The organism is Klebsiella sp. RCJ4, assembly GCF_009025755.1.
Classification (GTDB): Bacteria; Pseudomonadota; Gammaproteobacteria; order Enterobacterales; family Enterobacteriaceae; genus Klebsiella; species Klebsiella michiganensis.
Window position 1 is genome coordinate 295,323 of record NZ_WCIN01000037.1, and the last position, 56,594, is coordinate 351,916.

Consider the following 56,594-nt stretch of genomic DNA (forward strand, 5'->3'; position numbering starts at 1 on the left):
ACAACAACGGCCAGCAGCAGCCACGGCAGCAGTTTAATCATTAACGCAAACAGACCGCCGACAAACATCAGCGCGGTCGCGACAACAATCGCGGCAATAATACCCAGCAGTGAAATGCCGGTGACCAATAACATGACAAAAAAGCCAATAACGAATAAGAGTTCCAGCATCGTCTTTCCCCTAAAGAAATTTTATCTACCTTAGCGGATATTACAAAAATCGTGCCAAATATAACATATTGAATAATAACAAAAACGCCCGGCACGATACGTACAGGGCGTGGTGAATTTGACCAGGTTTTAGTGAAAAACTAACGCTTGTCGGCAACCAGTTTCAGCGCCTGTTCCAGCACGTTGATGTCCGCCCCGGCTTTATGCGCATTTTCGCTCAGATAGCGACGCCACTGGCGCGCCCCGGGGATCCCCTGAAACAGCCCGAGCATATGGCGCGTTACGTGCCCCAGATAAGTACCGTTGCTAAGCTCGCGTTCGATATAGGGATACATCGCCCGGACCACGGAAACCGGGTCAGCATCGATGCCTTCCACGCCGAAAATTTCCCGATCCACCGACGCCAGTATGCCTGGATTCTGATAGGCTTCACGGCCCACCATCACGCCGTCCATATGCGCAAGATGTTGTTTTGCTTCTTCCAGCGACTTAATGCCGCCGTTAATCGCCATGGTCAGATGCGGAAAATCACGCTTCAGCTGGTAAACGCGCGGATAGTCAAGCGGCGGGATCTCGCGGTTCTCTTTGGGGCTTAGCCCCGAAAGCCACGCTTTGCGCGCGTGGATGATAAACATCTCGCACTCGCCTTTCACGGATACCGTTTCGATAAAATCACACAGAAACCCGTAGCTGTCCTGGTCGTCAATGCCGATACGGGTTTTCACCGTGACCGGGATCGACACGACGTCGCGCATGGCTTTAATACAGTCTGCCACCAGCTGCGCGTTCCCCATCAGGCAGGCGCCAAACATACCGTTCTGCACGCGATCGGACGGGCAGCCAACGTTCAGGTTAATTTCATCGTAGCCGCGCGCCTGCGCCAGCTTCGCGCAGTGCGCCAGCGCAGCCGGATCGCTGCCGCCGAGCTGCAGGGCGACCGGATGCTCTTCTTCGCTGTAGGCCAGATAGTCGCCCTTGCCGTGAATAATCGCACCGGTGGTCACCATTTCGGTATACAGCAGCGTGTGGCGCGACAGCTGACGCAGAAAATAACGGCAGTGTCTGTCGGTCCAGTCGAGCATCGGCGCGATGGAAAAACGGTGAGCGGCGAAAGCAGTAGGCGTTGAGTCTGACATCATGGCGAATAAATAAGCATCCGGGTAAAAAGGGGCGCTACTATAGCACAAAGATAAACCACTGAGGCATAGCGTCAGCGCTCACCTTTTTTATCCCGCAATAAACGCTATATTTTCCGCGGCTTGCCGTCGTGAGGGCCAAAAAACTGCGGCGGATGGTCAACCCAGCGATCCTGACGCGTGGCGGCATAGCCGGGGTTAAGCGGGTAGTAGATGCGATTAAATTTCTTGTTTGCCTCGCCAACGACTAACAGGCGAACCTCCTGCTCGGTGTTATTGAGGAAGGTGTGGCAAATGCCGGTTCCGGCAGGAAAGCCGACGCTATCCCCCGGCTCCAGCTTCCAGAGGTAGCCGTTAATCCACACTTCCGGATAGCCTTCCAGCACGTAGATAAACTCTTCTTCGTCGCTCTCCGCATGCGGATAAGAGGTTCGGCGTCCGGGCGGTAGACGCTCATGGTGGATCCCCAGGCGATTCAGCCGCAGGCCCCGCGCCAGCGGCGCGCCGATGGAGAAAAGCTCAGTACTGTCGGGGTAGGTGGAATCATCCACGCCTTCCAGTTCACGCCAGTGTCGAATGCAGTCAGGTCGTTTCATCGTTTTCTCCCGAAAATGAGATGCATCAGGTATAGCATAAGGTGGCAAGGTTGAGCGACCCCAGTAGCGCGGCTGGGACGAACTGGCGCAGCCAGCGCGCAGGTAACGTGAAGTGTGACGGGTATAGCCCGCCGGGTCTCGGCGTTTTACCGGTATCGTGATAAAGTAACAGTTTCAGATTCACGCAACCAGAGGACGCTCATGGATAAGACCACTTCGCAACAAATGTTAGCGCATGCTGAAAAGCTGTGCGCGCAGCGTGGCGTGCGCCTGACCCCGCAGCGCCTTGAAGTATTGCGTTTGATGAGCCTGCAGCAAGGGGCAATCAGCGCCTACGACCTGCTCGATCTCCTTCGTGAAAAAGAACCTCAGGCGAAACCGCCGACGGTGTACCGGGCGCTGGAGTTTTTACTCGAGCAAGGGTTCGTGCATAAGGTGGAATCCACCAATAGCTACGTGCTGTGTCACCTTTTCGATCAGCCGACCCACAGCTCGGCGATGTTTATCTGCGACCGCTGCGGCGGCGTCAAAGAAGAGTGTGCGGAAGGCGTCGAAGATATTATGCATACGCTGGCGGCAAGAATGGGATTCGCCCTGCGCCACAACGTCATTGAGGCTCACGGCCTGTGCGCCGCCTGCGTCGAGGTTGAATCCTGCAGTACGCCGGGCCACTGCCACCACGACCATACCATCCAGATCAAAAAGAAAGCCCGCTGAGGCGTTAGCCGCAGCGGGAATCAAGGGTGTAGGCAATAACGGTGGGTTAAAACACGGCGTTTTCGCTACCAGCGATAGTCGTTTTTGGTTTCCCAGTCGGTCACTTCTTTCTCTGCCTGGTCTTTGGCGTAACCGTAACGTTCCTGAATTCTGCCCACCAGCTGGTCGCGTTTGCCTTCAATGACGGTCATGTCATCGTCGGTCAGCTTGCCCCATTTTTCTTTCGCTTTACCTTTGAACTGTTTCCAGTTACCGCCGATTTCGTCTTTATTCATCATGCATTCCTCATCGTTCGGTTATCGTTCGGTGAATGAACAGCCCGCTGTGTGCCGGACATGACTTAACTATAGATGAGTATTCTGAGTAAGATTTATTATTCGGAATCTTTAACCATCAGATGCACCAAATGCATTACGAAAACCAGGTTCCGCGCTGCCAGTGGCGCCGCCAGATAATCGCCAGAGAAACGCCGCGCAGAGCGAGAAAGGCCGTCAGCGCCAGCCACAGTCCGTGGTTACCGAGCGTCGGTACCGTCAGCAGCGTCAGGGCAAACCCCGCCGCCGCTACCGCCATGCTGTTGCGCATCTCCGCCCCCCGCGTCGCGCCGATAAACATGCCGTCCAGCAGATAGCACCAGACGCCAATGACCGGCAGTATCATCTGCCAGACCAGGTAGCGGTCAGCCAGCTGCTGCAGCGAAGGCAGCGAGGTCAGCAAAGCGATAATCTGCTCACCGGCAAGGCCGTAAATCAGCGCAAACGCCAGCGCCACCATCCCTGACTGGCGGCAGGCCGCGTGCCAGACGGCAAGCAGCTGGCTGTCATCGCGCGCGCCGTAAGCCTGCCCGGAGTGCGCCTCAACGGCGTAGGCAAAACCGTCCAGCGCATAGGCGGTAAAGGTCAGCATCGTCATGAGGACCGCATTGACCGCGACGACATCGGCGCCAAGGCGAGCGCCAAATACCGTCACCGCCCCGAAGCAGAGCTGTAGCAGCAGCGAGCGCAGCATGATGTCGCGATTCAGCGCCAGCAGGCGGCGTATATCGCCGCGCCAGGCGTTTTTCAGCATCGACAGGGAAACGCCGCGCAGCGCCAGCACGCGTCTCGCCATCAGCAGGCCAATAAAGAAAGTGACGTATTCTGCGGTGACCGTCGCCAGCGCCGCCCCCTGCACGTTCATATGCAGGCCCATCACCAGCCATAAATCGAGCACAATGTTGAGGACGTTGCCGACTACCAGCAGGATCACCGGCGCTCTGGCGTACTGCACGCCCAGCAGCCAGCCCAGCAGGACCAGATTCGCCAGCGATGCCGGCGCGCTTAGCCAGCGGAGCTCCAGGAAGCGTCTGGCCTGTTCGAGCACGGCTTCGCTACCGCCGACGATATGCAGCGCCAGGTCGATTAACGGCATCCGTAAGAGCACAATCGCCGCCCCGGCGGCCAGCGCCAGGCCCAGAGGCTGTACCAGCGCACGCGCCAGCCTCTGCGGATCTTTTGCGCCAAACGCCTGCGCCGTCAGTCCGGTGGTACTCATTCGCAGGAACAACAGCAGCATAAAGAGGAAGCTGGTCGCCGTTGCGCCAACCGCCACGCCCCCCAGATAAACCGGGCTGTCGAGATGGCCAATAACGGCGGTATCCACCAGCCCCAGCAGCGGAACGGTGATATTGGAGAAGATCATGGGCAGCGCTAAGCGCCACAGGGCTTTGTCGGCGGCGTTAAAAAGCATGGAGAAAGAGCCCAAATGAGGAAAAACGGCGCAGCATCATGCATCAGGTGATGATGCCGCGAGGTGAAGAGATTACTGCCAGTTGCCGTTGCGGATAACGCCAACGGCCAGGCCTTCAATAGTGAAGCTTTGCTCGCGAAGATCCACAACAATCGGCGAGAATTCGCTGTTTTCCGGCAGCAGTTCAACGACGTTACCCTGCTTTTTCAGTCGCTTCACGGTAACTTCTTCGTCGATGCGCGCCACAACCACCTGGCCATTGCGCACATCCTGCGTTTTATGGACGGCCAGCAGGTCGCCATCAAGAATACCGATGTCTTTCATCGACATCCCGCTAACGCGCAGCAGAAAATCGGCATTCGGCTTAAACATAGCCGGATCGACCTGATAGTGACCTTCGATATGCTGCTGGGCCAGCAGCGGCTCACCCGCCGCGACGCGGCCAATAAGCGGCAGACCCGTTTCTTCTTCCGTCAGCAGACGAATACCGCGGGAGGCGCCGGAAACGATCTCGATTGCGCCTTTACGCGCCAGCGCTTTCAGGTGTTCTTCCGCCGCGTTTGGGGAACGGAACCCCAAGCGCTGAGCAATCTCCGCACGCGTCGGCGGCATGCCCGTCTGGCTGATATGATCCCGAATGAGATCAAACACCTCTTGCTGCCTGGTCGTTAACGCTTTCATTCCGCCCCCTGGGTGTATATACAGTTATGCTGTGAGTATATACAGCTAACGGTGATTTTGGAACCACATTTCACACAAAAATCAGGAGTTTCTTTCCGTTTTGCGAGCCGCTACGCCAGGCGTTAGCGGTAGTTTGCCCATAAAAGCGTTCCCCACGCGATCAGCGCGATGATGATCGCCAGCAATACCGCCGCCGATCCCATGTCTTTCGCTCGCCCCGACAGCTCGTGATGTTCAGGGCCAATACGGTCAACAACCGCCTCAATCGCGCTATTGATAATTTCAACTATCATCACTAGCAGGACCGAGCTAATCAACAGCACCCGGGTGATGGCATCGACGTCTAACCAGCAGGCGATCGCCACGGCAACAACGGCCGCGATGCCTTCCTGACGAAAGGCGGCCTCGTTGACCCACGCCGCCCGGAATCCTTTCCAGGAATACCCTGCCGCTTTAATAATTCGGGTTAACCCAGTGGTATTATTGGCCATCAAACAAACCTTTTTATGTAAATGACGTCAATGAGTGTACGCGTTTGCCGCGTTACAACGGAAATTTTGCGCACTTTCTGTTATTCTTGCGGCGCATTTGCATGATTAACCAGAGGCTTCACATCGTCTATGTCTGGCTGGCAACGAATTTACTATAAATTACTGAATTTACCATTAAGGGCGCTGGTAAAAAGCAAGTCGATTCCGGCACAACCTGCTCAGGAATTAGGCCTGGATACCTCGCGTCCCATTATGTATGTCCTGCCCTACAATTCGAAGGCGGACCTGCTGACGCTGCGCGCGCAATGTCTGGAACATGAGTTACCGGACCCGCTGGAGCCGCTCGAGATCGACGGCGGCCTGCTTCCGCGCTACGTATTTATCCACGGCGGACCGCGCGTGTTTACCTATTACACGCCGAAAGAAGAGTCTATCAAGCTCTTTCACGACTATCTGGATTTGCACCGCAACCATCCCGATCTTGACGTGCAGATGGTGCCGGTTTCGGTGATGTTCGGTCGCGCGCCGGGGCGTGAAAAAGGCGAGGTGAACCCGCCGCTGCGCATGCTCAACGGCATTCAGAAATTCTTCGCCGTCCTGTGGCTGGGCCGCGACAGCTTTGTCCGTTTCTCGCCTTCGGTCTCGCTGCGTAAGATGGCGGACGAACACGGTACCGATAAAACCATCGCCCAGAAGCTGGCCCGCGTGGCGCGCATGCACTTCGCCCGTCAGCGTCTGGCGGCGGTCGGCCCGCGCCTGCCCGCGCGCCAGGATCTGTTTAATAAACTGCTGGCCTCGAAAGCCATTGCCCGTGCGGTAGAAGACGAAGCGCGCAGCAAGAAAATTTCTCATGAAAAGGCGCAGCAAAACGCTATCGCCCTGATGGAAGAGATCGCCGCAAACTTCTCCTATGAGATGATTCGCCTGACCGACCGCGTGCTGGGCTTTACCTGGAACCGGCTGTATCAGGGCATTAACGTGCATAACGCCGAGCGCGTGCGCCAGCTGGCGCATGAAGGCCACGAGATCGTTTATGTCCCGTGCCACCGCAGCCATATGGACTATCTGCTGCTCTCTTACGTCATTTATCATCAGGGCCTGGTGCCGCCGCATATCGCCGCCGGTATCAACCTGAACTTCTGGCCCGCCGGTCCGATCTTCCGTCGCGGCGGCGCGTTCTTTATTCGCCGCACGTTCAAGGGCAATAAGCTTTACTCAACCGTATTCCGCGAATATCTCGGCGAGCTGTTCAGCCGCGGCTATTCGGTGGAGTATTTCGTTGAAGGCGGGCGTTCGCGTACCGGACGCCTGCTGGATCCGAAAACCGGCACCCTGTCGATGACCATTCAGGCGATGCTGCGCGGCGGTAATCGCCCCATCACCCTGGTGCCGATTTACATCGGCTACGAGCACGTGATGGAGGTTGGTACCTACGCCAAAGAGCTACGCGGTGCGACGAAAGAGAAAGAGAGCCTGCCGCAGATGCTGCGCGGCTTGAGCAAGCTGCGAAATCTCGGCCAGGGCTACGTTAACTTCGGCGAACCCCTGCCGCTGATGGCCTATCTGAACCAGCATGTGCCGGACTGGCGCGAGTCTATCGACCCTATCGAAGCGGTTCGCCCTTCCTGGCTGACCCCGACGGTGAATAATATCGCCTCGGATCTGATGGTGCGCATCAATAATGCCGGCGCGGCTAACGCCATGAACCTGTGCTGTACCGCGCTGCTGGCATCGCGTCAGCGTTCACTGACCCGCGAGCAGCTCACCGAGCAGCTGGAGTGCTATCTCGCCCTGCTGCGCAACGTGCCATATTCAGCGGATGCGACCACGCCTGCGGCTTCGGCCAGCGAGCTGATTGACCACGCGCTGCAGATGAACAAGTTCGAAGTCGAGAAAGATACCATTGGCGATATCATCATTCTGCCGCGCGAGCAGGCCGTGCTGATGACCTACTACCGCAACAACATCGCCCATATGCTGGTGATGCCGTCGCTGTTAGCCGCCATCGTCACTCAGCATCGTCGTATTACCCGCGCCGAAATCCTGCGTCACGTCGAGATGTTCTATCCGTTCCTGAAGGCCGAGCTGTTCCTGCGCTGGGAAAAAGCGGAGCTGGCGGGCGTCGTCGATGCGCTGATCGCTGAGATGCAGCGTCAGGGACTCATCGCCCTGAACGACGATGAGGTGAGCGTCAATCCGTCTCATGCCCGTTCTCTGCAGCTGCTGGCCGCAGGCGCGCGCGAAACGCTGCAGCGCTACGCCATTACCTTCTGGCTGCTGAGCGCTAACCCGTCAATCAACCGCAGTTCGCTGGAGAAAGAGAGCCGCACCGTGGCGCAGCGCCTGTCCGTTCTGCACGGCATCAACGCGCCGGAGTTCTTCGATAAGGCGGTGTTCAGCACGCTGGTGTTGACCCTGCGTGACGAAGGCTATATCAGCGATACCGGGGACGCCGAGCCGGAAGAGACGTTGAAGATCTACCGCATGCTGGCGGATCTGATTACTTCGGATGTGCGATTAACGATTGAAAGCGTTACCCAGGATGAAGCGTAACGCTTAAAGAGATGTCCCGGCCTGCGCCGGGCTACCGGACCCTGCGGTTTTGTAGCCCGGCTAAGGCGTTTACGCCGCAAGCCGGGAAACCCACAGCGCTACTGCATATATCCCATCGCCAGGCCGAGAAATAGCACCAGCCCCACGTAGTTATTGTTCATAAACGCCTTAAAGCAGGCATCGCGTTCGCGTTTAAATATCAGCTTCTGCTGCCAGGCAAACAGCGCCGCGGCGATAAACAACGACCAGTAATACTCCCAGCCCAGCCCGCTCAGCCAGCCTACCGCGGCCATCAGACCCAGTACCGCCACCTGTAAAATACCGATGATTAAGCGATCGTTGTCGCCAAAGAGAATCGCCGTCGATTTGATACCGATTTTGACGTCATCATCACGATCGACCATCGCATACTGGGTATCGTAGGCCACCGCCCACAGGATATTGGCGAGGAACATCAGCCAGCAGCTCAGCGGCAGCGATTCGCTGACCGCCGAAAAGGCCATCGGGATCGACCAGCCGAACGCCGCACCCAGCACGACCTGAGGCAGGTGGGTATAGCGCTTCATAAACGGATATACCCATGCCAGCGCCAGCGCCGCTACCGACAGCAGAATGGTCATGGTGTTCAGGGTCAACACCAGCAGAAACGAAAGCAGCACCAGCACGACAAACAGCGTCCGCGCCTCCTTTTCGCTAACGTCGCCGCTCGGCAACGGGCGGTGGGCCGTCCGTTTGACGTGGCCGTCAAACTTGCGATCGGCATAGTCGTTGACCACGCAGCCTGCGGCGCGCATCAGCCAGACGCCGGCGACAAAAACGGCGAGGATCCATAGCGGCGGTATCCCCGGCGTCGCCACCCACAGCGCCCATAGCGTCGGCCACAGCAGCAGCAGCGCGCCAATCGGTTTGTCAGTACGCATCAGGCGGTGAAACGCCAGCAGCTTGTTCTGCGTCAGACTCCACTCCATTTCATTTTCCTCTTAATACAACGGCGATGCAGGCAAAAACAGTTCCGTCAGCAGCAGCGGTTTGCCGCTCAACCGGAGGCGGGAACGACGCCCCCACAGCTCTGCATGACGACCAATTTCAATAAAATCACGGGTTAGCGTCGATGACGTGAAGAGATAGCGGCCCAACGGCGTTTGCCCCAGCTGTTGCAGCGCCAGTTCGGGGCCGCTCAGCGTTGATTCGGGCACTATCGTGCGCCCGGCCAGCCAGGGTTCACCGTTGGCGCAAAGAATGATTTCCCGCAGCCAGTAGCGGGGTTCGCTCGGTAACAGGGGCGCCTCACCGGCCAGCGCGTCGCGTCCAACAAAACCTTCGTTAACCATGATGACGCTGACTTTCTTCCCCTGCTGCTCAAAGCGTTTGGTCATTGAGTCTTCCAGCAATAGCCAGTCGCGCAGATGCGCATCCAGCGGGGGCATAGCGGCAAAATAATGCAGCGCACGCAGTTGCGTAAGCGCAGGATGTGGCATGCCTGAATCTCCGGTACATAACGTAAAGGTATTGTATCGCAGAATGGGGCATCGGGGGCGGGCAAACGTCAATATACGATCATCCGCGCAACAGCCGTGCAACAGAGGCTGCGGCGCGCTAAAAAAAAGTGCGCCCTGACGGACGCACCTAAAGGCTGTGCCTAAACATCAGCATTGCGGGGAGACGGTCACCCCTTGCCTTTTACACTGCTGATAAAGGTGGAACGAGCAGATTTCGAGCCAAGACGTTCAGCTTCGTTCATCAATTTCAGGGCTTTATCGATATCGCCTTTCGCAACCGCCTGCTTAATGCCGTTGTTGAAATAGGTTTCGGTGTCATCAAGCATCGGTTCGCTTTTCGCCGCCGGAGCCGGGGCCGGCGCGACAACCGGCGCGGCGGTATTGCCGACGGTCACCGGGCCATTGCCGGAAGAGCCAAACAGCGGACCAACCAGCACGCTGGAGCCGCTATTGGTTTTGACTTTTAGCTTCAGCACGCCATCGGTGGTGTGGCGGGCAATCGGGTCTGGAATATCCGGCACGGCATTGCCCGCGCCTTTAGCGTAAGCTTTCGCCGGATCCAGCAGAGTCGTGGTTTGTTGTAAATCTTTTTCCGTCGTAAAGACCAGCACGTAAAGCTTCTGCTGCCCCAGCGCCGGGGTCAGGCGCATGACGCCTTCAAGCCGATCCGCGGTCATCACGCCGGGCTGCTGATAGGTAAAATAGCTGCTGGGGAAGAACGCGGATGGCGTCATATTCTGATCGAGAATCAGCACGTTCGGCGCAAAAATCTGTTTTTGCTTATTCACTTCGCTCGTGAGCGTCAGGGTCAGTTCGCCAATATTCGCCGGAACGCTCCAGGCCGCAACCGGGCCGGAGATGCCGGCAACATCCAGGCGCTGGCCGCCCGTGAGTAAATCAACGGTCTGCGTTTTAGATTGATCGACTGGCGTCCAGACGAGCTGCTGCAGGGCAGCACCGGGGATGGCGGGCGCTGCGCTGGTGTTTTGCGGGACAAAGTTGACGTCAGCAAGGCTCATTCCCGGCGCGCATGCCAACATTCCTGCGGATAAACACAGGGCGACGAGAGTTTTCTTCATTTTCATTGTTCTCACCTCGGATAGCGTAGGTTTAGCGGTGGCCAGGCAATAGCGCGCTAATCCTGAAGAATCAGGAGGGGCAGAGCCCCTCCGTGTCACTACATGATTACGGCGGTGTTACCACCAAACTTCCATCTGCGCACCGAAGGTCACTTCGCTATCGTTACCGCGGCTGGAGGTGTAAACCCCGTTACCGCTGCCGTCTTTAGTCTGCAGACCGGAGGTGTTGCTGTAGCCCCAGTTCTCATCCCATTTTGCGTAGGTCGCGAAAATACGGATTGCCGGGCGAGACCAGACGCTGTTACCCGCCTGCCATTGCTGGGCCAGGGTAATTTTGTACTGGTTGTTGTTTTCGCTGGTGCGCTGGGATTTCACGTTGTCGTAACCGACTTCCAGCTGGGTGCTCATGATCGGCGTCCATTTGTACATCGGACGAACACCGACGGTGTACCAGGTAGAACCGTTGTTGCTGTCCAGATCCACGTCCTGGTACATCGCAACGTACATCAGGCCCCAGTCATCGTTGAAGTCCATCGCGCCGTGATCCAGAACGCGGATCATGCTGCCGTTGTTATCGATGCTGGTTCCCTGGGAGTGACCGCTGTTCCAGGAGGTCATCGAGTCGGTCGCATACTGAACAACAAACTTGTTGAAGCCACCCCAGATAGACTGAGTATGTTCACCGGTGAACATCCAGCCGTCTTTTGATGCGCCATCAACCAGACGGTAATCGTCCTGCGGGTTAGCGCGGCCATAATCCACGCCTAACTCCAGTACGCCGCCCGGGTTGATTTCCATACCGGCCAGACGCACGTCAAAGACGTCGTTTGCGGTTTTAGCAGCAAATTTCTTGGTGTCATCGCTGGAGAAAGTGTAAGAACCGCCGCTTTCTGAGTTACGCGTGGCTGCCAGAGAGAGTTTACCGAAGCCAAGGTCAACGTTTTCCAGACCCGCACCCGGGCCGGAGATATCCCAGTAGTAGAAGTCGATCATGTGAACGTCATGACGCTGGTAGAAGCGCTTACCGGCCCACAGGGTAGAACCCGGCAACCAGTCAATCAGGTTTTTACCCTGGATGTTAGCTTCACGAAACGCCGGAGAGGTACTTTCCCAGTCATCTTCCTGATTTACGGAATAAGCGACGTTAGTATCGAAATAAAAACTCTTATCACCTTCTTTCCACAACTCCTGGCCCAGCTTCAGTTCCGCATAGGTTTCACATTCGTTGCCAAGACGGTATTTGCTTTGAGCGCCCGTGGCTTTGAAGCACTGTTGCTCACCGCCGCTGCCGGTCCAACCGATACCAGAACGAGCGTAGCCGTGGAAATCAACGGCCAGCGCCTGAGCAGACATAACGCCTGCCGCAACGGCGACCGCCAGTGGAAGTTTGCGCAGAGTAATCATCATTCTATCTCCTGAGATCATTGCTTTTCTTTGAACACTTCACCCTTCGGGCTGCCTCTTTGTTGGCTGCGCTCACTCACCCTGGTCACGTACTTTTGTACGCTCCCAGGGATTCATTCCCTTGCCGCCTCGATGCAGCGCGAATGGTTTTGTGTTTTTTTTTAGTTAGAAGCCTTACACGCCCGGCTCTTTATGCAGCCGACGACAAGCGGTGCCATCCTCACGGAATAAATGGCAGCGCTCCGGCGGCAAACCGATGGCGAATGTGGCTCCCTCTTCTACCAGCACCACGTCGTTCTGGCGGTAAACCAGGTTCTGACGGATGGATGGGATCTGAATATGAATTTGCGTTTCGTGGCCGAGCTGTTCGACCACCTGAACTTCACCTTCGAGGGTGACGTCGGCGATATCGCTGGGCAGCAAATGTTCCGGGCGAATCCCTAAGGACATGTTGGCGCCGACCTGAACGCGGGCGCTGTCCACCGGCAGCCAGACCTGTTGACGGTTTGGCAGCTCCACCTGCACCTGCTCAATGGCGGTAGCGGTGACTTTCACCGGCAGGAAATTCATCTTCGGCGAGCCAATAAAGCCCGCGACGAAACGATCCGCCGGGTAGTGATAGAGTTCGAGAGGCTTCCCGACCTGCGCGACGCGACCGGCGTCCAGCACCACAATCTTGTCGGCCAGGGTCATCGCTTCGACCTGGTCGTGGGTCACGTAAATCATCGTGCGGCCAAGACGCTTATGCAGACGGGAAATCTCAATGCGCATCTGCACGCGCAGCGCGGCATCGAGGTTAGAGAGCGGTTCATCCAGCAGGAACACGCGCGGTTCAGCCACCAGAGTACGGCCAATCGCCACGCGCTGACGCTGACCGCCGGAAAGCGCTTTCGGTTTGCGCTCCAGCAGATGGGCCAGCTGAAGAACTTCCGCCACCTGAGTCACGCGCTGGTTAATCAGCTCTTTTTTGGCGCCGGCCAGCTTCAGGCCAAAAGACATGTTTTCCGCGACGGAAAGGTGGGGGTAAAGCGCATAAGACTGAAACACCATCCCGATACCGCGCTCGGCGGGCGGGACATCATTCATTCGGGTATCGCCAATCAGCAGATCGCCGCTGGTCACCGTTTCCAGCCCGGCAATCATACGCAGCAGGGTGGATTTGCCGCAGCCTGATGGCCCAACAAACACGACGAACTCCCCATCCTGGATCTCGAGATTGATATCTTTCGATACCACTACGTCACCCCAGGCTTTCGTTACATTTCGCAGCTGTACGCTCGCCATGCCCTTCTCCCTTCGTTACAACCTGTCACTTAACGACACATTCAAGATGGGCTGACTATGCGGCATTCATAAATAGGGTAAATCCTCCACCCCCCGGCTTTTTTATGGGGGAGGAGGCGGGAGGATGAGAGATTGCGTCTCGCCGCCGGGGGGGACGGACGGACGTCGATTTCGTGATGTAGCCTGCAAAATTGGCCGCCTTTTTATGTGCTCCAGGACTCATAACCGGCATTTCTGTAATGGAGATCACACTATCGGGGGATGGGGCGTAGACATGGGGAGGATGGAAAGAGGTTGTTAAAAAAGGAAACTCATCACCGTTAAGCCACTCAAGTGTATCCACGAGCACATCACCAAATAGGACGGGTATATGAAAATCAAAACTGGCGCTCGCATCCTCGCGCTGTCTGCATTGACCACGATGATGTTTTCCGCCTCTGCCCTCGCAAAAATCGAAGAAGGTAAGCTGGTTATCTGGATTAACGGCGACAAAGGCTACAACGGCCTCGCTGAAGTGGGTAAAAAGTTTGAAAAAGACACCGGCATTAAAGTCTCCGTAGAGCATCCGGATAAGCTGGAAGAGAAATTCCCGCAGGTTGCCGCGACCGGCGACGGCCCTGACATCATCTTCTGGGCTCACGACCGTTTTGGCGGCTACGCGCAGTCCGGCCTGCTGGCGGAAATCACCCCGGATAAAGCGTTCCAGGACAAACTCTATCCGTTCACCTGGGATGCGGTTCGCTATAACGGCAAGCTGATTGCCTACCCGGTTGCCGTTGAAGCGCTGTCGCTGATCTATAACAAAGACCTGGTGCCAAACCCGCCGAAAACCTGGGAAGAGATCCCGGCGCTGGATAAAGAACTGAAAGCGAAAGGTAAGAGCGCGCTGATGTTCAACCTGCAAGAACCGTACTTCACCTGGCCGCTGATCGCCGCCGACGGCGGTTATGCATTCAAGTTTGAAAACGGCAAGTACGACGTGAAAGACGTAGGCGTGGATAGCGCTGGCGCGAAAGCGGGCCTGACCTTCCTGGTCGACCTTATCAAGAACAAACATATGAACGCCGACACCGACTACTCCATCGCGGAAGCGGCATTCAACAAAGGCGAAACCGCGATGACCATCAACGGTCCGTGGGCGTGGTCTAACATCGATAAGAGCAAGGTTAACTACGGCGTTACCCTGCTGCCGACCTTCAAAGGCAACCCGTCTAAACCGTTCGTTGGCGTACTGAGCGCCGGTATTAACGCCGCCAGCCCGAACAAAGAACTGGCGAAAGAGTTCCTCGAAAACTACCTGATGACCGATCAGGGTCTGGATGAAGTGAACAAGGACAAACCGCTGGGCGCGGTCGCGCTGAAATCCTTCCAGGAAAAACTGGAAAAAGATCCGCGTATCGCCGCCACCATGGCTAACGCCCAGAAAGGTGAAATCATGCCGAATATTCCGCAGATGTCCGCCTTCTGGTATGCCGTTCGTACCGCAGTGATCAACGCAGCTAGCGGTCGCCAGACCGTCGATGCGGCGCTGAAAGACGCGCAGGCTCGTATCACCAAGTAATACGGTTTCCCTTATTTCTTAGGGAATAAGGTTTGTTGAATACGTTGTTACGCGAAATCATTCGCGCTACATCGAGGCGGCAAGGATGCAAATCCCCAGGCGCTTACATCAGTAAGTGACTGGGGTGCGCATCCGCAGCCAACAAAGAGGTAGCGCGAAGGATAAAGTGTAAAGAGGATGATCCCCATGGATGTCGTGAAAAAGAAGCACTGGTGGCAAAGCCCGCAGCTCACATGGTCTGTGATCGGCTTGCTGTGCCTGCTGGTGGGTTACCTTGTTGTTTTGATGTACGCCCAGGGGGAGTACCTGTTTGCCATCATGACGCTGATTTTGAGCTCGGTTGGCCTGTATATTTTTTCCAATCGCAAGGCCTACGCCTGGCGCTATGTCTATCCGGGTCTCGCCGGGATGGGGCTGTTCGTCCTGTTCCCGCTGATCTGCACTATCGCTATCGCTTTCACCAACTACAGCAGCACTAACCAGCTGACCTTCGAACGCGCCCAACAGGTGCTGATGGACCGCTCCTTCCAGGCGGGCAAATCCTACAACTTCGCGCTTTATCCGGCGGGAGATGAGTGGAAGCTGGCGCTGACCGACGGCGAAAGCGGCAAAAACTATCTTTCCGACGCCTTTAAATTCGGCGGCGAACAGAAGCTGGCCTTAAAAGAGGCAGACGCCCTGCCGGAAGGCGAGCGCGCCACGCTGCGCGTGATTACGCAAAACCGTACCGCCCTGAACCAGCTGACCGCCGTGTTGCCGGATGAAAGCAAAGTCATTATGAGCTCCCTGCGTCAGTTCTCCGGTACCCAGCCGCTGTACGCGCTGGCCAGTGACGGCACGCTGACCAACAACCAGAGCGGCGTGAAATACCGTCCGAACGCCGAGGTCGGTTTCTATCAGGCGATCAACGCCGACGGTAGCTGGGGCAGCGAAAAGCTCAGCCCGGGCTACACCGTGACCATCGGCTGGGATAACTTCACTCGCGTGTTCCAGGATGAAGGCATCCAGAAACCGTTCTTCGCGATTTTCGTCTGGACGGTGGTGTTCTCCGTTCTGACCGTAATTCTCACCGTTGCGGTCGGCATGGTGCTCGCCTGTCTCGTCCAGTGGGAAGCTCTGAAAGGTAAAGCGATTTACCGCGTACTGCTGATTCTGCCTTACGCCGTACCGTCGTTTATCTCGATTCTGATTTTCAAAGGGTTGTTCAACCAGAGCTTTGGTGAGATCAACATGATGCTCAGCGCGCTGTTCGGCATCAAGCCGGCCTGGTTTAGCGACCCGACCACCGCGCGTACCATGATTATCATCGTCAACACCTGGCTGGGCTATCCGTACATGATGATCCTGTGCATGGGCCTGCTGAAAGCGATTCCTGACGATTTATATGAAGCCTCGGCAATGGATGGCGCTACGCCGTTCCAGAACTTCTTCAAAATTACGCTGCCGCTGCTGATCAAGCCGCTGACGCCGCTGATGATCGCCAGCTTCGCCTTTAACTTTAACAACTTCGTGCTGATTCAGCTGTTGACCAACGGCGGGCCGGACCGGCTCGGCACCACCACGCCGGCGGGCTACACCGACCTGCTGGTGAGCTATACCTACCGTATCGCCTTTGAAGGCGGCGGCGGTCAGGACTTCGGCCTCGCGGCGGCTATCGCCACGCTGATCTTCCTGCTGGTAGGCGCCCTGGCGATTGTTAACCTGAAAGCCACACGTATGAAGTTTGATTAAGGGAGATAACGATTATGGCTATGGTTCAACCCAAATCTCAGAAGCTGCGCCTGTTCACGACGCACCTCCTGCTGCTGATTTTTATCGCGGCGATTATGTTCCCGCTGCTGATGGTCATCGCTATCTCTCTGCGCGAAGGGAACTTCGCCACCGGTAGCCTGATCCCCGAAAGTATCTCCTGGGAGCACTGGCGGCTGGCGCTCGGCTTCAGCGTCGAACACGCTGATGGTCGCGTCACGCCGCCCCCCTTCCCGGTGCTGCTGTGGCTGTGGAACTCCATCAAGGTGGCAGGCATTACCGCCATTGGCATCGTCGCGCTCTCTACCACCTGCGCTTACGCTTTTGCCCGCATGCGCTTCCCGGGTAAAGCAACGCTGCTGAAAGGGATGCTGATTTTCCAGATGTTCCCCGCGGTGCTGTCGCTGGTCGCGCTGTATGCCCTGTTTGACCGTCTCGGCCAGTACGTGCCGTTCGTCGGCCTGAATACCCACGGCGGCGTCATCTTCGCCTACATGGGCGGTATCGCGCTGCACGTCTGGACGATCAAAGGTTACTTCGAAACCATCGACGGCTCGCTGGAAGAAGCGGCGGCGCTGGACGGTGCGACCCCATGGCAGGCTTTCCGCCTCGTGCTGCTCCCGCTGTCGGTACCGATTCTGGCGGTGGTGTTTATTCTGTCGTTCATCGCGGCGATTACCGAAGTGCCGGTGGCCTCCCTGCTGCTGCGCGACGTAAACAGCTATACACTTGCGGTCGGAATGCAACAGTATCTCAACCCGCAGAACTATCTGTGGGGCGACTTTGCCGCCGCGGCGGTGCTTTCCGCCATTCCGATTACCGTGGTGTTCCTGCTGGCCCAGCGCTGGTTGGTTAACGGCCTGACGGCTGGCGGAGTGAAAGGTTAATTTTTTTGTAACACCCGCCCCAAATTTCAGATGAGGGCCGGCGGTTTAGCGGTAATACGCGACCCCAACCGGGTATTACCGCCGTCGCCCTCAGCTGAAAAAGTAAGGCAAATGCCACTGCTATCCTCAACTGGACCCTACATAAATTCTATTTGTGACTGTTGGTCAGCGGCCCTGGAGGCCGCTTTTTTTTATTCGCGCTTCAGACGGTTGGAGTTACACAGCCAGAGCGTTATCACCAGAATCAGGATCGCCGCGGAGTAAATCAGCACCGCCATAGGCGACTCATGATCGATAATGATCAGGCGGACGATTGCGGTGATGCCGATATAGACAAAGTAGCGCAGCGGGAAGTGAAATCCCGACTCAAAGTACTTCACTATCAGCGCGATAAACTCGAAATAGAGGAAGTAGACCACCAGCCCTTCCACCAGCTTGTACTTGCTGACAGGCTCCGGGGTGAACAGGACATGCGCCAGATGCAGCGTCTCCTTTCCCAGAAATACGATCAGAATGACCCCCAGGCACAGCAGGCCAAGATTCAAAACGGTTTGCATTGCGGTTGCAATAAAACTCACCAACGGACGATAAACCGGCGGCATAGGTACACCTCATCATCATGATTTCCTGTGACCTGTATAACGCAAAAATGTGATCCAGATCTACATTTGTGAGTCCCTTCTTTCCACTGCTTGCCTTTCTCATCTCCGACGAAATTCGTAAAAAGAGAAATTTTTACTTTCGGCAACGCTGTGAGGTAGTTAACTAAATCCCTTTTTATGTTCAAAAAACAGAATATAAATACCCGTCAAATCAGTTAATTAACCATAATAAGATCACAATTTTACAATATTGTAATAAGCGAATATTTTTCTCTTTCAGGCATAAATTACGCCCGCATTAGAGTAAGTTTTTCCTTAGAAATTGACTTAGCATACTCGCAGATTAATAAACCCTCGTTAGCGGAACGATATAAAACATGATTACTGAACACTCATCCCTGTTTATAAACTGGCTAAAAAAAGAAGTGGCTCCGGCATTAGGCTGTACGGAACCCGTTGCTATTTCTTTTACCGCAGCTTACGCAGCGAAACATTTAGATACGGCTTGTCAAAATATTAGCGGTTTTATTTCTGCGAACCTGTACAAGAATGCGATGGGCGTAACTATTCCGGGCACTTCCGTCAGCGGGGTGGCGCTCGCAGCCGCGATCGGCGCATTTGGTGGCGATGCGGATAAAGGTTTAAAAACGCTGGAGGGAATTACCGAACGACATGTTGAATTAGCCCAGAAGTTAATTGCCGATGGCCAGGTCAATATTAGCGTGCAAGACACCCCTGATTTTATTCATCTGGATCTGACGCTAACGGGCGGCGAAAAGAGCTGCCGCGTGGTGGTCAAGGGCACGCATACCAATATCGTTGAGCTGTATATTAATGGCGAAGCGCAGGTGCTGGCGGACAAACAGAGTACGGTAACGCAGCAGGAAACATTAGCCACCTTTTCGCTTGCCGAGGCCTTTGATTTTATTAGCGAGGTCGAATTCGCCGACATCGCATTTATTCTCGAAGCCGCCCGGCTCAATTCGGCGCTGGCGGAGGAAGGTAAAAGCAAAAAATACGGCTTGAACATCAACGGCACCTTCTCTGATGCGGTAAAAAATGGCCTGCTCAGCAACGACCTGCTGAGTAAAGTCATCATCAATACCGTCGCCGCATCCGACGCGCGAATGGGCGGAGCCCCCGTCGTCGCGATGTCTAACTTTGGTTCCGGTAACCAGGGTATCGCCGCCACCATGCCGGTAGTGACGGTCGCGGAGCATCTTAACGCCGATGAAGAGACCCTCGCGCGGGCGCTGGCGCTCTCCCACCTGACCGCCATATCGATCCACTCCCGCTATACGCGTCTGTCCGCGCTATGCGCGGCGTCCACGGCAGCGATGGGCGCCGCGGCCGGCATGGCGTGGTTATTTACCCGTGACCTGCAAACAATTAATACCGCTATTATTAATATGATCAGCGATATTACCGGCATGATTTGCGATGGCGCCTCTAATAGCTGCGCAATGAAAGTGTCGTCCGTGGTTTCCAGCGCCTTTAAGGCCGTACTGATGGCGATGCAAAATAGCTGCGCTGGCTCTAATGACGGCATTGTTTGCGCTGACGTTGAGCAGACTATTAATAATCTCTGCCGTCTGGTAATTAAGCCTATGGCCTATACCGATAAAGAAATCATCAACATTATGGTAGCAAAGTAATCATTAATTAGCGTTTTAATGTACCTTACACAAATAATTAATCTCCTGAATACAACAGGTATTGCTTATGAACAAAAAAGTGATTCTACGGGGTATGAGCGCCATACTTCCCCTGTGCATCGGCGACTTTCCGTTTTCATTTATTGTCGGCGCGCTAAGCGTTAGCGCCGGGATGAGTATCTGGCAAAGTACGGCATGGTCGACGATTGTCATCGCCGGTTCGGCACAAATGCTGGCGTTAAATATGCTAAAAACCGGAGCGAGCCTTGGGGTAATTATATTCACCACGCTGATAATTAATCTTCGCCATGTGCTTTATAGCGCCTCTATTTCCAGTACGGTACGCGAAGCCTCCTTCTTTAAAAAATGCTTTATGGCGTATGCCCTGACCGATGAAGTGTACGCCACGACGGTGAAAGAGATGGAGGAGAATAAAAAAGATAAATATCTTTTCTATTTTTCAGCAATGCTGACGTTTTGGTTCGCCTGGGTGCTGGCCGATTTCCTTGGCGCTCTGGTTGGCGCCTCTTTTCCGCACATTGAAAAATATGGTCTGGACTTCGCGATGGTCGCCGCATTTATCGCCATCGTGGTCCCACAAATCAAAAGCCAGGCCTGCACCGTCGCCGCCGTTGTTGCTGCCGTATCCGGGGTACTTTTGGTCGTACTGCCCTACTCGTTAGGTATCGTCGTCGCGTCCGTACTGGGCGTAATGGCGGGCCTGAGCGTCGATCTCGCCGAAGAGCGTAAACAGGCGCAGGCCGCTGACAAACTCTCTCTCGAAGGAGCGCTGGAAAATGAGTAATAGCTTTTTTATCGCCCTGACGCTGGGCATGGCCGCCGTGACCTTTCTTATTCGCTTCTCGTTCATTGGCCTCGCCGGGAAGATTCAGATGTCGAGCCGGGTCAGCAAGACGCTGCGTTTTGTGCCGGTAACCGTGCTGCCGGCCATCATCACGATTCAGATCCTGAGCGTGAACTCCAGCATGGAGTTCGATTTGAAAAACCCGAAGGTGATCGCCGCGATTATCTGCACGCTCGCCAGCTTCCGCCTGGGCCTTGTCTGGGTCGTCGTCAGCGGCGTCGGTTCACTGGTTTTGCTCAACTATTTCATGTAACCACCTATCAGAAGGAATCAACAGAATGATAATTACCACCGCCGCTGCGCCTGCCGCCATTGGCCCGTATGTTCAGGGAGTAAACCTGGGTACCATGACGATGACCTCAGGGCAGCTCCCGGTCAATCCGCAGGACGGCACCATGTCTGACGACATCGCTCAGCAGACGCGACAGTCGCTGGATAACGTTAAGGCTATCGTTGAAGCGGCGGGTTTGCAGGTGAAAAACATCGTTAAGACGATGGTCTTCGTCAAGGATCTGAATGACTTCGCCACCATCAACGCGGTGTATGAAGCGTTCTTCACCGAACACAACGCGGCCTTTCCGGCCCGCTCCTGCGTTGAAGTCGCCAGACTGCCTAAAGATGCGGGCATTGAGATCGAAGCCATCGCCGTCGCCTGATCCCCAGCCGGAGGCCCTCCTCCGGCCACTTCTTATCCCCCCACTTTTGAGGTTTACCCGCAGCGAACTTTACGGGCAAAATATCGCCACTTCTTTGCGAGGAACGCAGAATGCTAAAGATTCGTCTTGCACGTCCGGAAGATGCGGCTTTACTCAACCAGATGGCCAATGCCAGCTATCGCCACCACTTTGCCCACCTCTGGCACAACGCCGATGAAATGGAGCACTACCTGCAGCAAGAGTATTCCATGGCCGCACTGGCGCACAGTCTGGCCGATCCGCAGTGCTGCTGGTTGATTGCTGAGGCAGAGGAGCCAATTGGCTTTGCTAAATATGCCTGCCGCCAGGATATCAACCCCGAAGGCCCAACGGGTACGCTATTGCATAAACTCTATCTATTACCTGACGCTACCGGGCATCGCTACGGCGAGCAGATTTTTCGCGCCGTCGAGAAGCGAGCGAAAGAGACCGGTGAAAGCTGGCTATGGCTGGAAGTGCTCGCCGCGAATACCGGTGCCCGCCGTTTTTATGAACGTCAGGGGATGCAGCACGTGAAGGATGTGGCATTTCATTCTGCAACCCAGGAAAGCACACTCCATATTCTGGCTAAACCAATCTGAGAGGCAGCATGCATACCCTTCGTGAAACCGCCATTCGCAACGTCGCCAGCGGCGAAAACGTGGTGATTTACCAGCCCGCCAACCTTTACGACTGCACGCTTGGCGATAACGTCTTCGTCGGGCCATTTGTGGAGATTCAGGGCCATACCCGTATCGGCAACGACAGCAAAATTCAGTCCCACACCTTTATCTGCGAGTACGTGACCATCGGCGAGCGCTGTTTTATCGGCCACGGCGTAATGTTCGCTAACGATATGTTCCGCGAGGGAAAACCCAACGCCGACCGCGAGAGCTGGGGAAGAATTGTGATTGGCAACGATGTGTCTATCGGCAGCGGGGCAACCATTCTGGCGGTCAGCATCTGCGATGGAGTCGTGATTGGCGCGGGCAGCGTGGTGACCAAATCCATTACGGAGAAAGGCGTGTGGGCCGGGAACCCGGCAAAGCTGCTGCGGCGGCTATAACAAAAATGCCGGCCACATGGGCCGGCATTGCGAACGTTTTAGCGATTATGCGCGCCAGGATTTATAGCGGTTAATCAGGCCGTTAGTGGAGCTGTCGTGGCTGCTCACTTCGGAACCATCTTTCAGCTCCGGCAGGATGCGGTTAGCCAGCTGTTTGCCCAGCTCAACGCCCCACTGGTCGAAGGTGAAGATATTCATAATCACGCCCTGGGTGAAGATTTTGTGCTCATACAGGGCAATCAGCGCGCCCAGGCTGAACGGCGTAATTTCACGCAGCAGAATAGAGTTGGTGGGGCGGTTGCCTTCAAACACTTTGAACGGCACCACGTGTTCCAGGGTCGCCGGATCTTTACCCTGATCGCGATATTCCTGCTCAACCACTTCGCGGGATTTACCAAACGCCAGCGCTTCGGTCTGCGCAAAGAAGTTGGACAGCAGCTTCGGATGGTGATCGGACAGCGGGTTATGCGTAATCGCCGGCGCGATAAAGTCGCAAGGCACCATTTTGGTCCCCTGGTGAATCAGCTGGTAGAACGCGTGCTGACCGTTGGTACCCGGCTCGCCCCAGATGATTGGGCCAGTCTGGTAATCCACGGCGTTGCCGTTACGGTCAACGTATTTACCGTTGGATTCCATGTTGCCCTGCTGGAAGTAGGCGGCAAAACGGTGCATATACTGGTCGTACGGCAGAATCGCTTCGGTTTCAGCGCCGAAGAAGTTGTTGTACCAGATACCGATCAGCGCCAGCAGCACCGGCAGGTTTTTCTCAGCCGGCGTGGTGGAGAAGTGTTTGTCCATCGCGTGCGCGCCGGAGAGCAGCTCAACAAAGTTGTCGAAGCCGACGGACAGGATGATGGACAGGCCGATGGCTGACCACAGAGAGTAACGGCCGCCAACCCAGTCCCAGAACTCAAACATATTGGCGGTATCAATACCGAACTCGCCAACCGCTTTACCGTTGGTCGAGAGCGCGGCAAAGTGTTTTGCGACGTGCTTCTCATCGCCGGCGGTCGCCAGGAACCAGTCGCGCGCGCTGTGGGCGTTGGTCATGGTTTCCTGAGTGGTAAAGGTTTTCGACGCGACCAGGAACAGGGTAGTTTCCGGGTTCACCGTTTTCAGCACTTCGGCAATGTGGGTACCATCGACGTTAGAAACAAAATGCATATTCAGGTGATTTTTGTACGGGCGCAGCGCTTCGGTCACCATGAACGGGCCGAGGTCGGAGCCGCCGATACCGATGTTGACGACGTCGGTAATCGCTTTACCGGTGTAGCCTTTCCAGCTGCCGGAGATAATGGCTTCGGAGAAGGTTTTCATCTTCTCAAGCACGGCGTTCACTTCCGGCATCACGTCTTTGCCATCAACCAGAATCGGAGTATTGCTGCGGTTACGCAGCGCAACGTGCAGCACCGCGCGGTCTTCCGTGCGGTTAATCTTCTCGCCGGAGAACATGGATTTAATGGCGTCTGCCAGGAAGGTCTCTTTGGCCAGGTCCTGCAGTTTTGCTAACGTCTCTTCGGTGATGCGGTTTTTGGAAAAATCCACCAGCATCAGATCGTCGAACGTGGCGGAGAATTTAGAGAAACGATCGCTATCTTTCGCGAACAGATCCGCGATGGTAACGTCTTTCATTTCATCAAAGTGTTTCTGTAATGCCTGCCAGGCAGAGGTCTGCGTTGGGTTGATGTTTTTCATTAGCAATACTCTTCTGATTTGAGAATTGTGACTGCGGTCGATTGTAGCGCCGGTGACGAAAAATTGTGATGATTTTTGTGTTATGCCGATGATACGCGTCAGGATTAGAGCCAATTTGGCGCAAATCGCCCCCCATAGTATAGACATCATAAGGCTTTTTTCTGTCAGCGACTCGCGCATGAAAAATCCGCATAACCCTGACGTTGACATACTTCGCCTGAAGCCTTTATATAACGGCAGTACCTACATATACGTAGGTATGTATGGATCGCGCATTTCACGCTACAGCGAAAGGGTATTGCAGGGGGGTATAATGTCCCGCGTCCCCCTGGCAAAGTGAAAGACGTCGGTAATTGCCAGAAGAGGTGCGTTGCCCAGGTAACCGTATTGGAGGAGCCAGTCCGGGGAAAATACGTGAGGGGGAGCAACGCCGAGGTGAATAAGCGTCTGGTTACGCTCATCACCGGCCACAGGGGCTGAATCCCCTGGGTTGTCACCAGAAACGTTCGCAGTCGGGCGTTTCATACTCGCCGTCTGATGCACAGCATCGGCAAGCGGGTCTACAAGGTGGAGCACTTCTGGGTGACATCGTAGTTTGTTTATCGCTCTGCGCCCACCCTGTTTTTCGCTCTTCCCTTGTGCCATGGCTGAATAATTTGGCCTGGCTTATTAAGACATTTTATTGCAATCCGGTTGCGTCCAGCCCCGCCAGGATTGGTTTTCTGGAATCGTTTTAATAAGTCAGGCCCCCTGACACGAGGTTGTTATGACAGACTTAGTTGTAGCCAAGTTCGGCGGCACCAGCGTTGCCGATTTTGATGCCATGAACCGTAGCGTGGACGTCGCGCTGCTGGACGCCAATACCCGCGTGGTGGTGCTTTCCGCCTCAGCGGGGGTGACCAACCTGCTGGTCGCCTTAGCGGAAGGGCTGGAACCCGGCGAACGTTTCGCGAAGCTCGATGCCATGCGTCAAATCCAGTTCAATATTCTGGAGCGTCTGCGCTATCCCAACGTTATTCGCGATGAAATTGAGCGCCTGCTGGAAAACATCACCACCCTGGCGGAAGCCGCCTCCCTGGCCAGTTCAACCGCGTTAACCGACGAACTGGTCAGCCACGGCGAACTGATGTCTACTCTGCTGTTTGTCGAGATCCTGCGCGAGCGCGGTATCGCCGCCCAGTGGTTCGACGTGCGCAAAATTATGCGCACCAACGACCGCTTTGGCCGCGCGGAACCGGATATTGCCGCCTTATCTGAATTAACCCAGCAGCTGCTGGCCCCGCGTCTTGCGGAAGGCGTGGTGATCACCCAGGGCTTTATTGGCAGCGAAGCCAAAGGCCGCACCACCACGCTTGGCCGCGGCGGCAGCGACTATACCGCCGCGCTACTCGGCGAAGCGCTAAACGCCACCCGCGTCGACATCTGGACCGATGTTCCGGGTATCTATACCACCGACCCGCGCGTCGCCCCGGCGGCCAAACGCATTGACGTTATCGCTTTTGAAGAAGCGGCGGAAATGGCGACCTTTGGCGCGAAGGTCCTGCATCCGGCTACCCTGCTCCCCGCCGTGCGCAGCGATATTCCGGTATTCGTCGGCTCCAGCAAAGAGCCGAAAGCCGGCGGCACGCTGGTGTGCAAAAACACCGAAAACCCGCCGCTGTTCCGCGCGTTGGCGCTGCGCCGCAAGCAGACGCTGCTAACCCTGCACAGCCTGAATATGCTGCACTCACGCGGTTTTCTGGCCGAGGTATTCAGTATTCTGGCCCGTCACAGTATCTCCGTCGATCTGATCACCACGTCGGAAGTGAGCGTGGCGCTAACCATGGATACCACCGGTTCGACGTCGGCTGGCGATACCCTGCTCACCCAGGGACTGTTGACCGAACTTTCCTCTCTGTGCCGCGTTGAGGTCGAGCAGGATCTGGCGCTGGTCGCCATCATTGGTAATGAACTGTCGAAGGCGTGCGGCGTCGGTAAAGAGGTGTTTGGCGTACTGGACCCGTTTAATATTCGTATGATTTGCTACGGCGCATCCAGCCATAACCTGTGCTTCCTGGTCCCGGGTGCGGATGCCGAAAAAGTGGTGCAGAAGCTGCATCATAATCTGTTCGAGTAATAGCGAATAAAATGGCCCGCCATTTCTGCCGGGCCATTTTTAGTTTCCCATCACCGTGGTCATCAGCAATCTGTCCAACTCCCTGATATCACCGCGCCGGCTCTCAGGCAGCGCTGGCGGGATTGCGCCTCTGAGCAGCTCGGACTGAATAAACGCATGCAGCAGCGGTCGACGCGGGCCGTCTTCCGCCTCTCCTGCGCGCTGTTTACGTTCCAGCAGCTCGTCTATTTCCGCACGTAGACCCGCTGCCAGCTCGCTTCCTGCCAGCAGTTCATCAAAGCGCATCGGCGGCACGCCTTTTCCCGCCTCAACCCAGCGGACGGCCAGCAGCGGGCGCAGTACGTAAAAGTACTTTTTCAGCCGCACCAGTTCGCCTTGCAGATAGCCGCGAAAATTTTTACGGGCCATCGAATAGTAATGCCAGCGGGCGCGAACCGGAGAAAACCAATGCGGTATTACTTTCTTCAGCGCCTGAACCGTTGCGTCATCCTGCTGATACACCACCGGTGAATCCAGCCATTCGATCAGCGTCGGGTTCGCCCCTTTCAGCAGACCCAGCGCCTTGCGCCACTCCCAGCCGCAGACGTCCAGCTCATCGTCGATGGGCAGCTCAATAACATCGCGCGGGGGCTCCACCCGCAGGTACCACTCCAGCGGGTGAACGTAGAGAAACCGCACATCATAATCGCTGTCCGGCGAGGCAAAGCCCCAGCCCCGGCTGCCGGATTCGCAGGCGTAGAGCACTCTGACGCCGTAGCGCTGCTCCACCTCTTTTAACTGCCGCCGCACCTTATGGCGCATGGCGGCGCTTACAGCGTGATACGTCATTTTCATTATCCTTTTAGATTCACCAGGCCATGCAGCACCTGGTCCAGGCCGCCGAAGACCGAGATTTTATCGATGCGCTCCGCCACTCTTTCCAGCGTTTCCAGCTCTTTTAAGCGCAGCGCGACCGGGTTGTTCTCCATCACCTTCGCGGTGTTGAGCAGCGAGCGCGTCGCCGCGGTCTCTTCACGCCGGCGGATCACGTTCGCCTGCGCCGATTTCTCCGCCTCCACCAGCTGCGACAAAATGGCTTTCATGTCGCCGGGCAGCACAATATCCTTCACGCCAAGCGACGCGACGTCGATACCAAATGCCGCCATGCGCTCGGTGACCTGCGCGCTCACGACCTCATCAATGATTTTCTTATCTTCCAACAGCTCATCCAGCGTTCGCGTTCCGACGGCTTCACGCAGCGCAAACTGCAGTTCGCGATACAGATGGTCCAGCGGCTTCGTCAGCTGTCCAAACGCCTGCAGTACATCGCTGTAGCGCCAGTTCGCCGCCAGATTTAAACGCAGGTTCACTTTATCTTTGGTCAGAATCTCCTGGCCGCCAACCTCCAGCACCTGCAGGCGGGTATCAACCACTTCAGCTTCCACCAGGTGATTGACCTTCCAGTACGCGCTCAGGCCAGGCTGCAGCAGCGATTGTGTCTCGCCGTCGATTTTCAGCACCCCGACGTGCCACGCCGGCACCGATACGGTGAGGATCGCTTCGCGGCCTTTTACCGCCCCGTGACGTCGCGGCTGCAGCACCGCATTCATGATGTCAGCCGGAACCGCAACCTGCCGGGTATCGATACGTAGCAGCTGAATTTCATCACCGGCGGACCAGTACAGTCGGCGCGTCGAAGGCGGTAAAATTTCCTGCAGCACACCGTTGGCATACAGCGCCCCGGCCTCGACATCCGTCAAATCCGCCGCCAGGCAGTAGCGTTCAATCCATTCCGGCTGAAAGCGTCGTAAATACTCCGCCAGCGCCTCCGGCACTTCGCTGCCGTCCCGGTTAACGATCAGCACTTCGGGGACGTTGAACCACGGCAGGCGATGCTCGCCCGCTTCCAGAACCTGATAGTAGTCACCCTGACGGGATAAAAGGCCAAGCTGACCTTTACGTATCGTGATTTTCTTCGTCATTTTTTGTTCCTTAGCAAAATCAGGCGCGGGTGCAGGGGCGAAGCCGCAGGGGAACTCCCTTTTGCCTGCGGCACGGCGCCTTTACCGGCGGCCTGCTGTGGGGCGTGCTGACTGCGCATCACCCCGCGTTATTTCTATGATTAACGACCAGTTTTCATTGGAGATGAAATCGGGAATCGAACCCATTGGTGGTCATCGGCTGACGGAACGCGCCCGAAAAACGGCCTGTACCGTTCCTGGCGTGCCGGCGAGGTTTAACCCCCCTGCGTTTTCAGCGTCGTGACGGAAGGGATATTGCCAGTTGCGTGCCAACAATAAAAAATGCGAGAGTTATTTTTCAATCAATTGATTAATAACGCTTTTGTTTTTAATTCAAACGGTAACGCTTGCCGCCGGCAGCAGGTTTTTTTATCTTTAAATATCGAAACTTATCTTTTGGGATAAACATGAAAAAGCGGCGAGTGGTCATTGGCGTCCTCGGAACGGTGCTGGACAAACGCGGCAAGCGGGCGAATCGCTTTAAAAAATGGCGGCCTACCGTTGGGCTATGCCAGCAGGCCGATTTTCCTGTCGACAGGCTGGAGCTTCTCCACCAGCCGCGTGATGAAAATATGGCGCAAAAGCTGATTGACGATGTCGCCCAGCTTTCGCCGCATACCGAAGTGCGCCCGCATACGATTGAGATAAACGATCCGTGGGATTTTGAAGAGGTCTACGCGGCGTTTCTCGACTTCGCCAACCGCTATCGCTTTGATACCGAAAACGAAGAGTATCTGGTGCATATCACCACCGGGACCCACGTGGCGCAGATCTGCTGGTTCCTGCTGACCGAAGCGCGCTATCTCCCCGCCAGCCTGCTGCAGACCAGCCCTGCGCCGAAAGGCGCAGCGGATGACGCCGTCGCCGCCGGTATTTACTCGGTGATCGATCTGGACTTAAGCCGCTACGCCGCGCTCACTAGCCGCTTTCAGCGCGAGCAGCAGCAGTCCGTCTCCTTCCTGAAGGCGGGTATCGAGACGCGTAATGCGACGTTCAACGCGCTTATCGATCGTATTGAGCGCGTGGCGATCCGATCGACCGATCCGATCCTGCTGACCGGCCCAACGGGCGCCGGGAAGTCCGTCCTCGCCAAACGTATTTTTCAGCTTCGTCAGTCGCGCCATCGGGTGGCGGGAAAATTCATGGCGGTAAACTGCGCCACGCTGCGCGGTGATAACGCCATGTCCACGCTGTTTGGACATGTCAAAGGCGCGTTTACCGGCGCGGTTACGCCTCGCGCCGGGCTATTACGCGAAGCCGACGGCGGCGTGCTGTTTCTCGATGAAATCGCCGAGCTGGGGCTGGATGAGCAGGCTATGCTGCTGAAGGCCATCGAAGAAAAAACCTTTTTCCCGTTTGGCTCGGATAAAGAGGTGCACAGCGACTTCCAGCTGATCGCCGGCACCCATCGCGATATGCAGCAGTGGGTAGCGGAGGGGCGCTTTCGCGAAGATCTTTATGCGCGCATCAATATGTGGCGCTTTGCCCTCCCCGGCCTGGCGCAGCGGCGGGAAGATATTGCGCCGAACGTGGAGTATGAATTACGGCGACTGGCCAACGAGCGGCAGACGCAGATCCGCTTTGATAAAAACGCCCGCGAACGCTATCTGGCCTTTGCCTGCTCGCCGCAGGCGCAATGGCGCGGCAATTTCCGCGAGCTAGGCTCCTCCGTGGCGCGTATGGCGACCCTGGCCGAGCAGGGGCGCATTACGCTGGCCGTTGCGGAAGAGGAGATAATGCTGCTGAAAGAGAGCTGGCAGCTCACGACATCTTCTCCTGATATTGCAATGGAAATCGATCTGTTCGATCGCCGCCAGCTGGAAACGGTGCTGGAGGTCTGCCAACGCAGCGCTTCGCTCTCCGAAGCCGGACGCGAGCTGTTCGCCGTCTCCCGGCAAAAAAAGGCCAACCCTAACGATGCCGACCGCTTGCGCAAATATTTAGCGCGCTTCGGACTCAGCTGGGAGCTTATCCGCAGCGGAACATGAGCATAATTTGTTTGAATAATATGTCTTAGCACGATAAACAATAGCGATGGCCGGGCTCGATCCCGGCCGGTCTATAACAAGCAAACACAACTTACGTGCAAGGAAAACAACATGCTCGCCACGCTTACGCGGCTGTTCCCATTATGGGCGCTGCTGCTCTCGGTTATCGCCTATTACACGCCATCCACTTTTACCCCCGTTGGCCCGTGGGTCCCGACGCTGCTGATGCTGATTATGTTCGGCATGGGCGTGCATCTGAAAGTCGACGATTTTAAGCGCGTGCTTTCCCGCCCCGTGCCGGTCGCCGCAGGCATTTTTCTCCACTACCTGGTGATGCCGCTCGCCGCCTGGCTGCTGGCGCTGATTTTTCACATGCCGCCCGAGCTCTCCGCCGGGATGGTGCTGGTCGGCAGCGTCGCCAGCGGTACGGCATCCAACGTGATGATCTTTCTGGCAAAAGGCGACGTCGCGCTCTCAGTCACCATCTCATCGGTTTCCACGCTGGTTGGCGTGGTCGCCACCCCGCTGCTGACGCGTCTGTACGTGGATGCGCATATTCAGGTGGACGTGATGGGGATGCTGCTCAGCATTCTGCAAATCGTGGTGATCCCGATTGCGCTGGGGCTGGTAGTGCACCATCTGCTACCGAAAGTGGTGAAGGCGGTGGAGCCGTTCCTGCCGGCCTTTTCGATGGTCTGCATTCTGGCGATTATCTGCGCCGTGGTGGCCGGTTCCGCATCGCATATCGCTTCCGTAGGCTTTGTGGTGATTATCGCCGTCATCCTGCATAACACCATCGGCCTGCTCGGCGGCTACTGGGGCGGACGGCTGTTTGGCTTTGACGAATCCACCTGCCGCACGCTGGCGATCGAGGTGGGAATGCAGAACTCCGGACTTGCCGCCGCGCTGGGGAAAATCTACTTTGGCCCGCTGGCCGCGCTGCCCGGCGCGCTGTTCTCAGTCTGGCACAACCTGTCCGGCTCGCTGCTGGCCGGCTACTGGTCAGGGAAGCCTATCGCCGACAAACCGCGTAAACGGTAAAAGAGCGCGAATAACCCGTAATTTTCCCGGCTTGCGCTGCGCTTAGCCGGGCTACGGTCCGTGCAGCTTGCGGGTTTTGTAGCCCGGACAGGTGCGCAGCGCCGCCTCCGGGATTTTCTGCGAGGCACAACAATTTACCGTGAGACGTCAGCCCCAATACCGTACACTGAAACCACAGGCTAATTGAGGGCACCACTATGGCACTCCCCCGCATCACGCAAAAAGAGATGACCGAGCGCGAACAGCGCGAACTGAAAACCCTGCTAGACCGCGCACGCATCGCCCATGGCCGTCCGCTGACCAACGCGGAAACCAATAGCGTGAAAAAAGAGTACATCGATAAACTGATGGCCCTGCGCGAGGCCGAGGCTAAGAAAGCCCGCCAGCTGAAGAAAAAGCAGGCTTATAAACCAGACGCAGAGGCCTCGTTTTCCTGGTCGGCAAATACCCCGACGCGCGGCAGACGTTAACGCCCTTTCTTCTTGCGCCCCGGCGCGGTAAAGCGTTTGCCGTTCGACGCCGGGCGGGAGGACTTGCCGCCGGTTTTTTCAATCGCCACGACGGGACGCTTGATGCCGGCCGTTTTCGGCTTCGCTTTTGCCTTCGGTTTCGCTTCTGAAGACGAGTTTTCAATCAGTTTGAAAAGATCGATCAGCTCATCGTCGGTCAGATCGCGCCACTCTCCCAGCGGGATCCCCGTCAGGCTGACGTTCATGATCCGCGTCCGCTCAAGCTTCGTCACTTCATAGCCAAAGTGTTCGCACATCCGACGGATCTGGCGATTCAGCCCCTGCACCAGGGTAATGCGGAACACAAACGGCGCTTCTTTTTTCACTTTGCACTTCTTCGTCACCGTGCCGAGAATCGGTACGCCCGCCCCCATGCCGCGGATAAACTCATCGGTCACCGGCTTATCAACGGTGACCAGATACTCTTTTTCGTGATCGTTACCGGCGCGCAGGATTTTATTCACCAGATCGCCATGGTTGGTCAGAAAGATCAGCCCCTGGGAGTCTTTATCCAGGCGACCGATGGGGAAAACGCGTTTACTGTGGTTAACGAAATCCACAATATTGTCGCGCTCGCCGTCTTCGGTAGTGCTGACGATGCCAACCGGTTTATTCAGCGCAATCAGGACCAGATCGTCCGCTTCGCGCGGCTCAATCAACCGGCCATTGACCTTTACCACGTCGCCCGCTTTAACCTGGTCGCCGATGGTAGCGCGCTTGCCGTTGATAAAAACGTTGCCTTGTTCGATAAAGCGATCGGCTTCACGACGCGAGCAAATTCCGCTTTCGCTGATGTATTTATTGAGTCGGGTTGATGAGTCGGGCAGCATAAAATCTCCTGTAAAAGCGAAATATACCCTACCTTATGGGCGATAAAAAAGAATCGCGCTCTCGTCGCCTGCCGCTAAATGTGATCTGCTCCGCCTTTCAACACAAAAGTGTGCCCATGAAAGCCCGGCAACTTTGCCCGGCGAAACAAAGCAGAATCAGGCTCTTATCACGTCCGGCACAAAGGTGCCATAAACCACCGGTAAGAAACGCAAATGTGCAACAGAAACGGTCGGAACATCCTCATGAAATAGAGGAAAATTTCTTTTAAGCGGGTCGCTGATGGGGTTATATCAGATCATGACAGCAACTCTCCCATTTGCACAAATGTGCAGGAGCCGACAGTGACGATGGAAAACAGCGACGATATTCGTCTGATCGTGAAAATCGCCCAGCTCTACTATGAGCAGGATATGACCCAGGCGCAGATTGCCCGCGAGCTGGGGATATACCGCACCACTATCAGCCGTCTGCTGAAGCGCGGCCGCGAGCAGGGCATCGTCACTATCGCCATCAACTACGACTACAACGAAAATCTGTGGCTTGAGCAGCAGCTAAAACAAAAATTCGGTCTCAAAGAGGCGGTGGTGGCGGCCTGCGACTCACTGCTGGAGGAGGATCAGCTCAATCTTATCGGCCTGCATGGCGCGCAATTGGTCGACAGGCTGCTGGAGCCGGGCGATATCGTCGGCTTCTCCTGGGGTCGGGCGGTGCGCGCGCTGGTGGAGAATCTGCCGCAGGCCAGCCAGTCCCGTCAGGTTATCTGCGTGCCGATTATCGGCGGCCCCTCCGGAAAACTGGAAAGTCGTTACCACGTGAATACGCTGACCTACGGAGCAGCGGCGAAGCTGAAAGCGGAATCTCATCTCGCTGATTTCCCGGCACTGCTGGATAATACATTAATTCGCAACGGTATTATGCAGTCCCGGCATTTTAAAACGATTGCCTCCTACTGGGATAACCTGGACGTCGCGCTGGTGGGCATTGGTTCTCCGGCGATCCGCGACGGCGCCAACTGGCATGCATTTTACGGCAGTGAAGAGAGCGACGATCTCAACGCTCGCCAGGTCGCCGGCGATATCTGTTCGCGTTTTTACAACATTGATGGCGCGCTGGTCGAAACCGCCATGAGCGAAAAAACGCTCTCTATCGAGATGGCGAAACTCAAGCAGGCGCGCTACTCGGTGGGTATCGCCATGGGCGAGGAGAAATACGCCGGGATTCTTGGCGCCTTAAACGGTCATTACATTAATTGTCTGGTGACGAATCGAGAAACCGCTGAGTCATTACTGAAGTAAATGTCAAGAATATGATTTCACGCAGCGCTGCTGCGGGGGATCCCTTTATCTAAAGAAACAGGAGTCGATAATGAATACATGGTTAAATTTAAAAGACAAAATAATTATCGTGACCGGCGGTGCATCAGGAATCGGCCTGGCGATTGTCGATGAGTTATTAGCCCAGGGCGCAAACGTGCAGATGAGCGATATTCACGGCGGCGACAAACATCAGAATCGCGATAATTATAATTTCTGGCCAACCGATATTTCCAGCGCCAGCGAAGTGAATAAAACCGTCGAGAGTATTATTCAGCGCTTTGGCCGCATTGATGGTTTAGTCAATAACGCCGGCGTCAACTTCCCGCGTTTATTAGTGGATGAGAAAGCGCCGTCCGGTCGCTATGAATTAAATGAAGCGGCATTCGAAAAAATGGTCAATATCAACCAGAAAGGCGTGTTCCTGATGTCGCAGGCGGTGGCGCGCCAGATGGTTAAACAGCGCAGCGGCGTGATTGTTAACGTCTCGTCGGAAAGCGGTCTCGAAGGCTCTGAAGGCCAGAGCTGCTACGCCGCGACCAAAGCCGCGCTGAACAGCTTTACCCGCTCCTGGTCGAAAGAGCTGGGCAAGCACGGTATTCGCGTCGTAGGCGTTGCGCCGGGCATTCTGGAAAAAACCGGGCTGCGTACGCCGGAATATGAAGAAGCGCTGGCCTGGACCCGCAATATCACCGTCGAACAGCTGCGCGAAGGCTATAGCAAAAATGCGATTCCTGTTGGTCGCTCCGGCCGTCTCAGCGAAGTTGCTGATTTTGTTTGCTATCTGCTCTCAGAGCGCGCCAGCTACATTACCGGAGTAACCACTAACATTGCGGGCGGCAAAACGCGCGGCTAAGGGGGAAACATGGTTAACGTCATCTTCTGCGCTCACGGTCAGCTGGCCTGCGCCATGCTCGACTCGGTGCGCATGGTTTACGGCGATGTCCACGTCAGCGCCGTGGCGTTTGTACCGGGGGAAAACGCGGGCGATATCGCCGATAAGCTTGAAAAGTTGGTAAGTACTCACAAAGAGGAGGAGTGGCTCATCGCCGTCGATCTACAGTGCGGCAGCCCGTGGAACGCCGCCGCCGGCCTGGCGATGCGCAACCCGCAGCTTCGGGTCATCAGCGGCCTGTCGCTACCGCTGGCTCTGGAGCTGGTCGATAACCAGCAAACGATGAATGCAGAAGCACTGTGCCAACATCTTGAGACCATCGCCAGCCAGTGCTGCGTCACCTGGCGGCAGCCGGAAACCGTTGAGGAGGATTTCTGATGAACATTACGCTCGCACGCATTGATGACCGCCTGATTCACGGCCAGGTCACCACCGTTTGGTCAAAAGTGGCCAACGCCCAGCGCATCATTATCTGTAATGACGACGTGTATAACGACGACGTTCGCCGCACGCTGCTTCGCCAGGCCGCGCCGCCGGGCATGAAGGTCAATGTGGTGAATATCGAGAAAGCCGTCGCCGTTTATCACAACCCGCAATATCAGGACGAAACGGTTTTTTATTTATTCACTAATCCGCAGGACGTATTAACCATGGTGCAGCAGGGCGTCAAAATAGCCACGCTAAATATTGGCGGCATGGCCTGGCGACCGGGTAAAAAACAGTTAACCAAAGCGGTGTCATTAGACGCAGCGGATATTGATGCCTTTCAGCAGTTAGATAAGCTGGGCGTTACGCTTGATTTACGCGTCGTGGCTTCGGATCCGTCGGTTAATATTCTCGATAAAATAGCAGAGCAGTCCGTTACAGAATAATAAAACGCGCCTTTTATTACACACTGTCATTCTGGATGCATCGCGGCGGCAAATGAGCGAGTCACCAGCAGCATAGCTAACTATGCGACTGGGGCGAGAGAATGCAGTCAACAAAGAGGCAGCCTGAAGAACATCGTGTAAATGCCGTAAAAGGCAGGGATTTCTATACCCTCAAGGTGACAAATTATGGAAATAAGTACCCTACAAATAATCGCCATATTTATTTTTTCCTGTATTGCCGGGATGGGCAGCGTGCTGGATGAATTCCAGACGCACCGCCCATTAATCGCCTGTACCGTGATTGGCTTAATTCTCGGCGATCTAAAAACCGGGATTATGCTCGGCGGGACGCTGGAGCTGATCGCGCTCGGCTGGATGAACGTCGGCGCGGCGCAGTCTCCGGATTCGGCGTTAGCCAGCATTATCTCCGCCATCCTGGTGATCGTGGGCCAGCAAAGCATCGCTACCGGAATAGCGATTGCGCTGCCGGTCGCTGCCGCAGGTCAGGTGCTCACCGTGTTCGCCCGCACCATTACCGTGGTGTTCCAGCACGCGGCGGATAAGGCCGCGGAAGAGGCGCGCTTCAGAACAATCGATCTGCTGCACGTGTCGGCGCTGGGCGTTCAGGCGCTGCGCGTCGCCATTCCCGCACTCATCGTTTCTCTGTTTGTCAGCGCGGATATGGTCAGCAATATGCTCAACGCCATTCCGGACTTCGTCACCCGCGGTCTGCAAATCGCCGGCGGTTTTATCGTGGTGGTCGGCTACGCCATGGTGCTGCGCATGATGGGCGTGAAGTATCTGATGCCCTTCTTCTTCCTCGGCTTCCTCGCGGGCGGCTACCTCGACTTTAGCCTGCTAGCCTTCGGCGGCGTCGGGGTCATCATCGCGCTGATTTATATCCAGCTTAATCCGCAGTGGCGTAAACCCGAACCGCAGGCCGCCGCCACCTCTTCCACTGCCCTTGACCAGCTTGACGACTGATGGAGCCCAACATGGAACAGAGAAAAATTACCCAAGGCGACCTGGTGAGCATGTTTCTGCGCTCCAACCTGCAGCAGGCGTCATTCAACTTCGAACGTATTCACGGGCTTGGCTTCTGCTACGACATGATCCCGGCCATCAAGCGCCTCTACCCGCTGAAGGAGGATCAGGTCGCCGCGCTGAAGCGTCATCTGGTGTTCTTCAACACCACTCCGGCAGTCTGCGGGCCGGTGATTGGCGTCACCGCCGCGATGGAGGAAGCCCGGGCCAACGGCGCCGCTATCGACGATGGCGCCATCAACGGGATCAAAGTTGGCCTGATGGGGCCGCTGGCAGGCGTGGGCGACCCGCTGGTATGGGGCACGCTGCGGCCGATTACCGCCGCCCTCGGCGCCTCGCTGGCGCTCTCCGGCAATATTCTTGGACCGCTGCTGTTCTTCTTTATTTTCAACGCGGTACGTCTGGCGATGAAGTGGTACGGGCTACAGCTTGGCTTCCGTAAAGGGGTCAATATCGTCAGCGATATGGGCGGCAACCTGCTGCAAAAACTGACCGAAGGCGCCTCCATTCTTGGCCTGTTTGTGATGGGCGTGCTGGTCACCAAGTGGACCACCATCAACGTCCCGCTGGTGGTCTCGCAAACCCCGGGCGCTGACGGCTCAACCGTCACCATGACCGTACAAAACATCCTCGATCAGCTCTGCCCCGGCCTGCTGGCTCTGGGCCTGACGCTGCTGATGGTGCGCCTGCTCAATAAGAAAGTGAACCCGGTATGGCTGATTTTCGCCCTCTTCGGTTTGGGGATTATCGGTAACGCGCTGGGCTTCCTGTCCTGATTATTCCGCCCCGGCGATGCCGGGGCTACTTCAACAAGTTAGACCCAAAAGATTTCGCAGCCGTCATGCGAAAGATGAAGGGGATGAGGTGGTAAACATGCAAACAACAACAGCCCTGCGGCTCTACGGCAAACGCGATCTGCGCCTGGAAACCTTCGAACTCCCGGCGATGCAGGATGATGAAATTCTCGCCCGGGTGGTCACCGACAGCCTGTGCCTCTCCTCGTGGAAAGAGGCGAACCAGGGCGAGGACCACAAAAAGGTGCCTGACGATGTGGCGACCAACCCAATCATTATCGGCCATGAGTTCTGCGGGGAGATTATCGCCGTCGGCAAAAAATGGCAGCACAAGTTTCACGCCGGCCAGCGCTATGTGATTCAGGCCAACCTGCAGCTGCCGGATCGCCCGGACTGCCCCGGTTATTCTTTTCCATGGATCGGCGGCGAAGCCACCCACGTGGTGATCCCCAACGAGGTGATGGAACAGGATTGTTTACTTTCCTGGGAAGGCGATACCTGGTTTGAAGGCTCGCTGGTGGAGCCGCTTTCCTGCGTAATTGGCGCCTTCAACGCCAACTATCATCTGCAGGAAGGCAGCTATAACCATGTGATGGGCATTCGCCCGCAGGGCCGCACCCTGATCCTCGGCGGCACCGGCCCGATGGGGCTACTGGCTATCGACTACGCGCTGCATGGCCCGATCAACCCGGCGCTGCTGGTGGTCACCGATACCAATAAGCCAAAGCTCAGCTATGCACGCCAGCACTATCCCTCCGAGCCGCAAACGTTGATTCACTATCTGGATGGGCGCGACGCCAGCCGCGAAACGCTGATGGCGCTCTCCGGCGGCCACGGCTTTGACGATATCTTCGTCTTCGTCCCTAACGAACAGCTCATCACCCTGGCATCCTCGCTGCTGGCCCCGGACGGCTGCCTGAACTTTTTCGCCGGCCCGCAGGATAAGCAGTTCAGCGCACCGATCAATTTTTACGATGTGCATTACGCCTTCACCCACTACGTGGGCACCTCCGGCGGCAATACCGATGATATGCGCGCCGCCGTAGCGCTGATGCAGGAGAAAAAGGTGCAGACCGCGAAGGTGGTGACTCATATTCTGGGGCTGAACGCGGCGGGCGAGACCACCCTGGATTTACCGGCGGTAGGCGGCGGTAAGAAGCTGGTTTATACCGGAAAAAACATTCCGCTTACGCCGCTGGGAAACATTAGCGACCCGCAGCTGGCGGCGATTATGGAACGTCACCACGGTATCTGGTCAAAAGAGGCGGAAGAGTACCTGCTGGCCCACGCGGAGGATATTACTCATGATTGATCGCGATACGCGGCTGTGCATGTCGCTGGCCGGTCGCCCGGGTAACTTCGGCACCCGCTTTCATAACTACCTGTATGAAAAGCTGGGGCTGAACTATATCTATAAAGCGTTTACGACCCAGGATATAGCCGCGGCGGTAAACGGCGTGCGCGCATTAGGCATTCGCGGCTGCGCGGTCTCAATGCCGTTTAAAGAGAGCTGCATAGCGTATCTTGACGCGCTTGACCCTTCGGCAAAGGCGATTGATTCGGTCAACACCATCGTCAACGACGACGGCAGGCTGACCGGGCTGAATACCGACTATATCGCGGTGAAAAGCCTGATTGACAGCTATCAGCTCGATTCCTCAGCCAAAGTGATGATCCAGGGCAGCGGCGGAATGGGCAAAGCGGTCATCGCCGCCTTCCGCGATACCGGTTTCCGCGATGTGATTATCGCCGCCCGCCATCGCGAGCGCGGCCTGGCGCTGGCAAAGCAGTACGGTTTTCAGTGGCAGCCCAGGCCGGAGGGAATCGCGGCGGATATTCTGGTTAACGTCACGCCGCTCGGCATGGCGGGCGGCGCGGAAAGCGAAACCCTGGCCTTTAGCCCGACGATGGTGGAACGGGCCGACGTGATATTTGACGTGGTCGCTCTGCCGCCGGAAACCCCGCTCATCAAGCTGGCGCAGAGGCTGGACAAGCGCGTTATCAGCGGCGCGGAGGTGATTGCCCTGCAGGCGGTGGAGCAGTTTGCGCTCTACACCGGCGTGCGTCCGGACGCGGCGCTGGTCGCTGAAGCCGCGGCCTTTGCCAGAGGATAAAGGCAAAACGGAGAGCGCCAGGGAGGGCGCTCTAATAACCGTTGATCAGAAAGTCGATTGCATCGCGCAGCGCAGCCCTGTCCGCCGTCAAATCAGCAACGCGCTTGCCCAGTTCTTTTTGCGGCAAACCCGCCATCATATGCGTCATCACAATATAAGTTTGACCGGCAATCGTAATCACGGGACAAATTTTGGTCGGAGGCTGGGTATCAGGTAGTTGGTTTTGTTCTATCACAGGGGCAACCAGGATATGCTTCAGGACATTCGCGACCGGATGCTGCAGGTTGATTAAATAAGGGAAAACCTTTTTACCGCTTCCCGTATTCTCATAAGCGCAATATTGTTCCATCAGAACGGCCTTTGAAAATCACTAAACGAACCGTTTTCTTCTACCCATTGGTTAATCGTATCGATCGATTTCTTATTGTCTCGTAACCACTCTTCACGTTTGTGCTCACGAAATTTCTCAAGTAAAGCTTCCGTTAAAACCGCCGAAATGTTGATTTTAAGCTTACGCGCCTCTTCCAGGATTTCAGGCGAAAGCGAGACATTGACTGATTTTTTAACGTTCGACGTAGTGCGCATGATAGCCCCCATGGTAATGCGCATGACATGCCTCAGATTAGCGTAATAAACGAGCATTTTCTATTCCTTTGCCTGTGAATCATCAACGTAAAACTAAGCGGTTCCCGCTAACCTGTCACGCCCGGTAGAGTCAGTCTGCGAGGCGCTTTCCAGATTAATTCAGAGAGTCGCTGCGCCAATAATCACCGTTCCGCTTTGCTCAGCGCGTCCCAGCGTGAGCCACGTCAGCAAGCGGTGAGATATCCTGTGATAATATCTCTGCCCGAATAATCATCTGGTCAAATGGAGAAATAATGGAACTGCTGCTATTGAGTAACTCAACGCTGCCGGGCAAAGCCTGGCTGGAACATGCGCTGCCGACCATTGCCGGGCAGCTAAATGGCCGCCGTTCTGCGGTATTCATCCCTTTTGCCGGGGTGACGCAAACCTGGGATGATTACACCGCGAAAACCGCCGCCGTCTTCAGCCCAATGGGCGTTACGGTTACCGGTATTCACAGCGTCGCGGACCCGGTGTCGGCGATTGAGAATGCGGAGATAGTTATCGTCGGCGGCGGCAATACCTTTCAGTTGCTGAAAGAGTGCCGCGAACGCGGCCTGCTGGCGCCGATGGTGGATGTGGTGAAGCGCGGGGCGCTGTATATCGGCTGGAGCGCGGGCGCTAACCTGGCCTGCCCGACGATTCGCACCACTAACGATATGCCGATTGTCGACCCTAACGGTTTTGCTGCGCTGGGGCTGTTCCCGCTGCAAATTAACCCGCATTTCACCAACGCGCTGCCGGAAGGCCATAAAGGCGAGACCCGCGAACAGCGGATCCGCGAGCTGCTGGTGGTTGCGCCGGAGCTGACGATTATCGGCCTGCCGGAAGGCAACTGGATACAGGTGACGCAGGGCCACGCTACCCTTGGCGGCCCGAATCCAACGCTGGTATTCAGAGCCGGAGAAGACGCGGTGACCCTCAACGCCGGTCATCGTTTCTAAACCCCGTGCGCACGTTTCCCGGAGGCGGCGCTGCGCGCCTGTCCGGGCTACCATCCCGCAGACGGTGGAGAACTCGTAGCCCGGGCAAGGCGCTTGCGCCGTCCCCGGGAGCAAAGCGCAGAGCGGCATAATTCCCCGGAGGCGATGCTGCGCATCTGTCCGGGCTACCATCCCGCAGACGGTGGAGAACTCGTAGCCCGGGCAAGGCGCTCTGCGCCGCCCCCGGGAGCAAAGCGCAGAGTGGCATAATTCCCCGGAGGCGATGCTGCGCTTAGCCGGGCTACCATCCCGCAGACAGCGGTATACCTGTAGCCCGGCTAAGCGCAGCGCGAGCCGGGGATGTCTGGCGGCACATCAGCGCTTAATACTCATCGCGCTCATCGTCCTCATCCGGCTGCTCCATCACGCTATAGGCCACCGAGCAGAACAGTGAATTCAGACGCTTCATATCGCCCAGCAGCGCCAGGTGCAGCGTACTGGTCTCAATACTCTGCACGTTTTGCTGATGCAGGCGGTCAACGTGGGCATGCGAGTAACGACGGTTCATGATACGAAAACGATGCTTGCTGCGGCGCAGGCGGCGGGCGCTCGGCACGTCGCCGGAGAAGAAGACCGACATCGCCAGCTGCAGATTGCTGAGCAGCTGCTCGTAGAGGGCATCCAGCTCTTTTAATCCCTCCATGGAGAACGCGCGCCGCGCGGCCAGCGATTTATCGGCGATCTCGCTGCCCATTCTTTCGACGATATCCGAAGCCTGCTCGAGGTTAAGCGCCATTTCGATAATTTCCGCCCAGCGGCGGGACTCCTCATCCGCCAGCTCCTCTTTCGGCATCCGCGCCAGATAGAGCTTAATGGCGGTGTAAAGTACGTTGATATCGTCCGCCATCCGCCGCAGCTCTTTCTCCTCACGCGGCTCGCCGTGCATCACTTTATGCAGGCTTTCCAGCATCTGCTCCATGGCATCGCCAATACGCAGGGTTTCGCGGGCAGCATTGGCCAGCGCCAGGGCTGGCGTGTCCAGCGCCGAAGTATCAAGATGCTTCGGCTTCAGCCGCGCGTCCAGCTCGGGCTCATCGCGAATCAGTCGCTTACAGAGGTTAGCCATCGGCCCGGCGAACGGCACCATGGCGATACAGCGGATCAGGTTGTAGAAGACGTGGAAATAGATAACCAGTTCGGATTTTTGCAGCGGAAGCTCATCCATGACGTTTGCCAACAGATGCACAAACGGCAGGATAATCAGGCTACCCACCAGCTTAAACAGCAGGCTGCCGAGCGCCACGCGGCGCGCGGCGGCATTAGCGCCGCTGTTGTTTAGCATGGCCAGCAGCCCGGATCCGAGGTTGGCGCCGATCACCAGGCACAGCGCCACCGGAAACGAAATCACGCCGGTGGCGGTTAACGTTGCGGTCAGCAGCACCGCTGCCAGGCTTGAATAGCTGATGATGGCAAACACCGCGCCGATCAGCGCATCCAGCATAATATCGCCGGTCAACGAGGCAAAAATCACCTGCACGCCGTTAGCCTGGGTGATGGGATGCACCGCCTGAACGATCAGCTCCAGCGCCAGCAGAATCAAGCCCAGACCAATCCCCACGCGCCCGAGCTGGCCCGCGCGCGTTTGCTTGCGCCCAAGGAAGAAAATCACGCCGATAAAAATCAGCAGCGGCGAAAGCCAGGACAGATCGAAGGTCAGCACCCTCGCCATCAGCGCGGTACCGACGTCAGCGCCCAGCACCATCACCAGCGCAGGGGCCAGCGCCACCAGATCCTGGGCGACAAAAGAGGTGACCAGCATGGTGGTGGCGTTGCTGCTCTGCACCAGCGCGGTAACGCCGATCCCCGCGCAGAAGGCGAGCGGTTTTTTCTCCACGCTGCTGCTGAGTACGCTTCGCAGACGAGCGCCGTAGACGCGCATTACGCCGGTACGGACGATATGGGTGCCCCACACCAGTAGGGCGACGGCGGACAACAGGTGTAGCAGAGTTAACACGGAATCAGCTTCTCCTTATATTTATTCGTTCCCGAAACTCATAAACCGTTACAGGCCGGATAGCGCTTCGCTTATCCGACGGCAACGATCGCAAGCTTCCTTCAGTATAAGGGTTTACGCACAATAAAGAGACAGGGCGCTCGTTGAGCGCCCTGTTAGTTGTAAGGAAAGATAACGGTTTGGTGGATCAGTCGGCATCGTAACCGAGGTTCGGCGCCAGCCAGCGCTCCACTTCCGCTACGCTCATCCCCTTACGCAACGCATAGTCTTCCACCTGGTCCCGCTGAATTTGCGCTACCGCGAAGTATTTGCTGTCCGGATGGCTGAAGTACCAGCCGGAAACCGACGCGCCGGGCCACATGGCAAAAGATTCCGTCAGCTTCATGCCGGTGCGTTTTTCCACCTCCAGCAGTTCCCAGATCGTCGCCTTTTCGGTGTGCTCCGGGCAGGCCGGATAGCCCGGCGCCGGGCGAATTCCCTGGTAGTTCTCGCGGATCAGCTCCTCGTTGCTGAGGTTTTCGTTCGCCGCATAACCCCAGTAAACCTTACGCACCCGCTCATGCAGATACTCGGCAAAGGCTTCCGCCAGGCGGTCGGCAATCGCCTTCACCATAATCTTGTTGTAGTCATCGTGCTGCGCTTCGTAGGCGTCGGCCAGCGCGTCTTCCTCAAGGCCGCCGGTCACCGCAAAGGCGCCGATATAGTCCGCCTTCCCCGACAGCTTCGGCGCGACAAAATCCGCCAGGCAGTAGTTGGCAAAGCCGACTTTCTCCGTCTGCTGGCGCAGATGATGCCCCACCGTCAGCACGTGAGTCCGGGTTTCATCGCGATAGATTTCAACATCGTCGCCGACGCGGTTAGCCGGGAACAGCCCCACCACGCCGCGCGGATTCAGGGCCTTCCCGGCGCTGAGCTTATCCAGCAGTTCGTTGGCGTCTTTAAACAGGCGCTGCGCCTCTTCGCCGACCACTTCATCTTCCAGAATGCGCGGATACTTACCGGCCAGCGACCAGGTCATAAAAAACGGCGTCCAGTCGATATAGTTACGCAGGGTTTCGATACTGGCCTCAACCTCATGCACGCCCAGACGATGGGCCACCGGCGGGGTGTAGCTTGCCCAGTCAAAGGCCAGGTCGTTATCGCGCGCGGCCTCCAGCGTGACCGGCGGGGTGCGCGGCTTTTTACGCCCGTGCTGAATACGTACCGTTTCGTACTCTTTGCGGGTACGGGCGACAAAATCATCGCGCTGGCTATCGGACAGCAGCGCGGCGACCACGCCAACGGTGCGCGAGGCGTTCTGCACGTAGACCGTCGGCCCGCTGTAGTTCTGCTCGATTTTCACCGCCGTATGCGCTTTCGAGGTGGTTGCGCCGCCAATCAGCAGCGGAATAGTAAAGCCCTGACGCTCCATCTCCTTCGCCACGTTGACCATCTCATCCAGCGACGGCGTAATCAGCCCGGAGAGGCCAATCAGGTCGGCGTTAACCTCGCGGGCGGTTTTCAGGATTTTATCCGCAGGCACCATCACGCCAAGGTCGACGATTTCGTAGTTGTTACACTGCAGCACCACGCCGACAATATTCTTGCCGATGTCGTGAACGTCACCCTTCACGGTGGCGATGACCATCTTGCCGTTGCTGGAACCTTTCTCTTTGCTGGCCTCAATATAAGGTTCGAGGTAGGCCACCGCCTGCTTCATGACGCGGGCGGATTTCACCACCTGCGGCAGGAACATTTTCCCTTCACCGAACAGGTCGCCGACCACGTTCATGCCGTCCATCAGCGGCCCTTCGATAACCTCAATCGGACGCGCGGCCTGCTGGCGGGCTTCTTCGGTATCGAGCTCGATAAATTCGGTAATGCCTTTAACCAGCGAGTATTCGAGGCGTTTTTTGACGTCCCAGCTGCGCCATTCCGCCTGCTGAGCGTTAGCGGTATCGTCGGTTTTGCTGCCGCGATACTTTTCCGCCAGATCGAGCAGACGTTCAGTGCCGTCATCGCGGCGGTTCAGAATCACATCTTCAACCGCATCGCGCAGCTCGGCGGGAAGGTCGTCGTAAATCGCCAGCTGGCCGGCGTTAACGATGCCCATGTCCATGCCGTTGCGGATGGCGTAGTAGAGGAATACCGCGTGAATCGCCTCGCGCACCGGGTCGTTGCCGCGGAAGGAGAACGACACGTTAGAGACGCCGCCGGAGATCAGCGCGTGCGGCAGTTCGCGTTTGATATCTTCGCAGGCGCCGATAAAGTCCTGGGCATAGTTGTTGTGCTCTTCAATCCCGGTCGCCACGGCGAAAATATTCGGGTCAAAGATGATGTCTTCCGGCGGGAAGCCCACCTCTTCGGTGAGAATTTTGTACGCCCGGCGGCAAATTTCAATTTTCCGCTCGCGGGTATCGGCCTGGCCCACTTCATCAAAGGCCATCACCACGACGGCGGCCCCGTAGCGGCGCACCTTTTTCGCATGCTGGATAAACGGCTCAACGCCCTCTTTCATCGAGATGGAGTTAACGATGCCTTTACCCTGAATACACTTCAGGCCCTTTTCGATGACCTCCCATTTGGAGGAGTCGATCATAATCGGCACGCGGGCGATATCCGGCTCACCGGCGATCAGGTTGAGGAAACGCGTCATCGCCGCTTCGGCGTCGAGCATCCCCTCATCCATATTGATATCGATAATCTGCGCGCCGCTTTCCACCTGCTGGCGCGCCACATCCAGCGCTTCGTTATATTTTTCTTCTTTAATCAGGCGCTTGAATTTCGCCGAGCCGGTAACGTTGGTGCGTTCGCCGACGTTCACAAACAGGCTGTCATCGCCGATATTCAGCGGCTCAAGGCCGGAAAGACGACAGGCGACGGGGATTTCCGGCAGCTGGCGCGGCGGCAGGCCGGCCACCGCGCGGCTCATGGCGGCGATATGTTCCGGCGTGGTACCGCAGCAGCCGCCGACAATATTCAGGAATCCGGCCTCAGCCCATTCGCGAATTTGCGCCGCCATCGTGTCGGCGTCGAGGTCGTATTCGCCAAAGGCGTTCGGCAGACCGGCGTTCGGGTGGGCGGTAACGTAGCATTCGGCGATACGCGACAGCTCCTGCACGTACTGACGCAGCTCATCCGGCCCCAGGGCGCAGTTGAGGCCAAACGTCAGCGCATCGGCGTGGCGCAGCGAGTTATAAAAGGCTTCGGTGGTCTGGCCGGACAGCGTGCGCCCGGAGGCATCGGTGATGGTGCCGGAGATCATAATCGGCAGATCGACCCCCAGCGCTTCAAACTCCTCTTTAACCGCAAAGATCGCCGCTTTGGCGTTGAGGGTATCGAACACCGTCTCAATCAGAATCAGATCCGCCCCGCCTTCCACCAGCGCTTTGGTGGATTCACGATAGGCTTCCACCAGCCCGTCAAAGGTGATGTTGCGGAAGGCCGGGTCGTTGACGTCGGGAGAAATAGACGCCGTGCGGTTAGTCGGGCCGAGGACCCCTGCGACGTAGCGCGGTTTTTCCGGCGTGCGTGCGGTCCAGGCATCGGCGCTGGCGCGGGCCAGTTTCGCCGCCACAAAGTTGATTTCCGCCGACAGGGATTCCATCTGGTAATCCGCCATCGCGATGGTCGTCGAGTTAAAGGTGTTGGTTTCAATGATATCCGCCCCGGCCGCAAAATAGGCATCGTGGATAGCGGTTATCACATCCGGCTTGCTGAGAACCAGCAGGTCGTTGTTGCCCTTCAGGTCGCACGGCCAGTCGGCAAAGCGCTCGCCGCGAAAGTCCTGCTCACTCAGACGATAGCTCTGGATCATGGTGCCCATGCCCCCATCCAGAACCAAAATACGTGCTTTTAACTGCTGATGCAGTTGCTCAACTTTGCTGCTCACACTCGCTCCCGACAACGCTCAACCAGACCGAAAAAACTCAACAGACCATACTGGCATAAACCGAAGGGGTGGAAAAGAGAACAGCGGGCAAGATGAGACATGTTCAGCTTCACTCATCCGATCAGTCGGGTAGTGATTGCATTATCGCCAAATAAAACGAAAATCATTTCCACGATACAGAAAAAAGGAGTCCGCGATGGCGACCCCCGCTCCCGCAAAACGCGGCAGAAAACCTGCCTCCCCCGCCGCCGCTCCGGCCGGCGGGCAAGTTCAGTCCCTGACCCGCGGACTGAAGCTGCTCGAATGGATTGCTGAATCCCACGGCAGCGTGGCGCTGACCGAACTGGCCCAGCAGGCCGGCCTGCCTAACTCCACGACTCACCGCCTGCTGACGACCATGCAGCAGCTGGGTTTTGTTCGTCAGGTCGGTGAGCTGGGCCACTGGTCGGTGGGCGCCCATGCCTTCGTCGTCGGCAGCAGCTTCCTGCAAAGCCGTAATCTGTTGGCGATCGTCCATCCGATTTTGCGTCAGCTGATGGAAGATTCCGGTGAAACGGTTAACCTCGCGGTGCTTGACCAGAGCGATCATCAGGCGATTATTATCGATCAGGTGCAGTGTACGCAGCTGATGCGTATGTCGGCACCGATTGGGGGTAAGCTGCCGATGCACGCTTCCGGCGCCGGAAAGGCGTTTCTGTCGCAGCTAAGCGAAGAGCAGGTTACCGGCCTGCTGCACCGTCAAGGTCTGCACGCTTATACCCATGCCACCCTGGTATCGCCGGTACATCTGAAAGAGGACCTGGCCCAGACGCGTAAGCGCGGCTACTCGTTTGATGACGAAGAACACGCGCTGGGCCTGCGCTGCGTAGCGTCGTGCATTTATGATGAACATCGTGAGCCGTTCGCCGCCATCTCCATTTCCGGGCCCATTTCCCGTATTACCGATGACCGCGTGACCGAGTTCGGCGCGATGGTGATTAAGGCGGCGAAAGAAGTGACGCTGGCCTACGGCGGAGTGCGCTAAATGAGCGATCTGAAATCCTACTGGCAGGATAAATACCCTTCTGCTTTCTGCTGGTCTTTCGGCGATTCACCGGCGCTGGCCGACGAGCTGGCTGCCCTGGTTATCGCCGGGAAGAAGCGCGGCACCTGCGGCTCGCTTACCAGCTATCAGCAGGAGCAGCCGCCCGTGACGCCGGGGGCGTATCACATTGTGCTGGACGGCAAAGGGAAAGCCGTCTGCGTGATACGCACCCTGACCCTCAGGCTCATTCGTTTTAACGAAATGAGCCCTGAGCTCGCCGCGCTGGAGGGCGAAGGTGATTTGAGCCTCGCTTACTGGCAATCGGCGCATCAGGCATTCTTTGAACGCGAAGGCACCTGGGCGCCGGATATGGAACTGGTGTACGAAGAATTTGCCGTTATCGAAGCAGCCTGAAGCAGGCCATCGGCTATCCCGCCTGCTTCAGGTCGCCGTAGCGCACGCTAAAACGCTGACGGCGGCGATAGGCGTAGACGTCTTCCACGTGGCCGTTGCGGATACGCGTTTGCAGCTCCCGCCAGTAGTCGGCGCGCAGCAGGTCGGCGTGCATCTCTTCAAATAGCGGTCCGATGCGCGGGTCAGCGCACAGCCAGTGGCGAAACTCTTCCGGGAAAACATCGCCAGGCGAGACGCTATACCAGGGCTCGCTGGCGAGTTCATCCTCCGGGTAGCGCGCCGGCGGGATCTCGCGGAAATTCACCTCCGTCATATAGCAAATTTCATCGTAATCGTAGAACACCACCCGGCCGTGACGCGTGACGCCAAAGTTTTTAAATAGCATATCGCCGGGGAAAATGTTGGCGGCGGCCAGCTGACGAATGGCGTTGCCGTACTCCTCTACCGCATCGCGCAGCGCCGGACCGTCCACCTGCTCCAGCCAGATATTCAGCGGCACCATCCGCCGCTCGATATAAAGATGGCTGATCGCAATCCGATCGCCGAGATCGGTAATTTTCGCTCCGGCTTCGGTTTGTAACAGGGCCATAAGTTCGGGCGCAATTTGCCGTTTCTCCAGGACGAAGTTCTCAAACTCCTGGGTATCGGCCATCCTTCCCACGCGGTCGTGCTCTTTGACCAGCTGATAGCAGGCGCGCACGTGGGCGGCGGTCATCTCTTTCTGCGGCGCAAAGCGGTCCTTGATGACTTTAAATACCCGATCAAATCCCGGCAAAGTAAACACCAGCATCACCATGCCGCGAATCCCCGGTGCTTCAATAAATTGCTCATCGCTGCGGGAAATATAGTGCAGGTATTCCCGATAGCTCTCGGTTTTCGCATGCTTCTGGCAGCCAATCGCCATGTACAGTTCAGCGGTGGTTTTCCCCGGGAGAATCTCGCGCAGCCACTCGACCAGCGCGCCGGGTAGCGGCGCGTAAACCATAAAATAGGAGCGGGCGAAGCCAAAAACGATGCTGGCTTCGGCATGCGTCGTCAGACAGGCGTCGACAAACAATTCGCCTTCATCGGTGCGATGGATTGGCAGAAGAAAAGGCAGCGTCGCCATCGGCGTAACCAGTTTGCCTACCAGCCAGGCCGCCTTATTGCGGTAAAACAGTTCATTCGCCACCTGCAGGTGCGAGCGGGAAAGCAGCTCGCTGCCGAGCGCCTCCTGCAGGCAAGCGGTGATATAACCGATATCGCGCGCGCTGTTTTGCCACGGCAGACGGAGAGGAAGATCGGATAACACTTTGCGTAATAGCGTGTCCCAGCCGCGCTCGGGGAAGAAATCTTTGGCCAGCGGGCGCGGGATGGCGCGTAAGCGCCGCTCTGGCTGAGAGCTGAAAATAAAAAGCCGCTCGGGAGTCAGCGAGCGGTGGTCAAACAACCGGCAATAAACGGAATTGAAAAAGCTCTCCGCAATTTCGAAACGAGGGTAATCCGGCAGCAGGTGGGTATAGTGTTCTTTTACCTGCAGCAAAAAATCGGTATCGGTATTTTTACCATCGGTAATGCAGCGCAGCTGCTCGACGACCAGGCCGACATGGTGATCGTAGAGATGAATACGCTGCTTCATCGCCTGCTGGACGGCATGCCAGTCAGCCTGTTCAAAGCGCTGCTGGGCGCCGGAAGTCACTTCAAGAAAACGACCGTACTGGGCGTCAAAACCCTGCAAAATAGTTTGAGCAATCAATAATTCCAGGCCACGCGTCATCTCTTCCCCCTCACCCATCCCTCTCCCCCGGAGAGAGGGAGAGGGGGAAATTATCAGAACTGATCTTCTTCTGTAGAGCCGGTTAACGCCGTGACTGATGAGGCTCCGCCCTGGATAATGGTGGTGACCTTATCGAAGTAGCCGGTGCCGACCTCCTGCTGATGAGAGACAAAGGTGTAGCCATCTTTAGCCGCCGCGAACTCCGGCTGCTGGACCTTCTCAACGTAGTGCTTCATCCCCTCGCCCTGGGCGTAGGCGTGGGCCAGGTCGAACATGTTGAACCACATACTGTGAATACCGGCCAGGGTGATGAACTGATACTTGTAGCCCATATCCGACAGCTGCTGCTGGAAGCTGGCAATGGTTTTATCATCCAGCTTTTTCTGCCAGTTAAACGACGGCGAGCAGTTGTAGGCCAGCAGTTTGCCCGGATATTTCGCGTGGATCGCGTCGGCAAAGCGCTTCGCCAGCTCAAGGTCCGGAGTAGAGGTCTCACACCACACCAGGTCGGCATAGGGCGCGTAGGCCAGCCCGCGGCTGATGGCCTGTTCGATACCGGCATGGGTACGGAAGAAACCTTCGCTGGTACGGTCGCCGGTAATGAACTGGCGATCGTAAGGATCGCAGTCTGAGGTAATTAAATCCGCCGCATCGGCGTCAGTGCGAGCGATCACCAGCGTCGGCACGCCCATGACGTCCGCCGCCAGACGCGCGGCGACCAGTTTCTGAATCGCCTCTTGCGTGGGAACCAGCACTTTGCCGCCCATATGGCCGCATTTTTTCACCGATGCCAGCTGGTCTTCGAAGTGTACGGCCGCTGCACCGGCCTCAATCATCGATTTCATCAGCTCAAACGCATTGAGCACGCCGCCAAACCCCGCTTCCGCATCGGCGACGATCGGCAGGAAATAATCGGTATAACGCGGATCGTTCGGCTCAATGCCCGCAGACCACTGGATCTGATCCGCGCGGCGGAAGCTGCTGTTGATCCGATCGACCACGGCCGGTACCGAGTTCGCCGGATAGAGCGATTGATCCGGATACATGCTGGAGGCCAGGTTGGCGTCCGCTGCGACCTGCCAGCCGGAAAGATAAATCGCTTCAATGCCCGCTTTCGCCTGCTGCAGCGCCTGACCGCCGGTCAGCGCGCCCAGGCTGTTGACGTAGCCTTTTTTCGCTTCCCCGTGCAGCAGTCGCCACATCTTTGCCGCGCCCAGCTGCGCCAGAGTACATTCCGGGTTGACCGAGCCGCGCAGCTTCACCACATCTTCGGCGCTGTATGGGCGAGTAATGCCTTCCCAGCGCGGATTCGTCCAATCTTTGTTTAATTCTTCGATTTGTTGGGTACGGGTTTTCATGTGCAGATGCTCCATATTGTTGTGTGGTGAATTAGGCCAGAAGGCGGTAGCCCGGCAGGGTTAAGAAATCAATCAGCTCGTCGGAGGTGGTGATCTGTTCCATCAGGCGAGCGGCTTCATCAAAACGCCCGCTGCTGTAGCGGTGCTCGCCCAGTTCGTCCTGAATCACCCGCATCTCTTCGGCCAGCCACTGGCGGAACAGCGCTTTGGTTACCGGTGTGCCGTTACTGAGGGTTTTCTCATGGTGGATCCATTGCCAGATAGAGGTACGGGAAATTTCCGCCGTCGCCGCATCTTCCATCAGGCCATAAATCGGTACGCAGCCGTTGCCGGAAATCCACGCCTCGATGTACTGCACCGCCACGCGAATGTTGGCGCGCATGCCCTCTTCGGTTCGTTCGCCCTCGCAGGGGGCCAGCAGCTGTTCTGCGGTAATCGGCGCATCGTCTTCGCGGGTAACGGACAGCTGATTTTTGTTCTCGCCCAGTACGCCGTTAAAGACGGCCATCGCGGTGTCAGCCAGCCCGGGATGCGCGATCCAGGTACCGTCATGGCCGTTATTCGCCTCCAGCGATTTGTCCGCTTTTACCTTGTTCAGCACCTGGTTGTTTCGCTCGGCATCTTTGCTCGGAATAAAGGCCGCCATGCCGCCCATCGCAAACGCGCCGCGCCTGTGGCAGGTCTTAATCAACAATCGCGAGTAGGCGCTGAGGAAAGGCTTGTCCATCGTCACCACCTGACGGTCCGGCAGAACGCGATCCGGATGATTCTTCAGCGTTTTGATATAGCTGAAGATGTAGTCCCAGCGCCCGCAGTTCAGACCCACAATATGGTCGCGCAGGGCGTGCAGAATTTCGTCCATCTGGAATACGGCGGGCAGCGTTTCGATCAGCAGCGTGGCTTTGATGGTGCCGCGCGGCAGCTCAAAACGGTCTTCCGTAAAGCTAAATACTTCACTCCACCACGCGGCTTCCTGCCAGGCCTGAGTCTTCGGCAGATAGAAATAGGGGCCGCTGCCTTTTTCCAGTAACGCTTTGTAGTTGTGGAAGAAATAGAGGGCGAAGTCGAACAGACTGCCGGGAATCGCTTCCCTGCGCCACGTCACGTGTTTTTCCGGCAGATGCAGACCGCGCACGCGGCAGATCAGCAGCGCCGGGTTCGGCTTCAGCTGATAAATCTTGCCGGCTTCATTGGTGTAGCTGATGGTGCCGTTAACCGCATCGCGCAGGTTAATTTGCCCATCAATGACTTTGCTCCATTCGGGCGCCAGTGAGTCTTCGAAATCCGCCATAAAGACTTTTACATTCGCATTGAGCGCATTGATGACCATCTTGCGCTCTACCGGACCGGTAATTTCTACCCGCCGATCCTGCAAATCGTCCGGAATGCCGCGGATCGTCCAATCACCATTGCGAATGGAAGCTGTTTCCGAAATAAAATCTGGAAGCTTACCGTTATCAATTGCCTGCTGCTGCTGGATACGCGCGGCCAGGAGTTTATTGCGCTCAGGCGTAAAGCGGCGCACCAGCTCGGTCAGAAATTCTACGGCCTCAGGCGTTAAGATTTGCTTCTCCTGGTCGCCATATGGCTGGCTAAAAGCCAGTTCGTCAGTGATTGTCGCCTGCTGCGTCATGTGCTGCTCCTCTTGGTTGATCCAGTTGGCGCGAACGTAAGATCGTTGTGTAGTTTTCGTTCAGCACAATTAAGACTACGCATTTATTTTTAAAAATCAAAAACAATTTCCATTTTTAATTTAATTATCATTTAACCTATTGATAACAATATAAATAAAGTTTAATTACAATATGAGCTGCGTTTCGGAAATAAAAAAGGCACCCGAAGGTGCCAGAGGCAAAATGCTGAAACGCTTTAGGATCGCGTTGTGTAGAAGATTAATCCAGAGTCGGATTCATATGGCGTAGATCGTATGGCGTGATCTGGTAGACGTAATAATTCAGCCAGTTGATAAACAGCAAATTGCCATGGCTTCGCCAGGTGGCGCGCGGTTTGTTCTGCGGATCGTTCTGCGGGAAATAATTATGTGGAACCTGCGGATCGAGACCCGCTTCCACATCGCGGAAGAATTCGCTGGCCAGGGTGTTCGCGTCATATTCCGGGTGACCGGTCACGAAGGCGATGCGCTTATCTTTGCTGGCGAACAGGTAGGCGTCGCCCTCTTCCGTTTCCGCCAGGATCTCGAGGTCGGTGTAGTCGCGTATCAGCGCCGCCGGGAAATCGGCATAGCGCGAGTGCGGGGCCAGAAAGCTATCGTCAAAGCCGCGGGTTAACAAGGCATGAGGTTGCAGGATATGGTGTTCGTAGACCCCGGAAATCTTCTCAGAGCGGGTCTGTTTAGGGATACCGTAGAGGATATTGAGGGCTGCCTGTACCGCCCAACAGACAAACAGCGTTGAGGTAACATGATCTTTAGCCCATTCCAGCACCTGTTTTATCTGCGGCCAGTAGGCAACGTCATTAAATTCAACCAAACCTAAAGGCGCACCGGTAACAATCAGGCCATCAAAGTTCTGATCGCAAATATCTTCAAAGTTGCAGTAGAAGTTGTTCAGGTGTTCCGCCGGCGTATTACGTGATTCGCGGGCATCGATGCGCAGCAGCTGGATATCAAGCTGCAGAGGAGAGTTGGAAAGCAGTCGCAAAAACTGATTCTCAGTCTCGATTTTCTTCGGCATCAGATTAAGGATGAGCACCTTCAGCGGGCGGATTTCCTGAGTCGTCGCGCGAGTTGTCGTCATCACAAAGACGTTTTCATTACGCAAGAAATTGACGGCCGGTAGCTCGTCCTGCACCCGAATTGGCATAACTTTATTACCTCATAGCATACGTATAAACGTTTAGACATCCAGACAGCTGAAGATACCCAGGAATAAGGTGAATGTCGAGCCTGCAGGTGCAGGGTGAGAAAATTTCACGGAGACATTTGAGTTAGAATATAAGAACAAAGAAAAGGAGCAAATATGGTTATTAGTATCCGCCGTTCACGGCATGATGAAGGGAAAAAACTGATTGCGATCTGGCGTCGGTCGGTCGATGCAACGCACGATTTTTTATCAAAAGAGTATAGAGCGGAACTGGAAGATCTGGTGAGCGCGTTTTTACCCGAAGCGCCGCTGTGGGTCGCGGTGACGGAGAAAGACGAGCCGGTCGCCTTTATGCTACTTACGGGGGAACATATGGATGCGCTATTCGTTGACCCTACGGTCCGCGGCTGCGGCGTGGGTAAGCTGTTGATTGAACACGCGCTGACGTTAGCGCCCAAACTGACGACCAACGTTAATGAGCAGAATGAACAAGCGGTCGGATTTTATAAGAAGATGGGCTTTAAGGTGACAGGCCGTTCTGAGACGGACGATCTTGGAAAACCCTATCCGTTATTGAATTTGGTACATGAGTAATGAAGTAAGACTGGATAAGGGTAACCGATGTCCGGTCGGTTCAGACGACAAAAACGCAAAAAGCCCATCCGTCAGGATGGGCTCTTCACTTGTTTGATGCCTGGCAGTTCCCTACTCTCACATGGGGAGACCCCACACTACCATCGGCGCTACGGCGTTTCACTTCTGAGTTCGGCATGGGGTCAGGTGGGACCACCGCGCTGTCGCCGCCAGGCAAATTCTGTTGTCAGAAACGAATCTTTTACACCGATGCTGCGTTGGCTGCATTCGTAAAGTCAGTCACATACTACAGTATGCTCCTTCCTTTACTTCATTTGCCGCCTTGCCTCAGCGTAAAATCTTTCGTTCCCGAAAATCTGTAATCTAAGCTGAAATTGTTGTCTTCTCAAATCGCCAAAACATCTTCGGCGTTGTAAGGTTAAGCCTCACGGTTCATTAGTACCGGTTAGCTCAACGCATCGCTGCGCTTACACACCCGGCCTATCAACGTCGTCGTCTTCAACGTTCCTTCAGGACCCTTAAAGGGTCAGGGAGAACTCATCTCGGGGCAAGTTTCGTGCTTAGATGCTTTCAGCACTTATCTCTTCCGCATTTAGCTACCGGGCAATGCCATTGGCATGACAACCCGAACACCAGTGATGCGTCCACTCCGGTCCTCTCGTACTAGGAGCAGCCCCCCTCAATTCTCCAGCGCCCACGGCAGATAGGGACCGAACTGTCTCACGACGTTCTAAACCCAGCTCGCGTACCACTTTAAATGGCGAACAGCCATACCCTTGGGACCTACTTCAGCCCCAGGATGTGATGAGCCGACATCGAGGTGCCAAACACCGCCGTCGATATGAACTCTTGGGCGGTATCAGCCTGTTATCCCCGGAGTACCTTTTATCCGTTGAGCGATGGCCCTTCCATTCAGAACCACCGGATCACTATGACCTGCTTTCGCACCTGCTCGCGCCGTCACGCTCGCAGTCAAGCCAGCTTATGCCATTGCACTAACCTCCTGATGTCCGACCAGGATTAGCTGACCTTCGTGCTCCTCCGTTACTCTTTAGGAGGAGACCGCCCCAGTCAAACTACCCACCAGACACTGTCCGCAACCCGGATTACGGGCCCACGTTAGAACACCAGCCATTAAAGGGTGGTATTTCAAGGATGGCTCCATGCAGACTGGCGTCCACACTTCAAAGCCTCCCACCTATCCTACACATCAAGGACCAGTGTTCAGTGTCAAGCTATAGTAAAGGTTCACGGGGTCTTTCCGTCTTGCCGCGGGTACACTGCATCTTCACAGCGAGTTCAATTTCACTGAGTCTCGGGTGGAGACAGCCTGGCCATCATTACGCCATTCGTGCAGGTCGGAACTTACCCGACAAGGAATTTCGCTACCTTAGGACCGTTATAGTTACGGCCGCCGTTTACCGGGGCTTCGATCAAGAGCTTCTCCGCGAGGATAACCCCATCAATTAACCTTCCGGCACCGGGCAGGCGTCACACCGTATACGTCCACTTTCGTGTTTGCACAGTGCTGTGTTTTTAATAAACAGTTGCAGCCAGCTGGTATCTTCGACTGATTTCAGCTCCA

53 protein-coding genes, 2 rRNA genes and 1 riboswitch (1 of these 56 only partly in view) are annotated in these 56,594 nt (G+C 56.3%); of the genes, 27 read left to right on the forward strand and 28 right to left on the reverse strand.

Going from position 1 to position 56,594, the window contains the following annotated elements:
* The 4 genes from pspG to F8562_RS29290 form a co-directional block, all read right to left on the reverse strand.
* On the reverse strand, positions 1-170 hold the 5' portion of the coding sequence (gene pspG / locus F8562_RS14900; RefSeq protein ID WP_014227543.1) for an envelope stress response protein PspG. It extends 73 nt beyond the left edge of the window; the window shows 170 of its 243 coding nt (coding positions 1-170); its start codon is at positions 168-170; its stop codon lies beyond the left edge, outside the window.
* Positions 171-310: 140 nt separating this feature from the next.
* On the reverse strand, positions 311-1,306 hold the full coding sequence (gene dusA, locus F8562_RS14905; protein WP_032695095.1) for a tRNA dihydrouridine(20/20a) synthase DusA: 996 nt from the start codon (positions 1,304-1,306) through the stop codon (positions 311-313).
* 107 nt (positions 1,307-1,413) lie between these two features.
* Positions 1,414-1,902: a cupin domain-containing protein gene (locus F8562_RS14910; protein ID WP_014227541.1), complete on the reverse strand. Its 489-nt coding sequence runs from the start codon at positions 1,900-1,902 to the stop codon at positions 1,414-1,416.
* 25 nt (positions 1,903-1,927) lie between these two features.
* Complete coding sequence (locus tag F8562_RS29290; protein ID WP_014837134.1) at positions 1,928-2,086, reverse strand: hypothetical protein; 159 nt, start codon at positions 2,084-2,086, stop codon at positions 1,928-1,930.
* A 17-nt stretch (positions 2,087-2,103) separates the two neighbouring features.
* On the opposite strand from F8562_RS29290, the gene zur reads away from it, so the two are divergent.
* Positions 2,104-2,619 (forward strand): zinc uptake transcriptional repressor Zur, encoded by a 516-nt coding sequence (gene zur, locus F8562_RS14915; RefSeq protein ID WP_004097781.1) that lies wholly within the window; start codon positions 2,104-2,106, stop codon positions 2,617-2,619.
* Between the two features lie 65 nt (positions 2,620-2,684).
* Here zur and F8562_RS14920 read toward each other — a convergent pair whose 3' ends face one another.
* From F8562_RS14920 to F8562_RS14935, 4 genes are all read right to left on the reverse strand, one after another.
* Positions 2,685-2,894: a CsbD family protein gene (locus F8562_RS14920; protein ID WP_004137568.1), complete on the reverse strand. Its 210-nt coding sequence runs from the start codon at positions 2,892-2,894 to the stop codon at positions 2,685-2,687.
* 136 nt (positions 2,895-3,030) lie between these two features.
* Positions 3,031-4,347, reverse strand: a complete 1,317-nt coding sequence (dinF, locus tag F8562_RS14925) for an MATE family efflux transporter DinF (RefSeq protein ID WP_094909391.1) — start codon at positions 4,345-4,347, stop codon at positions 3,031-3,033.
* A 72-nt stretch (positions 4,348-4,419) separates the two neighbouring features.
* A complete protein-coding gene (lexA, locus tag F8562_RS14930; protein WP_004097774.1) occupies positions 4,420-5,028 on the reverse strand; it encodes a transcriptional repressor LexA in 609 nt (202 codons plus the stop codon).
* Positions 5,029-5,150: 122 nt separating this feature from the next.
* Positions 5,151-5,519 carry a diacylglycerol kinase gene (locus F8562_RS14935; RefSeq protein ID WP_014227539.1) on the reverse strand — a complete coding sequence of 123 codons (369 nt, stop codon included), beginning with the start codon at positions 5,517-5,519 and terminating at the stop codon, positions 5,151-5,153.
* A gap of 129 nt (positions 5,520-5,648) precedes the next feature.
* Here F8562_RS14935 and plsB point away from each other — a divergent pair, with 129 nt between their 5' ends.
* Positions 5,649-8,072: a glycerol-3-phosphate 1-O-acyltransferase PlsB gene (gene plsB / locus F8562_RS14940; protein WP_004097770.1), complete on the forward strand. Its 2,424-nt coding sequence runs from the start codon at positions 5,649-5,651 to the stop codon at positions 8,070-8,072.
* Between the two features lie 98 nt (positions 8,073-8,170).
* Here plsB and ubiA read toward each other — a convergent pair whose 3' ends face one another.
* The 5 genes from ubiA to malK all read right to left on the reverse strand — a co-directional run bounded on the left by ubiA (position 8,171) and on the right by malK (position 13,338).
* Positions 8,171-9,040, reverse strand: a complete 870-nt coding sequence (ubiA, locus tag F8562_RS14945; RefSeq protein ID WP_014227538.1) for a 4-hydroxybenzoate octaprenyltransferase — start codon at positions 9,038-9,040, stop codon at positions 8,171-8,173.
* A gap of 12 nt (positions 9,041-9,052) precedes the next feature.
* Positions 9,053-9,550, reverse strand: coding sequence for a chorismate lyase (ubiC, locus tag F8562_RS14950; RefSeq protein WP_014227537.1), 498 nt, complete (start codon positions 9,548-9,550; stop codon positions 9,053-9,055).
* A 188-nt stretch (positions 9,551-9,738) separates the two neighbouring features.
* A complete protein-coding gene (gene malM / locus F8562_RS14955) occupies positions 9,739-10,656 on the reverse strand; it encodes a maltose operon protein MalM (protein WP_014837132.1) in 918 nt (305 codons plus the stop codon).
* Between the two features lie 111 nt (positions 10,657-10,767).
* Positions 10,768-12,057 (reverse strand): maltoporin, encoded by a 1,290-nt coding sequence (locus F8562_RS14960; protein WP_014227535.1) that lies wholly within the window; start codon positions 12,055-12,057, stop codon positions 10,768-10,770.
* 171 nt (positions 12,058-12,228) lie between these two features.
* Positions 12,229-13,338 carry a maltose/maltodextrin ABC transporter ATP-binding protein MalK gene (gene malK, locus F8562_RS14965; protein ID WP_004097762.1) on the reverse strand — a complete coding sequence of 370 codons (1,110 nt, stop codon included), beginning with the start codon at positions 13,336-13,338 and terminating at the stop codon, positions 12,229-12,231.
* 370 nt (positions 13,339-13,708) lie between these two features.
* On the opposite strand from malK, the gene malE reads away from it, so the two are divergent.
* The 3 genes from malE (at position 13,709) to malG (ending at position 17,535) form a co-directional block, all read left to right on the forward strand.
* On the forward strand, positions 13,709-14,899 hold the full coding sequence (gene malE / locus F8562_RS14970; protein ID WP_014227534.1) for a maltose/maltodextrin ABC transporter substrate-binding protein MalE: 1,191 nt from the start codon (positions 13,709-13,711) through the stop codon (positions 14,897-14,899).
* A 186-nt stretch (positions 14,900-15,085) separates the two neighbouring features.
* Positions 15,086-16,630: a maltose ABC transporter permease MalF gene (malF, locus tag F8562_RS14975; RefSeq protein WP_014227533.1), complete on the forward strand. Its 1,545-nt coding sequence runs from the start codon at positions 15,086-15,088 to the stop codon at positions 16,628-16,630.
* A 14-nt stretch (positions 16,631-16,644) separates the two neighbouring features.
* Positions 16,645-17,535: a maltose ABC transporter permease MalG gene (gene malG / locus F8562_RS14980; protein WP_004097756.1), complete on the forward strand. Its 891-nt coding sequence runs from the start codon at positions 16,645-16,647 to the stop codon at positions 17,533-17,535.
* Positions 17,536-17,726: 191 nt separating this feature from the next.
* Here the strand turns inward: malG and psiE are convergent, their stop codons facing one another.
* Positions 17,727-18,137: a phosphate-starvation-inducible protein PsiE gene (psiE, locus tag F8562_RS14985; protein WP_004097754.1), complete on the reverse strand. Its 411-nt coding sequence runs from the start codon at positions 18,135-18,137 to the stop codon at positions 17,727-17,729.
* Between the two features lie 377 nt (positions 18,138-18,514).
* Between psiE and F8562_RS14990 the strand changes: the two genes are divergently transcribed.
* From F8562_RS14990 to F8562_RS15015, 6 genes are all read left to right on the forward strand, one after another.
* A complete protein-coding gene (locus F8562_RS14990; protein ID WP_014837129.1) occupies positions 18,515-19,792 on the forward strand; it encodes a serine dehydratase subunit alpha family protein in 1,278 nt (425 codons plus the stop codon).
* Between the two features lie 67 nt (positions 19,793-19,859).
* On the forward strand, positions 19,860-20,597 hold the full coding sequence (locus F8562_RS14995; protein ID WP_004097750.1) for an AzlC family ABC transporter permease: 738 nt from the start codon (positions 19,860-19,862) through the stop codon (positions 20,595-20,597).
* Entirely contained in the window at positions 20,590-20,910 is a 321-nt protein-coding gene (locus tag F8562_RS15000) for an AzlD domain-containing protein (protein ID WP_004097748.1), read from the forward strand. Before F8562_RS14995 ends, F8562_RS15000 begins: the two co-directional genes overlap by 8 nt.
* A 25-nt stretch (positions 20,911-20,935) precedes the next feature.
* Positions 20,936-21,313, forward strand: a complete 378-nt coding sequence (locus F8562_RS15005) for a Rid family detoxifying hydrolase (protein ID WP_004097745.1) — start codon at positions 20,936-20,938, stop codon at positions 21,311-21,313.
* A gap of 110 nt (positions 21,314-21,423) precedes the next feature.
* Complete coding sequence (locus F8562_RS15010) at positions 21,424-21,933, forward strand: GNAT family N-acetyltransferase (protein WP_014227531.1); 510 nt, start codon at positions 21,424-21,426, stop codon at positions 21,931-21,933.
* An 8-nt stretch (positions 21,934-21,941) separates the two neighbouring features.
* Positions 21,942-22,397, forward strand: coding sequence for an acyltransferase (locus F8562_RS15015; RefSeq protein ID WP_004097740.1), 456 nt, complete (start codon positions 21,942-21,944; stop codon positions 22,395-22,397).
* A gap of 45 nt (positions 22,398-22,442) precedes the next feature.
* Here the strand turns inward: F8562_RS15015 and pgi are convergent, their stop codons facing one another.
* Positions 22,443-24,092 (reverse strand): glucose-6-phosphate isomerase, encoded by a 1,650-nt coding sequence (pgi, locus tag F8562_RS15020; RefSeq protein ID WP_004097737.1) that lies wholly within the window; start codon positions 24,090-24,092, stop codon positions 22,443-22,445.
* A 352-nt stretch (positions 24,093-24,444) separates the two neighbouring features.
* Positions 24,445-24,678: riboswitch (Lysine riboswitch) on the forward strand.
* Positions 24,679-24,858: 180 nt separating this feature from the next.
* Here pgi and lysC point away from each other — a divergent pair.
* Positions 24,859-26,208: a lysine-sensitive aspartokinase 3 gene (gene lysC / locus F8562_RS15025; RefSeq protein ID WP_004097732.1), complete on the forward strand. Its 1,350-nt coding sequence runs from the start codon at positions 24,859-24,861 to the stop codon at positions 26,206-26,208.
* Between the two features lie 39 nt (positions 26,209-26,247).
* Here lysC and F8562_RS15030 read toward each other — a convergent pair whose 3' ends face one another.
* A complete protein-coding gene (locus F8562_RS15030) occupies positions 26,248-27,036 on the reverse strand; it encodes a DNA polymerase beta superfamily protein (protein WP_014837127.1) in 789 nt (262 codons plus the stop codon).
* Between the two features lie 5 nt (positions 27,037-27,041).
* Positions 27,042-28,169, reverse strand: a complete 1,128-nt coding sequence (locus F8562_RS15035) for a slipin family protein (protein WP_014227527.1) — start codon at positions 28,167-28,169, stop codon at positions 27,042-27,044.
* 446 nt (positions 28,170-28,615) lie between these two features.
* Between F8562_RS15035 and rtcR the strand changes: the two genes are divergently transcribed.
* From rtcR to F8562_RS15055, 3 genes are all read left to right on the forward strand, one after another.
* A complete protein-coding gene (gene rtcR / locus F8562_RS15045; protein WP_042934239.1) occupies positions 28,616-30,196 on the forward strand; it encodes an RNA repair transcriptional activator RtcR in 1,581 nt (526 codons plus the stop codon).
* A gap of 111 nt (positions 30,197-30,307) precedes the next feature.
* A complete protein-coding gene (panS, locus tag F8562_RS15050; RefSeq protein ID WP_014837124.1) occupies positions 30,308-31,237 on the forward strand; it encodes a ketopantoate/pantoate/pantothenate transporter PanS in 930 nt (309 codons plus the stop codon).
* Between the two features lie 197 nt (positions 31,238-31,434).
* Positions 31,435-31,707: a DUF3811 domain-containing protein gene (locus F8562_RS15055; RefSeq protein ID WP_009653910.1), complete on the forward strand. Its 273-nt coding sequence runs from the start codon at positions 31,435-31,437 to the stop codon at positions 31,705-31,707.
* On the opposite strand, the gene rluF is transcribed toward F8562_RS15055, so the two are convergent.
* Positions 31,704-32,576: a 23S rRNA pseudouridine(2604) synthase RluF gene (gene rluF / locus F8562_RS15060; protein ID WP_014837123.1), complete on the reverse strand. Its 873-nt coding sequence runs from the start codon at positions 32,574-32,576 to the stop codon at positions 31,704-31,706. The genes F8562_RS15055 and rluF overlap by 4 nt on opposite strands.
* A 348-nt stretch (positions 32,577-32,924) precedes the next feature.
* Here rluF and F8562_RS15065 point away from each other — a divergent pair, with 348 nt between their 5' ends.
* From F8562_RS15065 to F8562_RS15100, 8 genes are all read left to right on the forward strand, one after another.
* Entirely contained in the window at positions 32,925-33,872 is a 948-nt protein-coding gene (locus F8562_RS15065) for a sugar-binding transcriptional regulator (protein WP_014227523.1), read from the forward strand.
* A gap of 70 nt (positions 33,873-33,942) precedes the next feature.
* The gene (locus F8562_RS15070; protein WP_004127739.1) at positions 33,943-34,746 is read left to right on the forward strand and encodes an SDR family oxidoreductase; all 804 of its coding nucleotides are present in this window, start codon (positions 33,943-33,945) and stop codon (positions 34,744-34,746) included.
* A gap of 9 nt (positions 34,747-34,755) precedes the next feature.
* Positions 34,756-35,163, forward strand: coding sequence for a mannose/fructose/sorbose PTS transporter subunit IIA (locus F8562_RS15075; RefSeq protein ID WP_014227521.1), 408 nt, complete (start codon positions 34,756-34,758; stop codon positions 35,161-35,163).
* Positions 35,163-35,657, forward strand: a complete 495-nt coding sequence (locus F8562_RS15080) for a mannose/fructose/sorbose PTS transporter subunit IIB (RefSeq protein ID WP_014837121.1) — start codon at positions 35,163-35,165, stop codon at positions 35,655-35,657. The genes F8562_RS15075 and F8562_RS15080 overlap by 1 nt, the downstream gene beginning before the upstream one ends.
* 186 nt (positions 35,658-35,843) lie before the next feature.
* The gene (locus tag F8562_RS15085; RefSeq protein ID WP_014227519.1) at positions 35,844-36,641 is read left to right on the forward strand and encodes a PTS mannose/fructose/sorbose transporter subunit IIC; all 798 of its coding nucleotides are present in this window, start codon (positions 35,844-35,846) and stop codon (positions 36,639-36,641) included.
* Between the two features lie 11 nt (positions 36,642-36,652).
* A complete protein-coding gene (locus F8562_RS15090) occupies positions 36,653-37,477 on the forward strand; it encodes a PTS system mannose/fructose/sorbose family transporter subunit IID (RefSeq protein ID WP_004127729.1) in 825 nt (274 codons plus the stop codon).
* Positions 37,478-37,574: 97 nt separating this feature from the next.
* Positions 37,575-38,807, forward strand: a complete 1,233-nt coding sequence (sorE, locus tag F8562_RS15095) for an L-sorbose 1-phosphate reductase (RefSeq protein ID WP_014837120.1) — start codon at positions 37,575-37,577, stop codon at positions 38,805-38,807.
* A complete protein-coding gene (locus tag F8562_RS15100; protein ID WP_014837119.1) occupies positions 38,800-39,609 on the forward strand; it encodes a shikimate 5-dehydrogenase in 810 nt (269 codons plus the stop codon). Before sorE ends, F8562_RS15100 begins: the two co-directional genes overlap by 8 nt.
* 31 nt (positions 39,610-39,640) lie before the next feature.
* Here F8562_RS15100 and F8562_RS15105 read toward each other — a convergent pair whose 3' ends face one another.
* Positions 39,641-39,958 carry a CcdB family protein gene (locus F8562_RS15105; protein ID WP_014837118.1) on the reverse strand — a complete coding sequence of 106 codons (318 nt, stop codon included), beginning with the start codon at positions 39,956-39,958 and terminating at the stop codon, positions 39,641-39,643.
* Positions 39,958-40,251: a type II toxin-antitoxin system CcdA family antitoxin gene (locus F8562_RS15110; RefSeq protein WP_004138471.1), complete on the reverse strand. Its 294-nt coding sequence runs from the start codon at positions 40,249-40,251 to the stop codon at positions 39,958-39,960. Before F8562_RS15110 ends, F8562_RS15105 begins: the two co-directional genes overlap by 1 nt.
* A gap of 236 nt (positions 40,252-40,487) precedes the next feature.
* Between F8562_RS15110 and pepE the strand changes: the two genes are divergently transcribed.
* Positions 40,488-41,177: a dipeptidase PepE gene (pepE, locus tag F8562_RS15115; RefSeq protein WP_014227515.1), complete on the forward strand. Its 690-nt coding sequence runs from the start codon at positions 40,488-40,490 to the stop codon at positions 41,175-41,177.
* A 361-nt stretch (positions 41,178-41,538) separates the two neighbouring features.
* Here pepE and F8562_RS15120 read toward each other — a convergent pair whose 3' ends face one another.
* Together F8562_RS15120 and metH are read right to left on the reverse strand one after the other, a co-directional pair.
* Positions 41,539-43,170 carry a Na/Pi cotransporter family protein gene (locus F8562_RS15120; RefSeq protein ID WP_014837116.1) on the reverse strand — a complete coding sequence of 544 codons (1,632 nt, stop codon included), beginning with the start codon at positions 43,168-43,170 and terminating at the stop codon, positions 41,539-41,541.
* Positions 43,171-43,357: 187 nt separating this feature from the next.
* Positions 43,358-47,041 (reverse strand): methionine synthase, encoded by a 3,684-nt coding sequence (gene metH, locus F8562_RS15125; protein ID WP_025107717.1) that lies wholly within the window; start codon positions 47,039-47,041, stop codon positions 43,358-43,360.
* A 196-nt stretch (positions 47,042-47,237) separates the two neighbouring features.
* On the opposite strand from metH, the gene iclR reads away from it, so the two are divergent.
* Positions 47,238-48,065: a glyoxylate bypass operon transcriptional repressor IclR gene (gene iclR / locus F8562_RS15130; RefSeq protein WP_004097706.1), complete on the forward strand. Its 828-nt coding sequence runs from the start codon at positions 47,238-47,240 to the stop codon at positions 48,063-48,065.
* A gap of 9 nt (positions 48,066-48,074) precedes the next feature.
* Positions 48,075-48,479: an ASCH domain-containing protein gene (locus F8562_RS15135; RefSeq protein ID WP_089046458.1), complete on the forward strand. Its 405-nt coding sequence runs from the start codon at positions 48,075-48,077 to the stop codon at positions 48,477-48,479.
* Positions 48,480-48,492: 13 nt separating this feature from the next.
* On the opposite strand, the gene aceK is transcribed toward F8562_RS15135, so the two are convergent.
* From aceK to metA, 4 genes are all read right to left on the reverse strand, one after another.
* Entirely contained in the window at positions 48,493-50,235 is a 1,743-nt protein-coding gene (aceK, locus tag F8562_RS15140) for a bifunctional isocitrate dehydrogenase kinase/phosphatase (protein WP_032719360.1), read from the reverse strand.
* Between the two features lie 53 nt (positions 50,236-50,288).
* On the reverse strand, positions 50,289-51,593 hold the full coding sequence (gene aceA, locus F8562_RS15145) for an isocitrate lyase (protein WP_094909390.1): 1,305 nt from the start codon (positions 51,591-51,593) through the stop codon (positions 50,289-50,291).
* A gap of 31 nt (positions 51,594-51,624) precedes the next feature.
* The gene (aceB, locus tag F8562_RS15150) at positions 51,625-53,226 is read right to left on the reverse strand and encodes a malate synthase A (protein ID WP_004097698.1); all 1,602 of its coding nucleotides are present in this window, start codon (positions 53,224-53,226) and stop codon (positions 51,625-51,627) included.
* Between the two features lie 259 nt (positions 53,227-53,485).
* Positions 53,486-54,415, reverse strand: coding sequence for a homoserine O-acetyltransferase MetA (gene metA, locus F8562_RS15155; protein ID WP_004109666.1), 930 nt, complete (start codon positions 54,413-54,415; stop codon positions 53,486-53,488).
* Between the two features lie 156 nt (positions 54,416-54,571).
* On the opposite strand from metA, the gene F8562_RS15160 reads away from it, so the two are divergent.
* Positions 54,572-55,009, forward strand: coding sequence for an acetyltransferase (locus F8562_RS15160; RefSeq protein ID WP_009651731.1), 438 nt, complete (start codon positions 54,572-54,574; stop codon positions 55,007-55,009).
* Positions 55,010-55,107: 98 nt separating this feature from the next.
* Here F8562_RS15160 and rrf read toward each other — a convergent pair.
* Positions 55,108-55,223: ribosomal RNA gene (gene rrf / locus F8562_RS15165) — 5S ribosomal RNA — on the reverse strand.
* Between the two features lie 200 nt (positions 55,224-55,423).
* Positions 55,424-56,594 (reverse strand): 23S ribosomal RNA (locus tag F8562_RS15170); the annotation flags it as partial.

Bases quoted from the DNA above. Each gene is read 5' to 3' on its own strand.
- dusA (WP_032695095.1), bottom strand. From the start codon at position 1,306: ATGTCAGACTCAACGCCTACTGCTTTCGCCGCTCACCGTTTTTCCATC.
- F8562_RS14910 (WP_014227541.1), bottom strand. From the start codon at position 1,902: ATGAAACGACCTGACTGCATTCGACACTGGCGTGAACTGGAAGGCGTG.
- zur (WP_004097781.1), top strand. From the start codon at position 2,104: ATGGATAAGACCACTTCGCAACAAATGTTAGCGCATGCTGAAAAGCTG.
- F8562_RS14920 (WP_004137568.1), bottom strand. From the start codon at position 2,894: ATGAATAAAGACGAAATCGGCGGTAACTGGAAACAGTTCAAAGGTAAA.
- dinF (WP_094909391.1), bottom strand. From the start codon at position 4,347: ATGCTTTTTAACGCCGCCGACAAAGCCCTGTGGCGCTTAGCGCTGCCC.
- lexA (WP_004097774.1), bottom strand. From the start codon at position 5,028: ATGAAAGCGTTAACGACCAGGCAGCAAGAGGTGTTTGATCTCATTCGG.
- F8562_RS14935 (WP_014227539.1), bottom strand. From the start codon at position 5,519: ATGGCCAATAATACCACTGGGTTAACCCGAATTATTAAAGCGGCAGGG.
- plsB (WP_004097770.1), top strand. From the start codon at position 5,649: ATGTCTGGCTGGCAACGAATTTACTATAAATTACTGAATTTACCATTA.
- ubiA (WP_014227538.1), bottom strand. From the start codon at position 9,040: ATGGAGTGGAGTCTGACGCAGAACAAGCTGCTGGCGTTTCACCGCCTG.
- ubiC (WP_014227537.1), bottom strand. From the start codon at position 9,550: ATGCCACATCCTGCGCTTACGCAACTGCGTGCGCTGCATTATTTTGCC.
- malM (WP_014837132.1), bottom strand. From the start codon at position 10,656: ATGAAAATGAAGAAAACTCTCGTCGCCCTGTGTTTATCCGCAGGAATG.
- F8562_RS14960 (WP_014227535.1), bottom strand. From the start codon at position 12,057: ATGATGATTACTCTGCGCAAACTTCCACTGGCGGTCGCCGTTGCGGCA.
- malK (WP_004097762.1), bottom strand. From the start codon at position 13,338: ATGGCGAGCGTACAGCTGCGAAATGTAACGAAAGCCTGGGGTGACGTA.
- malE (WP_014227534.1), top strand. From the start codon at position 13,709: ATGAAAATCAAAACTGGCGCTCGCATCCTCGCGCTGTCTGCATTGACC.
- malF (WP_014227533.1), top strand. From the start codon at position 15,086: ATGGATGTCGTGAAAAAGAAGCACTGGTGGCAAAGCCCGCAGCTCACA.
- malG (WP_004097756.1), top strand. From the start codon at position 16,645: ATGGCTATGGTTCAACCCAAATCTCAGAAGCTGCGCCTGTTCACGACG.
- psiE (WP_004097754.1), bottom strand. From the start codon at position 18,137: ATGCCGCCGGTTTATCGTCCGTTGGTGAGTTTTATTGCAACCGCAATG.
- F8562_RS14990 (WP_014837129.1), top strand. From the start codon at position 18,515: ATGATTACTGAACACTCATCCCTGTTTATAAACTGGCTAAAAAAAGAA.
- F8562_RS14995 (WP_004097750.1), top strand. From the start codon at position 19,860: ATGAACAAAAAAGTGATTCTACGGGGTATGAGCGCCATACTTCCCCTG.
- F8562_RS15000 (WP_004097748.1), top strand. From the start codon at position 20,590: ATGAGTAATAGCTTTTTTATCGCCCTGACGCTGGGCATGGCCGCCGTG.
- F8562_RS15005 (WP_004097745.1), top strand. From the start codon at position 20,936: ATGATAATTACCACCGCCGCTGCGCCTGCCGCCATTGGCCCGTATGTT.
- F8562_RS15010 (WP_014227531.1), top strand. From the start codon at position 21,424: ATGCTAAAGATTCGTCTTGCACGTCCGGAAGATGCGGCTTTACTCAAC.
- F8562_RS15015 (WP_004097740.1), top strand. From the start codon at position 21,942: ATGCATACCCTTCGTGAAACCGCCATTCGCAACGTCGCCAGCGGCGAA.
- pgi (WP_004097737.1), bottom strand. From the start codon at position 24,092: ATGAAAAACATCAACCCAACGCAGACCTCTGCCTGGCAGGCATTACAG.
- lysC (WP_004097732.1), top strand. From the start codon at position 24,859: ATGACAGACTTAGTTGTAGCCAAGTTCGGCGGCACCAGCGTTGCCGAT.
- F8562_RS15030 (WP_014837127.1), bottom strand. From the start codon at position 27,036: ATGACGTATCACGCTGTAAGCGCCGCCATGCGCCATAAGGTGCGGCGG.
- F8562_RS15035 (WP_014227527.1), bottom strand. From the start codon at position 28,169: ATGACGAAGAAAATCACGATACGTAAAGGTCAGCTTGGCCTTTTATCC.
- rtcR (WP_042934239.1), top strand. From the start codon at position 28,616: ATGAAAAAGCGGCGAGTGGTCATTGGCGTCCTCGGAACGGTGCTGGAC.
- panS (WP_014837124.1), top strand. From the start codon at position 30,308: ATGCTCGCCACGCTTACGCGGCTGTTCCCATTATGGGCGCTGCTGCTC.
- F8562_RS15055 (WP_009653910.1), top strand. From the start codon at position 31,435: ATGGCACTCCCCCGCATCACGCAAAAAGAGATGACCGAGCGCGAACAG.
- rluF (WP_014837123.1), bottom strand. From the start codon at position 32,576: ATGCTGCCCGACTCATCAACCCGACTCAATAAATACATCAGCGAAAGC.
- F8562_RS15065 (WP_014227523.1), top strand. From the start codon at position 32,925: ATGGAAAACAGCGACGATATTCGTCTGATCGTGAAAATCGCCCAGCTC.
- F8562_RS15070 (WP_004127739.1), top strand. From the start codon at position 33,943: ATGAATACATGGTTAAATTTAAAAGACAAAATAATTATCGTGACCGGC.
- F8562_RS15075 (WP_014227521.1), top strand. From the start codon at position 34,756: ATGGTTAACGTCATCTTCTGCGCTCACGGTCAGCTGGCCTGCGCCATG.
- F8562_RS15080 (WP_014837121.1), top strand. From the start codon at position 35,163: ATGAACATTACGCTCGCACGCATTGATGACCGCCTGATTCACGGCCAG.
- F8562_RS15085 (WP_014227519.1), top strand. From the start codon at position 35,844: ATGGAAATAAGTACCCTACAAATAATCGCCATATTTATTTTTTCCTGT.
- F8562_RS15090 (WP_004127729.1), top strand. From the start codon at position 36,653: ATGGAACAGAGAAAAATTACCCAAGGCGACCTGGTGAGCATGTTTCTG.
- sorE (WP_014837120.1), top strand. From the start codon at position 37,575: ATGCAAACAACAACAGCCCTGCGGCTCTACGGCAAACGCGATCTGCGC.
- F8562_RS15100 (WP_014837119.1), top strand. From the start codon at position 38,800: ATGATTGATCGCGATACGCGGCTGTGCATGTCGCTGGCCGGTCGCCCG.
- F8562_RS15105 (WP_014837118.1), bottom strand. From the start codon at position 39,958: ATGGAACAATATTGCGCTTATGAGAATACGGGAAGCGGTAAAAAGGTT.
- F8562_RS15110 (WP_004138471.1), bottom strand. From the start codon at position 40,251: ATGCTCGTTTATTACGCTAATCTGAGGCATGTCATGCGCATTACCATG.
- pepE (WP_014227515.1), top strand. From the start codon at position 40,488: ATGGAACTGCTGCTATTGAGTAACTCAACGCTGCCGGGCAAAGCCTGG.
- iclR (WP_004097706.1), top strand. From the start codon at position 47,238: ATGGCGACCCCCGCTCCCGCAAAACGCGGCAGAAAACCTGCCTCCCCC.
- aceK (WP_032719360.1), bottom strand. From the start codon at position 50,235: ATGACGCGTGGCCTGGAATTATTGATTGCTCAAACTATTTTGCAGGGT.
- aceA (WP_094909390.1), bottom strand. From the start codon at position 51,593: ATGAAAACCCGTACCCAACAAATCGAAGAATTAAACAAAGATTGGACG.
- aceB (WP_004097698.1), bottom strand. From the start codon at position 53,226: ATGACGCAGCAGGCGACAATCACTGACGAACTGGCTTTTAGCCAGCCA.
- metA (WP_004109666.1), bottom strand. From the start codon at position 54,415: ATGCCAATTCGGGTGCAGGACGAGCTACCGGCCGTCAATTTCTTGCGT.
- F8562_RS15160 (WP_009651731.1), top strand. From the start codon at position 54,572: ATGGTTATTAGTATCCGCCGTTCACGGCATGATGAAGGGAAAAAACTG.